This window comes from Saccharothrix mutabilis subsp. mutabilis (assembly GCF_039521145.1).
In the GTDB taxonomy this organism is placed as follows: Bacteria; Actinomycetota; Actinomycetes; order Mycobacteriales; family Pseudonocardiaceae; genus Actinosynnema; species Actinosynnema mutabilis.
The window spans coordinates 57672-102936 of sequence record NZ_BAAABU010000010.1 but is presented as its reverse complement, the minus strand read 5'-3'; the positions used below and the strand labels follow the sequence as shown (position 1 = coordinate 102936).

The window sequence follows — 45265 nt, the reverse complement described above, 5'->3', positions numbered from 1 at the left end:
CTGGTGAGCGTGTCGGGGTGGTCGGGGCCCAGGGTTTTGGTGCGGGTGTCGAGGGTGGTGCGGTGTAGTTGTTCGGCTTCGTCGTAGTGGCCGAGCCTGTCCAGCACGAGGGCGAGGTTGTTTTGGCTGATGAGGGTGGCGGGGTGGTCGGGGCCCAGGGTTTTGGTGCGGGTGTCGAGGGTGGTGCGGTGTAGTTGTTCGGCTTCGTCGTAGCGGCCGAGCCTGTACAGCACGAGGGCGAGGTTGCTTTGGCTTCCGAGGGTGTCGGGGTGGTCGGGGCCCAGTCGACGTGACTCGGCGTCGAGCACATGTCTCCGCAACACCGACGCTGCCACGTGGATGCCCGCCCGCTCCAACTCGGCCGCGACAGTGTCGATGCTGTCCCGTAGTCGGGTGAATTCGTCGTCATCCTGAGCACTGGTGAGCCTGAGCATGTGCTGGGACAGGAGCCGGGTGGCGGGCCATGCAGCTCGGCCCTGTGCCGTCCAGGATGCGGCGGAGGCGATGAGATGGGTTTCGATCGTCTCCTGCCACCTGGTGGGGTTGTCCTGGTGGGCCAGGAGTGTGGTGTTGGCTTCCCGGACGAGGGGGTGCAGGACGACCGAGCCGATCTCGGAGTTGCCGTCCGGCGGTGGCGTGTCGACCAGACCGTAGCGTTCCAACCCTGCCAATGCCGTGTCGATGGCCGCGGCGCCCGCATCGGTGTCGGGGATGAGGCCCGGGGTGATCAGGGGACGCGGGATCGGGGCGTCGGCCAACAGTGCCAATGCACGTAGCAGCGGCCTCGCCAGGGGGATGCCTTCGGCGGAGAGTTGGTCCAGGGACAGCTCCCACGTGTGTCCGACCAGCGTTCGGGCCGTGGCGGGGTCGGTGACGTCGGCCGACATCAGCACCTGCGACGTACTGTCGTCCAGCGCCTCCAGGTAGGTGTGGAACCGGCGCAGGCGCGCGGTCGGCTGGGCCACCGCTGTTCCGGCCGCGTGCAGTGCCAACGGTAGACCTCCCAACCGGGTCGACAACCGTTCCGCGTCCTCGCGGTCGCCGCCGTCCGGCGCCAGGTCGAGCAGGATCCGGGCGCCTTCGGCGGGTGGCAGTGGTTCCAGGCGGACCAGTTCCGCACCGTGGCCCCAGGTGTCGGGCGAGCGGTCCCGGCTGGTCACCAGCAGCAGCCCGGCGCCGCCTGGCCGGATCCAACCGCGATGTTCGCTGACGGGGCCGTCCAGGCCCAGGCGGTCGGTCCGGTCTACGTTGTCAATCACCAATACCCAGCCGGGTGTGCGTTCCAGGTGCCCCCACACCAGGTCAACCAGGCTCGCGCCGGACTGCTGGGCCGCACCGACCTCGCCCTCCGGCAGACCCAACGTGGTCGCCACCTGCACCATCTGCGCGGCCAGCAGCTCCTCACCGCTCTGGCCGTCGGACGGGTCGTCACCGCGCCACCGGATCCAGAACACCGCCAGACCCTGCCGCCGCGCGTCGTCGGCCACCTGACCGGCCAGCGTGGTCTTGCCCATGCCGCCGGGCCCACAGACCACGACGAAACGGTCTCGCGGCGCGGTCATGAACGAAACGATCGCCGTCAGTTCACGCTCTCGACCCCGCAGCCTCGGAGCCGTGGAGGTCGGTGGCCGCAACGCCGACGGGGTGGCGGGGAACCGGGGCCGCACCGGCTGCAACGTCGGCGGCTCGGAGCGCCGGTGGGCGAACGCGAGTTGGATCACGGTACCGAGCAGAACCAGCACGGCAAGGCTCAGCCACGCCCGTCCCGCATCCTTGAACCACTCCGGCACATGCTCCGAGGCGAAGTTCGTCACCAAACCGACAGCGGCGGCGAGCAGCCCGACCGCCACCACGTTGAACATCACCTGACGAGACGCCATACCGCCACTATCGGACCCGCCCCGGGACCCGTTCCAGCCGACGCCCTGGAACGGTCGCCAATCGATATCGACAAGGCACGACGAACACGAATATTTCGGATTCGTCGTTCCGAGCTGCGATGCACAAACCGTCTGATGTGGACCGATGTGGGCCGTCCCGGGGCCGTGAGAGGACGCTCATCGGTGACCGAGGACGAAAGACGACGCTGACCAGGCGGAGAAGTCTCCGCTGGTCAGCGCCGCGTTTGGCCTGGTCGTCAGGCCGCAGCCTTCGTCTCCCAGAAGATCTTGTCGATCTGGGCGATCAGGTCGAGCAGCTCCTGGCCCTTCGCCGGGTCCATTGAACCCTTGGTGCCGGCGGCGCCCGCGGCCTTCGTGGCGCGGTTGAACAGGTCGTGCAGCTCCGGGTACTTCTCGAAGTGCGGCGGCTTGAAGTAGTCGGTCCACAGCACCCACAGGTGGTGCTTGACCAGCTCGCTGCGCTGCTCCTTGATCAGGATCGCGCGCTCGCGGAACTCGGGGTCCTCGTTGGCCTGGTACTTCTCCTGGACCGCCTTGATCGACTCCGCCTCGATCCGGGCCTGCGCCGGGTCGTAGACACCGCACGGGAGGTCGCAGTGCGCGGTGGCCTCCAGTAGCGGGCGGCGGAGAATGCGCGACAGCAGTCGCATTGTTCCTCCCTGACAGTGGATGCTCCGACGTGCCGAACCCTACTCCGGGGCCTCGGCCAGGGCAGGTGGAGGTGATCGTTGGCACGCGCGCGGCCCAGGCCGTTGCCGCTGGTGCGGGTGACCGGACCCTCGATGGTCCCCACCCTCAGGACGGGTGACGTGGTGACCCTCGAAACATCAAGACCGCCCCGGCCGAACGATCTTGTGCTGGTCAGGTGGCCGGCCCGGCCCGGCCAGCTGTCGGTCAAGCGCGCGGTCCGGCCCGACGGGGACGGCTGGCACGTCGAGGGGGACAACCCGTTCGCGTCTACGGACTCGCGCACGCTGGGCGCGGCCGAGGTGCTCGGGGTGATCCGGTTCCGGCTCTGGCCACGCCCCCGCCGACTGCGCTGAGACCCGGCGCCGACCGCGCTCAGACCAGCGCCGACTGCGTGGAAGGGCGCGTCAAGAGCGCAGCTTCGCGTACCAAGCGGTGCATTCGTCGTACGAAGGCAGCAAGCCGGAAGAAAGGGCCTCGTCCAACGAAGGCGCGGCGGCGTCCTTGGGGGACAGGATCGGCTCCAGCCCGGCCGGCCACGGCAGGTCCAGCGACAACGGGTGCAGGGCGCGTTCGGCGCGCGGGTTGTAGCCCTCGGTGCACAGGTACGACGTGATCGTCCCGTCCTCCAGCGCCATCAGCGCGTGCCCCAGGCCTTCCGGCAGGTACAGCGAGTTGAAGCGCTCCGGCGACAGCTCGACCGCGTCCCACTGCCCGAACGTCGGCGACCCCACCCGGATGTCCACGACCACGTCCAGCAGCCGCCCGCGCGGGCAGTGCACGTACTTGGCCTGGCCGGGCGGCACGTCGGCGTAGTGCACGCCGCGGACCACCCCGCGCCTGGACTCGCTGTGGTTGGTCTGCGCGACCCGCAGCGGGTGGCCGACCGCCGCCACGAAGGCCGTCTCCTGGAACGGGGCGACGAACAGCCCGCGGTCGTCCGGGAACACCGATGGGGTGAACTCGAAAACGCCTGGAATTTTGAGCTCGCGTGCCTGCATGGCGACCACCCTAGGAGATCGGAGGTCTTGACCGATCCTGCCTGGGAAAACCGACCGGTCGGTGCAGAAAACCGGACGTACGTTCTTCTATATGCCCTCTGACCTGCGGAAAAACTGTGATCCCCGCCGCAGACACGATCGGCCGGCGCTGTCATAGTTGCCCGCACCGCACGCTCAGGGCGGCCGCGCAGACCGCGCGGCCCGGCCCGCAGACAGGCCCCGAAGATCCGCGTGACAACGCCGGTCCCGGTGCGCCGAAGCAACTCGCGCACCGCAGGAGGGACTCCCGTGACCGCATTGAACGACCTGCCCCAGAACGAGCAGACGCTGACTTCGCACCTGACCGACGAAGAGATCTTCCGGGCCCACGAGGGCGGCAAGCTGGAGATCGGCGCGACCGCCTCGCTGGCCGACCCGCGCGCCCTGTCCATCGCCTACACGCCCGGCGTGGCCCGGGTCAGCCGCGCGATCGCCGACGACGCCTCGCTGGCCGCCAAGTACACGTGGGCGCACCGCCTGGTCGCCGTGGTCAGCGACGGCACCGCCGTCCTCGGCCTGGGCGACATCGGCGCGAGCGCGTCGCTGCCGGTCATGGAGGGCAAGGCGGCGCTGTTCAAGACCTTCGGCGGCCTCGACTCGATCCCCCTGGTGCTGGACACCACGGACGTGGACGAGATCGTGGAGACGCTGGTCCGGCTGCGCCCGTCGTTCGGCGCGGTCAACCTGGAGGACGTCGCCGCCCCGCGCTGTTTCGAGCTGGAGAAGCGGCTGATCGAGGCCCTGGACATCCCGGTCATGCACGACGACCAGCACGGCACCGCCGTCGTGGTGCTCGCCGCCCTGCGCGGCGCGAACGCCGTGCTCGACAAGGACGTCAAGAACCAGCGGGTCGTCATCTCCGGGGCCGGCGCGGCGGGCGTGGCCTGCGCGAAGATCCTGCTGGCCGCCGGCATCGGCGAGGTCACCGTGGTCGACTCGCGCGGCATCGTGCACACCGGTCGCGACGGCCTCAACCCGGTCAAGGAGGAGCTGGCCGCGGTCACCAACGGCTCCGGCCTGCGCGGCGGCATCGCGGAGGCGCTGCGCGGCGCGGACGTGTTCGTCGGCGTCTCCTCCTCCAAGGTCGAGGAGGAGCTGATCGCGAGCATGTCCGGCGACTCGATCGTGTTCGCGCTGTCCAACCCCGACCCGGAGGTCCACCCGGACGTCGCCGGGCGGCACGCGGCCGTCGTCGCCACCGGGCGCAGCGACTTCCCCAACCAGATCAACAACGTCCTCGCGTTCCCCGGCATCTTCCGGGGCGCCTTGGACGCGGGCGCGAAGCGGATCACCGAGGGCATGAAGCTGGCCGCCGCCGACGCCATCGCGGCGGTCGCGGCGGACGACCTCGCGGTGGACCGGATCGTGCCCAGCGCGCTGGACCCGCGGGTCGGACCCGAAGTCGCGGCGGCCGTGGCCTTGGCAGCTCGGCAGGACGGAGTAGCCTGACCCCCAGTCGGAGTTGGGAGACCTCCGGCCGCATCCGCCCGTTCGGCTCAACGGACCAGCGAAACCACCTTGGAGTTGTTTCGTTAGCCCGAAGAGGGGTGGGCGATGACGCTCCGAAGCGATACCGTCCCTCTCCTCGGGTGAATATTGCCCGTGGAGGGGGACGCCGTATTCGGGTGCGGTCCGGGCCGGTTCATCCCTGCCGTAGTCACGGGAAGGTGGGACCGTGCCCAAGCGGGTTGGACGCGCTCCGGTGGTGCTCGATCCTGCGCGCCCTGCGCCGCCGCTCGCGCTCGACGGCATCCCGCTGGCCGAGGGTCCCTCGCTCCTGGTCGATCCCAAGGGCGTCGTCATGCGCGCCAACGACGCCGTCGCGCTGCTGGCGAAAGCGGGTTCCCCGGACGAGCTGGTCGGCCGGTCGCTGGGCGAGCTGCTCGTCGGCGACGCGCCCGACCTGCGGCTGAGCCAGGCCGACGGCGGTCTGCTGCCGGTCCGCGTGGTGCGCAGCGCCGTGCCCGGCACCGGCCTGCACGCCGTGCTGCTGGTGGACGTCTCCGACCTGGCCAAGGCCGCCGACGAGCTGCGCGACGAGCAGCGGCGGCTGCGCACCGTCCAGCGGGTCGCCCAGATCGGGTCGTGGGAGTACGACCCGACCACCGGCGTCACCGTCTGGTCCGAGTCGCACTACGAGATGCTCGGGCTCAAGCCGGGCGAGGTCACGCCGGGCGCGCAGGCCGTGCTCGACGTCGTGCACCCCGACGACTACGACATGGTCGCGGGCTACTGGGCCAACCGCGAGCTGGACGGCAACCCGATCGACATCGTCTACCGGGTCGTCCGGCCGGGCGGCGACCTGCGCTGGATCAGAGGCGTGGCCGAGGCCAAGCTCCGGGCCGACGGCCGCACCCAGTTCATCACCGGCTACATCCGCGACATCACCGCCCAGCTGCGCGCCGACCGCGCCCTGGAGACCGAGCGCGCCCGGCTGCTGGAGGCGCAGCGCATCGCGCGCATCGGCAGCTGGAGCTACGAGATGCCGACCAAGGCCGTGCACCGCAGCGAGGTGCTGCTGGAGATGTACGCGGACCTGGGCATCGCGCCCGACGACGACCTGCTGTGCGGGGTGCACCCCGAGGACCGGGCCGAGCTGGAGTCGCTGCGCCGCGAGCTGCTGCACGCCAAGGACGAGACGCCGTTCGAGGCCGAGGTGCGCAGCGAGTTCGGAGACCGCGTCTACATCTGCCGCGCGCGGGCGGAGTTCGAGTCCGGCCGGATCGTGCGGGTGCACGGCACCATCCAGGACGTCACCGAGGCCCGCGCGCTGGAACGGCAGCTGCGCGACGACCGCCGCCGCCTCGCCGACGCGCAGCGCGCCGCCCAGCTGGGCGTGTGGGAGTGGAACCTGCAGACCGGCGACGTCGTGTGGTCGGACATGCTGGCCGACCTGTTCGGCGTGCCGCGCGACGAGCACACCCGCTACCAGACCTACCTCGACCTGGTGCACCCCGACGACCGCGGCTGGGTGGACGAGCTGTGGCAGCAGCTCGCGACCGACGAGGTGCCGGTGCAGTGCGAGCACCGGATCGTGCGGCGCGACGGCAAGGTCCGCGTGTTCCGCAGCCACGGCGTGGTGGTGAAGGGCCCCGACGGCCGCCCGCTGGCCGTGGGCACCGCCCAGGACATCACCGAGCAGCGCGCCGCCGAGACCCGCATGAAGCGCTCCAGCCAGCGCTTCGCCGACCTGGTGCAGCTCACGCCGGTCGGCATCGGCCTGTTCGACGAGGCCGAGCGGCTGGTGGACGCCAACGACGCCCTGTGCGACCTGCTCGGGATGGACCTGGAGCACCTGCGCGGCATGACCGCCGACCAGCTGACCCACCCCGACGACAAGGAAGCGCGCCTGCACTCGGTGAACCGGATGACCGCGATGGGCGCGGACCGGGTGCACAAGATCCCGCAGCGCATCCTGGTCCGCCCCGACGGCGAGCGCGTCTACTGCGAGCTGCACATCGCGCTGTCCGTGCAGGACGACGGCCGCCGGTTCTGGCTCACCGTCTTCCAGGACATCACCGAGCGCCGCCGCACCGCCGAGGCGCTGCGCCACCAGGCCACCCACGACGAGCTGACCGGCCTGCCGAACCGGGCGCTGGTCAAGGAGATGCTGACGACCCTGCTCGACTCGGAGGACCGGTCCCGGGTCGCGGTGCTGTTCTGCGACATCGACAACTTCAAGCGGGTCAACGACTCCCTGGGCCACGACGCGGGCGACGAGCTGCTGGTGGCGCTGGCGCGGCGGCTGGAGGGCGGCCTGCCGGAGGGCTGCACGGCGGCCCGGCTGTCCGGCGACGAATACGTGATCATCTGCGAGAACATCGACAGGGTCGGCGGCGTGGACGCGTTGGCCACCAAGGTCGCGGGCCTGCTGCGCACGGCCGTTCCGGTGCACGGCCAGCTGGTGCGGGTGTCGGCGTCCATAGGCGCGGCCGTCCCGAACGGCTCCCGCGCCACGGGCAACGACCTGCTGCGGTTCGCCGACGCGGCGATGTTCGAGGCGAAGCGGTCCGGCGCGGGTCGGGTGTCGTTGGCGTCGGCGGCGCTGATCGCCTCCGCGGACCGGCAGGTGCACCTGGAGGGCCAGCTGCGGGACGCGTTGGCGCACGACGGGTTGGCGCTGCACTTCCAGCCCGTGGTGGGCGTGGACGGGTCGGTGCAGACCGCGGAGGCGCTCGTGCGGTGGCCGCACCCGGACCGCGGGCTGTTGCCGCCGGACATCTTCCTGCCCGTGGCCGAGCAGGGCGACCTGCTGCGCGAGCTGGACCGGTGGGTGCTGCGCACGGCGTTGAAGGAGGCCGCGACCTGGCCGACGCCCGGCGACCAGCCGGTGTCGGTGGCGGTGAACCTGGCCGGCCTGGTGCCCGGCGACCCGGAGTTCGTCGACATCGTGGCCAACGCGATCGCCGAGGCCGGCATCCCGTGGGACCGGGTCGTGCTGGAGCTGGTCGAGACCGCGCTGGTGGACCTGCCCTCGCGGGTGCGGCAGTCGATGGACGAGCTGGTCGGGCGCGGCATCCGGTTCGCGGTGGACGACTTCGGCACCGGCTACTCGTCGTTGGCGCGCCTGAAGGACCTGCCCGCGCAGATCATCAAGGTGGACCGGCGGTTCGTGTCCGGCGTGGGCAACGACTCGTCGGACTTCGCCGTGGCGCGGGCGGTCGTGGACATGGCGCGGGCGATGGGGCGCAAGTGCGTGGCCGAGGGCGTGGAGACCGCGACCCAGTTCCACGTGCTGCGCGGCGTCGGCGTGGACGCCTACCAGGGTTGGCTGTTCTCCCGCCCGGTGCCGCCCAAGGAGTTCCGCGCCGTGCTGGCACTGGGTCCGCTGCACATCCCGCGGGCCGGCTGACCCCGGCCGGCGCTCAGCCCCACCGGGCCGGCGGCGGGGCCAGGCCGGGTCGGGGTGGACCGGTGCGGCGGCTCGCCCGGCCCACCGCCGGGAGGGCCGCGACGATCGTCGGGACCAGCCACAGCAGCACGCAGACCAGCGGCATGATCACGAACTCGCCCCCGCCGTGCGACAGGATGCGGATGGTCGCGTAGGTGTAGTAGACCGTGCACACCGCGCCCAGGGCGACCAGGCCCCAGCGCACGCCCGGCACGCGGAACACCTGCACCAGCGCGAGCACCAGGACCAGCGACGCGATGATCATGGAGATGGTGATCGCGAAGTCGATGTTGCGGGTGATGTGCCCGGAGACGGCCGCGCCCAGCACCGACGCGCCGATGTGGATCGACGGCGGCCTGCCCTCCCAGGACAGGATGGCCGCGACGAAGGTGTAGATCACGATCGGCAGGAAGAGCAGGCCGGCCACGACGGCCGCGGCGGCGCCGGCCTTGCGCGGCGAGCCCGGGTACTGCGGCGGCATGCCCGGCATGCCCGGCTGACCCGCGTACTGGCCGGGGATCGGGCCGGGGATCGGGCCGGCGGCGGGCTGGCCGGGGTACTGCTGGGGGTACGCGCCGCCCAGGGGCGGTTGGCCCTGGTACTGCTGGGGTGCGCCGGGGTGTGGCTGCTGTGGCCAGCCTTGGTTCGGGTTCATGTGCCGCCCTCCACTTCCGCCCCGAAAAGCTACCGCCGGCACGCCGTGATCGAGGGTGTTTCGCGTGATCCACCGCGCCGCGCGCCCCGCTGCGAGACCAGTTGCCCGCGTGCGGGACGCGAACCGGAGGTCAGTCGGCGGCGGACGCGCGGATCAGGGGGAGCAGGGCCGCGATGCGGTGGCGGGGGAGGTCGATCAGGCGGTTGTCCAGGTCCGGGTGGTCGGCGATGCGGTCCCTCGCCTCGCGCTTGGTGATCCGCAGCACGGTCGTCAGCGCCTCGCGCCACACGTTGCCCAGCTTGCCGTGCGCGCGCATCAGCACCTCCCGCACGGCCAGCCCGCCGTTGTCCAGCGTGCCCGCCAGGACCTGGTCGGCGACCACCACGCAGTGCTTGCCGTCCGGAGTGGACCGCAGGAACCGCAGCGCGAACCTGTTGTCCACCAACGACGTCAGCTCCGCCTGCCCCGCCGCCGACGAGACGTTGGGGTGGTTGTTGGCCACCAGCGCGGCCATCCGGCCCGGTGAGCACGCCAGCAGCGTCCGCAGCAGCCACGGCCCGGGGTCCCCGGTCAGGTCCACGGCCAGCGACGCCGCGCCCTTGCCGACCGGCTCGGCCCAACCGGGCTGCCGAGGACGGGGCGGCGGGGACGACTCGGGGCGCGGGGCGAGGTCCACCAGCGCCGCCAACGCCTCCGCGCTCGGCCCGGACGCCTCCACCGACTGCGGCCCGTGCGTGTAGATGCCGACCCGGCCCGGCGACACCGAGCGCCGCGCGGTCGGGCGGCACACGTACAGGTCCGCCGCGCTGCCGATGGCCTGCGCCCCGTCGAACCGGTGGAACGCGGGCAGGATCGCCTCGAACACCAACCCGAGCTTCTGCAACTCCTGCTGCACCTTCAACCCCAGCACCGGCGTCCGGTCGCTGAACCCGTAGGCCAGCAGCACCCGCCCGGAACCCGGGTCGGCCAGGCACTCCACCGCCCGCCCGGCGAACAGCGCCATGCCCTCCGGCGTGTACGGCGGGTCGCTGAACACCAGGTCCGCCGACTCCAGCACGGCCGGCGGCAGCCCGAACCGGAAGTCCGCGTGCAACGTCCGCACGCGACCACCCGACCGCGCCTCGACGTACTCCAGCAACCGGTCGTCCACGTCCACCACGGTCACCTCGACGTCCGGGTTGACCGCGGTCACCGCGAGCGAGGTCAGGTCGTGGTCGCCCAGGCACACCAGGGACCGGCCGGCCAGGTCGTACTGCGCGTCCAGCCACAGCGCCCGCTTCAGCGCCGTCTCCGCGGTCGCCTGCACGTGGTCCAGCGCGGACAGCGGCGGCGGCACGTCGGCGATGTCGGCGAGCAGGGACCGCAGGTGCGCGGTGTTGCGGGACACCAGCGCGTCCACCGGGTCGCCCGGGTCGGCGCCGGCCATCAGGTCCGCGTACTGCGCCACCCGCGACGGCGTGATGCGGAACCGGTCGCCGTTGGTCTCCAGGTCCGCGTCCAGGGCCTTCAACAGCTCCTGCACGGTCCGGCGGGGCACTGCGGGCACCCGAACCAAGTCGGCGAGGGTGTGCCAGTCGTCACCCAGCAGGGTCAGCACGCGCCGCAGCTTGCGGGAATGCACGCCACGGGCGTCGAGCAGAGCACGGACCAGTTCGGTTGCCACAACCGGTGCAGCCTACTGACCGGATGTTGAAACGCCGTGCCGCGGTCCGTCGAACGGGCTAGGGTTTGTTCTCCGGCGGCCGAGGGTCGGCCCGCCGACCGGCTGCCACGGGGAGGACACCGGGGTGATCGAGTTCCGCGACGTGACCAAGCGGTTCGACGACGGGACGATCGCGGTGAACGGCCTTTCCCTCGTGGTCGAGGCGGGCACGATCACGGTGTTCGTCGGCCCGTCCGGCTGCGGCAAGACCACCTCGCTGCGCATGGTCAACCGCATGATCGACCCCACCTCCGGCACCGTGCTGGTGGACGGGCGGGACGTGCTGTCGGTGGACCCGCCCACGCTGCGGCGCGGCATCGGGTACGTCATCCAGCAGGCCGGCCTGTTCCCGCACCGCACCGTCCTGGACAACGTGGCCACCGTGCCGCTGCTGTCGGGCTGGTCCAAGACCAAGGCCCGCTCGCGCGCCGCCGAACTGCTCGAACTCGTCGGTCTGCCCGCCGAACTGGGCAAGCGCTACCCCGTGCAGCTCTCCGGCGGCCAGCAACAGCGCGTCGGCGTGGCGCGGGCGCTGGCCGCGGACCCGCCCGTGCTGCTGATGGACGAGCCGTTCAGCGCCGTGGACCCCGTGGTGCGCGAGGGGTTGCAGGACGAGCTGCTGCGGTTGCAGGCCGAACTGGACAAGACGATCGTGTTCGTGACGCACGACATCGACGAGGCCGTGCGCATCGGCGAGAAGGTGGCGGTGTTCCGCGAGGGCGGCGTCCTCGCCCAGTACGCGCCGCCCGCCGAGCTGCTCGCCCGCCCGGCCGACGACTTCGTGGCCTCCTTCGTGGGCAAGGACCGCGGCTACCGCAGCCTGTCCTTTGTGGACGCCTCCGGCGTGGCGGTCGGGACGGCGAAGACGGTGTCCGAACCGGCCGCCGCCGGCGAGTGGCAGCTCGTGGTGGACGCCGACGGCCGCCCGCAGGGCTGGGCCGCGCCGGACGGCTCCGTCGTGCCCGGCGGGTCGCTGTACGCGCTGGGCGCGCCGATCCGGGGGGCGCTGGACGCCGCGCTGTCCTCCCCGTCGGGGCTGGGTGTGGCGGTGGACGAGCACGGCCGGTACGCGGGAGTGGTGACCGCCCGGCAGGTCCTCGACGTGATCGAGAGCCGCCGTGGGTGAGCTGGTCGACTACCTCGGCGACGCGGGCACCCGCGCCGCGCTGCTGTCGATGCTGCTCGACCACGTGGTGCTGTCGTTGCTGCCGCTGGTGTTCGCGGTCGTGCTGGCCGTGGTGCTCGGGCTGGTGTGCCACCGGTACCGGCGGGTCAACGGGTTCCTGGTCGGACTGTCCAACGTGGTCTACACGATCCCGTCGCTGGCGCTGTTCGCCATCATCCCGGCGGTGATCGGCACCCAGGTGCTGGACCCGCTCAACGTCGTCATCGCGCTGACCGTCTACACGACGGCGTTGCTGGTGCGGCCCGTGGTGGACGCGCTCGACGCCGTGCCCGCGCACGTGACGGCCGCCGCCACCGCGATGGGCTTCCGGCCGTGGCGGCGGTTCCTGACCGTCGAGCTGCCGCTGTCGGTGCCGGTGCTCGCGGCCGGCGTGCGGGTCGGGTCGGTCAGCAACATCAGCCTGGTCAGCGTCGGCGCCCTGATCGGCACCGGCGGCCTGGGCACCCTGTTCACCGACGGGTTCCGCCAGCGCTACCTCGCGCCGATCGTCGTCGGCATCGTGCTGACCCTGGCGCTCGCACTCGTGGTGGACCTGCTGCTGGTGGCGCTGCGCGACGCGTTGACGCCCTGGGCGAGGGCGGGGCGCGCATGATCTTCGTCGACGCGTTCGCGTGGCTGTTCGACCCGGTGAACTGGACCGGGTCCAAGTCGATCCCGGTGCGGGTCGGCGTGCACCTGCTGTACTGCCTGGCCGCGGTCCTGGGGGCGAGCGCGATCGCCGTGCCGCTCGGGTTGTTCGTCGGGCACAGCGGGCGCGGCGGGCTGCTGCTGGTCGGCGGCTCCAACGCGCTGCGCGCGCTGCCCACGCTGGGCCTGGTGACGTTCCTGTACCTGGTCGCCGGCGGCGGGCAGGTGGGCGTGCTGATCGGGTTGGTCGTGCTGGCCGTGCCGCCCATCCTGGCCGGCACCTACGCGGGCATCCAGGACGTGGACCGCGGTGTCGTGGACGCCGCGCGCGGCATGGGCATGACCGGCGCGCAGCGGCTGTGGCGGGTGGAGCTGCCCAACGCGCTGCCGTTGCTGGTGGGCGGGCTGCGCAACGCGACGTTGCAGGTCGTCGCCACGGCGTCGGTCGCGGCGTACGTGGGCATCGAGACGTTGGGCCGTCCGCTGCTGGACGGTCTGCGGGTCCTGGACTACGGGCAGTTCGTCGGCGGGGCGGTGCTCATCGCGCTGCTCGCCGTGCTGCTGGACGTGCTCCTCGCGCTCGCGGGAAGACTGGTCATACCCAGGGGTTTGCGGCTGGCCGCACAGCCGGGGCGCCGCACCCGGCAGGTCGAAGTGGGAGGAAGCACGGCATGAAGCGCACGTTGGCCGTCATCGTCGCGGCGGCGTTCGCCGTTTCCGCGTGCGGGTCGAAGGACGACCTGAGCGGGGCGAACCAGCCGTCCGCGGCGGGTGAGGTCGTGGTCGGCTCGGCCGACTTCACCGAGAACAAGATCCTGGCCGAGATCTACGCGGGGGCGCTGAAGTCCACCGGCGCGAAGGTCACGGTGAAGTCCGGCATCGGCGCCCGCGAACTGGTCGTGAAGGCGTTGCAGGACAAGTCGCTGGGCGTGGTGCCGGAGTACACCGGCAACCTGCTCAACTACTTCGACAAGACGAACACGAAGACCGCGTCGGACGAGGTCTACACGGCCCTGAAGTCGGCCGCGCCGTCGGGCCTGGAGGTCCTGGAGAAGTCGGCGGCGGAGGACAAGGACGTCCTGGTGGTCACCAAGGAGACCGCCGCGTCGGGCGTGAAGTCGATCGCGGACCTGGGCGAGGGCAAGTACGTCCTGGGCGCGGCCGGCGAGTGGGCGCAGCGCTGGCAGACCAAGATCAAGGACCTGTACGGCGTGACGTTCAAGGAGATCAAGACCACCGACGCCGGCGGCCCGGTGACGGTGGACGCCCTGAAGAACGGCACGGCCCAGGTGGCGAACCTCTACACGACGTCGGCCGACATCAAGGCCAACGACTTCGTGGAGCTGGACGACCCGAAGAGCATGTACCCGGCGCAGAACATCGTGCCGCTGCTGCGCTCGGACGCCGTGGACGCCAAGGGCAAGGAGGCGCTGAACAAGGTCTCCAAGGCGCTGACCACGGAGAACCTGGCCGAGCTGGTCAAGAAGGTGGACATCGACAAGCAGACCATCGCGAACGTGGCGGCGGAGTTCTTGAAGACTGTCCAGCTCTAGGACGCACGGCACGAAGGGCCGTCGGGCACCCGCCCGGCGGCCCTTCGTCTTTTCGCCGCGCAACGCGGCTCTCCACCGCGACCTCGCGGCTTTACCGCGCGCAGCGCGGTTCTTCACCGCGCGCAGCGCGGTGGACTGTGAGCTATAGGAGGGGCCTCGTGTTCCCCACCGTATGGCCTGCCCGAAGGGCTACCACAGATTTCCCCGGGTGACGCCGAAAGTTTTGCGAGGAACGAGCAAAAGTTTTAGCGGCACCCGGGGAAATCTGTGGTTGGCTCCGCCAGGCCATGCGGTGGGGAACACGACGCCTCTCCCCCCATCGGTGGTCTGCCCGCCGGCGAGGCTCTTGAGAGCGCGTCAGCGCGTTTGCTTGAAAAAGATGAAAGAGCCTCGCCGGCGGGCAGGCCGCCGGGGAGGAAAAGGGAAAAGCCCAAAAGCGGGGGCGCTGCGCGCCCCCAAGGGCAAGCGCTGCGCGCCCCGAAAGGCAGGCGCTGCGCGCCTGGGGTGGGGGTGGCTGGCTGTGTGGGGAGGGTGTGGCGTGGTCAGGTTCGGTGGCCGCCGATGCGTTCGGTCAGGGCGTCGGCTGTTTGGCGGACCTCGTCGGCCAGTTCGGGCCAGGTCTCGCCGCACTCCGCGTCACACACGTGCCTGAAGGTCACCGTGATCGCGGCGATCGGGCGTTCGCCGTGGTCGAAGACCGGGGCTGCCACCGATGCGAAGCCCGCTGTCACGTAACCGTCCTCCACCGCCCAACCCCGCCGGCGTTCGGCGGTCAGGAGGCGGCGGAGGGCCGGGAGGTTCCTCGGGCCTCGGCCGGTTCGGTCCACGAACGACGCGACGCCCGGGAACAGGGCTCGGACCTGGGCGTCCGGGAGGTGCGCCAGCATCGCCCTGCCCGACGCGGTCAGGTGGGACGGTAGGCGGACACCGACATCCGAGACGATCGTGGACGGCTGCCTGGGCTGCTCGCGCAGCAGGTACAGGGCCTCCGCGCCGTGCAGCACGCCCAGGTGCGCCGTCCGGCTCACCGAGTCCACCAGGCGGCGCAGCAACGGCCGTGCCAGCCGTTCCAACGGGTCGTGGCGCAGGTAGGCCGAGCCCAGCTCGAACGCCGCCACGCCCAGGCCGTAGCGTCGCTCCTCCGGGAAGTGCGTGGCGAAACCGGCCTCGGCCAGCTCCGCCAGCAGGTGGTAGGTCGTGGACCGGGGCAGGGCCAGTTCGCGGGCCACCGCCGCCGCCGACAGCGGGCCCGGTCGGCTGGCCAGCAGGCGCAGGACGGCCAGTCCCCGGCGCAGCGCCGGCACGTCGCTGCTCGCACCCACGAACCCATTCTCAACAAACCGGCGGCGGCGCGCATTGGAGGGGTATGACGACCAGCTTCGAGGACTTCGCGGCCGGCCAGGTCACCCCGTTGCTGCGCTACGCCACCGTGCTGACCGGCGACCCGCACCTCGCCCAGGACGTGGTGCAGGAGTGCCTGCTCCGGGCGCAACAGCGGTGGGCGCGCATTGGCGGGCTCGACGCGCCGGCGGCGTACCTGAAGCGGATGGTCACCAACGAGTACCTCTCGTGGCGCCGCCGCCTCAAACCGCACGTGCCGCTGACCGAGGTCGATCCCGGCACGGCCGACCCCACCGACCACTACGACGTGCGCGACGCGATGCTGCACGCCATCGCCAAGCTGCCGCGCAAGCAGCGCGCGGCGGTGGTGCTGCGCTACTACGAGGGCTACGACGACCGCGAGATCGCGACCACCCTCGGCTGCTCCCAGACCACCGTCCGCAGCCACATCTCCCGCGCGCTGGCGACCCTGCGCGCGATCGACCGGGTGAAGGAGGCACTGTGACCGACACCGAGAGCCTGATCCGCGACGCACTGCTGCGCCAGGCCGAACGCACCCCGCCGCCCGGTGGCGTGCTCGCCGCGCTGCACCGACCGCGGCGCAGCCGCAAACCCCTGTTCCTGGCGCTGGCCACGGCCGCGACCGCCACGGCGGTGGCCGTCGCCGTCACCGCCATCCCGCGCCCCGCGCTGGACCAAGCCTCACCGGGCGCGGCCTCGTCCGAGGTGCCGACCAACGACAAGCCGGTCATGACGACCACGTCCCCGGCGCCCGTCGGCGACACCGCCTCGCTGGGGTACTCCGTGTCCTGGGTGCCGGAAGGGGTGACCGAGCGGCAGCGCAACTTCGGCGCCTACGGCGTCCAGCGGCTGTGGGGCGAGAACAGCGGGTTGACCGGCAAGTCGGTCACGTTCGACGTGCAGGCCGACGGCGAACTACCCGGCACGGCGACCGACCCGGTGCACGGGGCGCCCGCCTCGCTCACCGAGGACACCCTCCACTGGCGGCTCGGCGGGAAGCTGCTGAGCGTCCAGATCAAGGGTGTGCCCGACGTGCCCGCCGCGCTGCGCCGGTTCGCCGAGTCCGTCCGGCCGGACCCGACGACGTTCACACCGCCGGTTCGCGCCGAAGGCCTCACCATTTGGGGCTGCCTCGTGCGGGACTCGGGTGACTGGTCGGTCGGCGGTGTGGTCGAACGGGGCGAGCAGAAATACAGCGTCGGGCTGGCCACCGCGAAGACGCCCCCGCTGTGGGAGGTGACCACGACGACCCAGCTCACCGTCATGGGCCACCCGGCGGTGTACGAGGACGGCCGGTACAGCTCGCTGACCGTGACCCTGGCGCCCGACCGGCTGCTGGGCATCTCCACGCTCAAGGACGTCCACGTGCCTGCCGAGGAGTTGGCCGCCGTCCTGGAGACGGTGCGCTACGAGCTGAACCCGGACATGTCCTGGATCGGCCGCTGACCCACCCGTCTGGGATACCAGACACGATCGGCCCGCTCCGGCTCGTGCGGAGCGGGCCGTCGCGTTGTGATGGTGCACATGCAGCAACCGGTGCACCTGGGTCCGAAGCCCCTGACCCGCGAGGACGTCCACGCCGTCGCCCGCGGCGACGCGCCCGTGGCGCTCACGGACGCGGCCCGCGAGGCGGTCACCACCGCCCGTGCGCACATCGAGCGCCTGGCGACGGCCGAAAAGCCCACCTACGGCGTCTCGACGGGGTTCGGCGCGCTGGCGGTGCGGCACATCCCGCCAGACCGCCGCGCGGCCCTCCAGCAGTCCCTGGTCCGCTCGCACGCCGCGGGCGCCGGGCCGGAGGTGGAGCGCGAGGTCGTCCGCGCGCTCGTCCTGCTCCGGCTGAAGACCCTCGCGAGCGGCCACACCGGCGTCCGGCTGGAGACCGCCGAGGCGATGGCCGCCATGCTCAACGCGGGCATCACGCCGGTGGTCCACGAGTTCGGCTCGCTGGGCTGCTCGGGCGACCTGGCCCCGCTGTCCGCCGCCGCCCTCGCCCTGACGGGTGAGGGGTACGTGCGGGACGCGTCGGGCGAACTCGTCACGGCCGGGGAGGCGCTGCGCGCGGCGGGGATCACGCCGGTGAAGCTGGCCGAGAAGGAAGGGTTGGCGCTGATCAACGGCACCGACGGCATGCTCGGCATGCTGGTGCTCGCGATCAAGGACCTGCACCACCTGCTCGACGTGGCCGACCTGACCGCCGCCATGAGCGTCGAGGCCCTGCTCGGCACCGACCGCGTGTTCGCCGCCGACCTGCACGCCCTGCGCCCGCACCCCGGCCAGGGCCGCAGCGCCCGGCGCATGGCCGAGCTGCTCGCCGGCTCCGAGATCATGGAGTCGCACCGCGGCCCGGACTGCACCCGAGTCCAGGACGCCTACTCGCTGCGCTGCTCGCCCCAGGTGCACGGCGCGGCCCGGGACACCGTGGCCTACGCCGAGACCGTGGCCGACCGCGAACTGGCCTCGTCCGTGGACAACCCCGTGGTGCTGCCGGACGGCCGGGTCGAGTCCAACGGCAACTTCCACGGCGCGCCCGTCGCGTACGTGCTGGACTTCCTGGCCATCCCGGTCGCGGACGTGGCGAGCATCGCCGAGCGCCGCACCGACCGGATGCTCGACGTCAACCGCTCGCACGGCCTGCCGCCGTTCCTGGCCGACGACCCGGGCGTCGACTCGGGCCACATGATCGCCCAGTACACGCAGGCCGCGATCGTGTCCGAGCTCAAGCGCCTGGCGGTGCCCGCGTCCGTCGACTCGATCCCGAGCAGCGCGATGCAGGAGGACCACGTCTCCATGGGCTGGTCCGCCGCGCGCAAGCTGCGCAAGGCCGTGGACGGGCTGCGGACCGTGCTGGCGATCGAACTGCTGACCGCCGCCCGCGCGCTGGACCTGCGCGCACCCCTCAAGCCGGCGCCGGCGACCGCCGCGGCCGTGGCCAAGCTCCGCGAACTCGTGCCGGGTCCCGGCCCGGACCGCCACCTGGCCCCCGAGATCGCCGCCGCCGAAGACCTGATCCGAAGTGGAGCCCTCTGATGGTGCAAGCCGACCGTGGCACGCAGCTGACCGCCCGCAACTGGCAGACCGAGGCCGCGCTGCGGATGTTCCACAACAACCTCGACCCGGCCGTGGCCGAGCGCCCCGAGGACCTGGTGGTCTACGGCGGCACCGGCAAGGCCGCCCGCGACTGGCCGAGCTTCCACGCCATCAGTCGGGAGCTGGCGTCGCTCAAGGAGGACGAGACGCTGCTGGTGCAGTCCGGCCGTCCCGTCGGCGTCATGCGGACCCACGAGTGGGCGCCGCGCGTGCTCATCGCCAACTCGAACCTGGTGCCGGACTGGGCGAACTGGCCCGAGTTCCGCCGCCTGGAGGCCGAGGGCCTGACCATGTACGGCCAGATGACGGCCGGCTCGTGGATCTACATCGGCACCCAGGGCATCCTCCAGGGCACCTACGAGACGTTCGCGGCCGTGGCGCGCAAGCGGTTCGGCGGCACGTTGAAGGGCACGCTGACCGTCACCGCGGGCCTGGGCGGCATGGGCGGCGCGCAGCCGCTGGCCGTCACCATGAACGAGGGTGTCGCGCTGTGCGTCGAGGTCGACCGGCACCGCGCCGAGCGCCGCGTCGAGACCCGCTACCTGGACGAGATCGCCGACGACATCGACGACGCGATCGCCCGCTGCCTCAAGGCGAAGGCCGAGGGCCGCGCGCTGTCCGTGGGCCTGATCGGCAACGCCGCCGAGGTGCTGCCCGAACTGCTGCGCCGCGAGGTGCCGGTGGACGTCGTCACCGACCAGACCTCCGCGCACGACCCGCTGGCCTACCTGCCCAAGGGCGTGGCGGTCGAGGACTGGCACGACTACGCCGAGAAGAAGCCGGACGAGTTCACCGACCGGTCCCGCGAGTCCATGGCCGAGCACGTCGAGGCGATGGTCGGCTTCCAGGACCGCGGCGCGGAGGTGTTCGACTACGGCAACTCGATCCGCGGCGAGGCCAAGCTCGGCGGCTACGAGCGGGCGTTCGACTTCCCCGGCTTCGTCCCCGCCTACATCCGGCCGCTGTTCTGCGAGGGCAAGGGCCCGTTCCGGTGGGCCGCGCTGTCCGGCGACCCGGCCGACATCGCCAAGACCGACCGGGCGATCCTGGAGCTGTTCCCGGAGGACGAGCAGCTCGCGCGGTGGATCAAGATGGCCGGCGAGCGGGTCGAGTTCCAGGGCCTGCCCGCGCGGATCTGCTGGCTGGGCTACGGCGAGCGGCACCTCGCGGGCCTGAAGTTCAACGAGATGGTGGCCTCGGGCGAGCTGTCCGCGCCGATCGTGATCGGCCGCGACCACCTCGACTGCGGGTCGGTGGCCTCGCCCTACCGGGAGACCGAGGCGATGGCCGACGGCTCCGACGCCATCGCGGACTGGCCGCTGCTCAACGCCCTGGTCAACACCGCCTCCGGCGCGACCTGGGTGTCCATCCACCACGGCGGCGGCGTCGGCATCGGCCGGTCCATCCACGCCGGCCAGGTGACCGTGGCGGACGGGACCGAGCTGGCGGCGCGGAAGATCGAGCGGGTGCTGACCAACGACCCCGGCATGGGCGTAATCCGGCACGTGGACGCGGGCTACCCCGAGGCCGCGGCGGTCGCCGCGGACAAGGGCGTGCACATCCCGATGGCGCACAATGACTGACCTCGCGGACATCGCGTCGGTCGGCCGGGACGCGCGGCGCGGCGGCTACTCGCGGCACGGCTTCGACCGCGCCGAGATCGAGCTGCGGCAGTGGTTCACCGAGGAGGCCACGCGGCGCGGGCTGGACGTCCAGCCCGACCGCAACGGCAACCTGTGGGCGTGGTGGGGCAAGCCGGGGCCGGGCGCGGTCGTGACCGGCAGCCACCTGGACTCCGTGCCCGGCGGCGGCGCGTTCGACGGCCCGTTGGGCGTGGTCTCGGCCCTGCAAGCCATAGACCTTCTCCGCGCTAAAAATTTTAGTCCGGTGAAGTCAATTGCTTTGGTCGTGTTCGTGGAGGAGGAGGGCGGGCGCTTCGGCGTCGCCTGCCTCGGGTCGCGGCTGATGACCGGGGCGATCTCGCCGGAGGCGGCGTGCAAGCTGACCGACCCGGACGGCGTGAGCTTCGGCGAGGCCGCGCACAAGGCCGGGTTCGACCCGTTGCGGATGGGGCGGGACGACCAGGCGCTGCGCAGCATCGGGCAGTTCGTGGAGCTGCACGTCGAGCAGGGACGCGGACTGGACGTGCCGGTCGGGCTCGCGTCCTCGATCCTGGCGCACGGGCGGTGGCGGTTCACCTTCACCGGCGAGGGCAACCACGCCGGGGCGACGCTCATCGAGGACCGGCGCGACCCGATGCTGCCCGCCTCCCAACTCGTCCTGGCGGCGCGGCGGGCGGCGACCGGTGGCGCGCGGGCGACCGTCGGCCGGATCGTGCCGAACCCCGGCGGCACCAACGTGATCGCGTCTTCGGTGGACGTGTGGTTGGACGCCCGCGCCGGCGACGACGCCCGCACGCGCGAGGTCGTGGAGGCCATCAGCAAGGCGGCCTACGCGGCGTCGGTCGAGGAGGGCTGCGAGGTCCGGGTCACCGAGGAGTCCTACGGCGACACCGTGCACTTCGACAGCGCGCTGCGGGACGAGATCTCCGGCGTGCTGGGCGGGGTCCCGGCGCTGCCGACCGGCGCGGGCCACGACGCGGGCATCCTCGCCGGGCACGTCCCGACCGCGATGCTGTTCGTGCGCAACCCGACCGGCGTGAGCCACGCGCCGGCCGAGCACGCGGAACCCGACGACTGCGCGGCCGGCGTGGTCGCGCTCGCCTCGACCCTGGAGCACCTGGCCGGATGAAGAGCTTCTGGTGCGAGCGGGCGTGGCTGCCGGACGGCGTCGCGTCCCGAGTTCTGGTCCGGGCGGACCGGGGGAGGATCGTATCCGTGTCCACTGTGGACACGATTCCGCTGGGCTGCGAACGCCTGTACGGCATGGTGTTCCCGGGTTTCGCCAACGCCCACTCGCACGCTTTCCACCGCGGCCTGCGCGGTCGGACGCACGGCGACGGCGGCACGTTCTGGACGTGGCGCGACCGCATGTACGAGCTGGCGTCGTCGCTGACGCCCGACTCGTACCTGCGGCTCGCGCGGGCCGTGTACGCCGAGATGGCGGTGGCCGGCGTGACGGCGGTGGGGGAGTTCCACTACCTGCACGACGGCGGCAACGAGATGGGCGAGGCGCTGCGGCAGGCCGCGCTGGACGCCGGCCTCCGGATCACCCTGTTGGACGCTTGCTACCTGGCCGGTGGCATCGGGCAGCCGGTGAGCGGCGTGCAGGAGCGGTTCTCCGACGGCACCGGCGAGAAGTGGGCCGCCAGGGTGTCCGACCTGCGCGAGGACGACAACACGAGGATCGGCGCGGCCATCCACTCGGTGCGCGCTGTGCCACGTGAAACGTTGTCGCTGGTAGCGGGCGCGTTCCCCGAACGGCCGCTGCACGTCCACCTGTCGGAGCAACCTGCGGAGAACCAGGCGTGCCTGGACGCCTACGGCCTGACCCCGACCGAACTGCTGGCCGAGGCGGGCGCGCTGTCACCCCGGTTGACCGCCGTCCACGCCACCCATCTGTCCACTTCGGACATCTCGGCGCTCGGAAGCGCCGGTGCGGGCGCGTGTTTCTGCCCCACCACGGAAGCGGACCTGGCCGACGGCATCGGCCCGGCCCGCGAGCTGGCGGACGCGGGCAGCCCGCTGTCGCTGGGCAGCGACCAGCACGCGGTGGTGGACCCGCTGCTGGAGGCGCGCGGCCTGGAGCACGGCGAACGCCTGCGCACCGGGCAGCGCGGCCGGTTCGCGCCCGCCGAACTGGTGGCGGCGCTGACCAACCACGCCGCACTCGGCTGGGCCGCCGGTCGCATCGAGGTCGGGCTGCCGGCGGACCTGGTGGCGGTGCGGATGGACTCGGTCCGCACGGCCGGGTGCGCGGACGAGCAGGTCGTGCTGGCCGCCACCGCCTCCGACGTGTCGGTGGTGGTGTCCGGTGGCCGGGTCGTGGCCCGGAACGGGGTCCACGAGACCCTCGGTGACGTGGGCAGGCTGTTGACGGAGGCGCTGTGAGCACCCTGATCACCAACATCGGCGAGCTGACCACCAACGACCCGGACCTGGGGCGGCTGACCGACGCCGCGCTGGTCCTGGCGGGCGGCGAGGTCGCGTGGGTGGGTTCCGCCGCGAATCCCCCGGCCGCCGACACCCGCGTGGACGTCGAGGGGCGTGCCGTGCTGCCCGGCTGGGTGGACAGCCACACGCACCTGGTGTTCGCGGGCGACCGGACCGCCGAGTTCGAGGCGCGGATGGCCGGGAAGCCCTACACGGCGGGCGGCATCGCGACGACGGTGAACGCCACCCGGGCGGCCTCGGACGACGAGCTGGCGGCGGTGATCGCGCGGCACGTGGCCGAGGCGGTCGCGCAGGGCACCACGTACGTGGAGACCAAGACCGGGTACGGCCTGACCGTCGAGGACGAGGTCCGGTCGGCGCGCATCGCGGGGGAGCACGCGGACGAGGTGACGTTCCTGGGCGCGCACCTGGTGCCGCCGGGGGCGGACGCGGACTCCTACGTGGCCCTGGTCGCCGGGGAGATGTTGGACGCGGTCGCGCCTTTTGTGCGGTGGGCGGACGTGTTCTGCGAGCGGGGGGCGTTCGACGAGGACCAGTCGCGAACGGTCCTGAAAGCCGCCGCCGCTCGCGGGCTGGGCCTGCGGGTGCACGGCAACCAGCTCGGCGAGGGTCCGGGCGTGCGGCTGGCGGTGGAGCTGGGCGCGGCGAGCGTCGACCACTGCACTTACCTGTCCACTTCGGACATCGAGGCGCTGGCGGGTTCGAACACCATCGCGACCCTGTTGCCGGCGTGCGACCTGTCCACCCGCCAGTCCCTGCCGCCGGCCCGGGAACTGCTGGACGCGGGCGCGACCGTGGCGCTGGCGAGCAACTGCAACCCGGGCAGCTCGTACACGACGTCCATGGCGTACTGCGTGACCACGGCCGTGTTGCAGATGCGGATGACGGTCGAGGAGGCGGTCCACGCGGCCACCCGGGCGGGCGCGCTGGCGCTGGACCGCGCCGACCTCGGGCACCTGGCGGTGGGTGCGCGGGCGGACGTCCACGTGCTCGACGCGCCCAGCGCGACCCACCTGGCCTACCGCCCCGGCGTGCCGTTGACGCACGCCGTGTGGCGGAAGGGTGAGCGCGTCCGGTAGGCCCTGGCCGGGCCCACCGGGGCGCCGGGTCAGCGGACGATCTCGATCTCGCGGTCGTCGGTGACGTAGCCGGGGCCGGAGACGTACATCGACGCCGACGCGAACGCGGTGCCCCTGCGGAACGCCTCGCCGTTCGCGGTCGGGGTCAGCTCGATCGTCTGCGCGGTGCCCGTGCAGGTCACCGGGCTCTTGTAGTCGCTGCCCGTGGCCACGCCGCCGCCGGACCGCTGGGTCACCGTGAGGTTGACCGAGGTCGGGTAGCCGGCGGGGCACACGATGGTGACCGACACCCGCACGGCCGCGCCGCGCGCCTCCAGAATCGCCGGGGACTCGACTCTGACCGCGCCCAGCGACGGCGACTGGGCGGCTACGTCGGCGCTGCCGGGCAGCACGGACGCGAACACGGCCGCGCCGGCCACGGCCACCACGGCGGCGATCTTCGGGAAGGTCTTCACGTGTTCTCCTTCTCTGGCGGATGAGGTGGAGCAGCCAGGCCCACCAACAGCCCGGCGGTCAGCAGGACGACGGGCAGGTGCCACAGGAAGTCGAACCCGCTGTGCACCACCAGGGCCGCCAACGCGGCGACCGCCCCCGCCCACGGCCCGGCCGCCCGCCGCCGCACGGTGAGCACCACCGCGACCAGCAGGCACGCCACCAGACCGAGTCCGATCGCGCCCAACTCGACGAGCACCTGCAGGTACTCGTTGTGGACGTACCGCATCACGCGCGCGTCCCCGTCCGCCCGCGTCCACACGAACCAGCCGCGCCCGGGTCCGACCCCGATCACCGGGTGCGCGGCGGCCAGCCGCAGGGCGGCGTCCAGCGCACCCTCGCGGTCCGGCGAGGCCAGCGTCAACCGCCCGGCCAGCAGCGTCTCCAGGCGCGGCGCGCCGAACACCCCGGCGGCCACGCACGCGACCGCCAGCACGGCGACCCGGACCCGGCCACCGGTCCGTTCGAGCAGGTGGGCGCCCGAGACGCCGACCACGAGCCCGGCGACGGCGAGCAGCACCTGCGCGGGCCGTGCCACCGGGAACGAGGGCGCCAGCGCAGCCAACGCGACCAGCGCACCCACCGCCGGCGCGGCGAGGTTCCCGAGCACCTTCCGCGGCCCGGCAACGACACAGGCCACGACCAGCGCCACACCGAGCGCGATCACGCCGGCCCGGCTGAGCGTCGCGCCCAGCCCCACCAGCAGCAGGCACACGAGCGGCGCCTTCTTGCCGCCGACCACGGCGAACACGGCGAGCGCGGCCAGCAACGCGGCGGCGGCGTTGGGGTAGGTCAACGTGGAGGAGCCGCGAGCCAACCCGTCCGCCACCACCGACCAGGACGGGACGCGCCACACCACGGCGGCCCAGCCGGTGACCCCGACCGCGACCCCGACCCAGACCAGGACGTCCCCGCACGACTCCCGGGCCCGCTCCGGCGCTTGCCGCACCACGACGACCCCGGCCACCAGGCACCCGACCGCCGCGACCACGGGCAGCCCGGCCACGAGGTCCCCGGCCAGCCCGCCCCGGACCAGCGCCCACGACGCCAACGCCCCACAGGCCAACACCACGGGCCCGCGCAGCGAGTTCCGATCAGTGGTCACAGCGAGCAGGAGGGCGGCCCCGGCCAACACCCCGGACAACACCCGGCCAGGCAGGTAGTACCCGCCCTGGGCGACGACGGCGGCGGCGACGGCCCCGAGGAGCAGCAGAACAGGCGGCGCCAAGGCGACCTCGCCGCGCGCGCGAACACCCCCCATGCAAGGCCCTCCCCAGCCTCGACCCCGCCACCGGGGCAGCGGGTTGCGGGGATCCTAACCGGTGAATCACCCGATCGGGGTTCATTGCGGACAACGGGACACGAAGAGCGCAAGGCCAACCGCAGCCCGCCGCCGCGGTCGTGCGGGGTGGGGGTGGTGTGATGTGCACGGCGGGTGGGCCAGCTTGTCCGCGTGCGACCCTGGCGGACGTGGACGCCAAGGCAGGGGGGAATGGTCATGGATGAGGGTTCGGCGCGGGCCGGGGTGGGTTCAGCGCTTGACGCGATCGTCAGCGGTGGGCCGGCAGAACGTGAGCGGGCCGCCAACGTGCTTGTCGACGCACCCGACGCAGAGTTGGACGCGACGCTGCTGCGATCGTTCGACCTGGCCTGCGCCGACGGCGACCGGGCCCGCGCCGAGCTCATCAGCAGGATCCTCGCGGAACGAGACCCCGACCGCGACCCGGTCTACACCGTGCAGCTCCGCGACGGTCACGCGAACCTGCGGGAACGCGCACCGCGGATGGCGGCCCTGCTGGAGTGGTTGAACGGTGAGTTCCCCCTGGGCACGGAGGAATGGGGCTTCCCCAGACTGCGGCGCCTGGAGCCGGTGCGGCGCTACGCCGAGCAGTTGGCGCGAGCCGGGTTGATCGCTCGCTGCGCCGCCGCGGTGGGGTTGGGCGACACCGCGGACCCCGCCGCACTGCCCGTTCTGGCAACGGCACTGCGGGACCCGCATCGCACGGTCCGGGCGACCTCCGCGCAAGCCGTTCGTCGGCTGTGGGCGGCGCTGCGGGGTGAGGTCGACCTGGAACCGGTGCGTGAACCGCTCGTGGACCTGCTGCGGGATCCCGCCCGCTCCGTGCGCCTGGAAGCGGCGCGGACCCTCTGCGTGGTGGGCGAGGTCGAACCCGTCCGGGCCGCCCGCGACCGCCTGTCCCGGTGGAGCCGGCGGGACCGACAGGAGATGCGGGCGATCCTGTCGGGCGAGATCCCACCGCTGCCGAAGACCTGGATCGGTGAGCGGCCCGGTGGCTGACCCGTCGAACGTCGCCTAGCCGGTTGAACGCGGCGAGGGGCACCTGTCGCAAGACAGGTGCCCCTCGCCGCGTTCGAACCCGGACTTCAGTCCTCGAAGTCGTCCTGGTCGTCACGCGCCAGGTAGGTCGCGAACCGCTCGATCGCCGTCTCGAACTCCGGGTTCGCGTCGACGAACGAGCGCAACCGGTCGGCCAGCCAGGCGAGGGTCACTTCTTCCTCGCCCCGCCGGCTCTCCAGCTCCTCGATGCCGCGATCGGTGAAGTACATGCCGGCCTACTCGAACGCCTTCGCGATCAGCTCGCGCTGCTCGACCTCGTGCACCTTGGACGAACCGGCCGACGGCGCGGCCATCGGGCGGCGCGACACGCGCTTGAGGTTGAACCGCGTGGGCAGCAGTTCCGGCAGGGCCAGGCCCAGGAACGGCCACGCGCCCTGGTTCGCCGGCTCTTCCTGGACCCAGCGCAGCTCGGTCGCGTTCGGGTAGCGCTCCAGCGCCTCCGTCAGCTTCCGCGCCGGCACCGGGTAGAGCTGCTCCAGGCGGACCACGGCGGTGTCGGTGCGGCCCAGCTTCTCCTGCTCCGCGACCAGCTCGTAGTACACCTTGCCGCTGCACAGCAGCACGCGCTTGACCGCCGACGGGTCGCCCGCGCGGGCGTCGTCGATGACCGAGTTGAAGCGGTCCTCGACGAAGTCCTCGACCGGGGACGTCGCGGCCTTCAGGCGCAGCATCGACTTCGGGGTGAACACCACCAGCGGCCGGTTCACGCCGTCGAGGGCGTGGCGGCGCAGCAGGTGGAAGTAGTTCGCCGGGGTCGACGGCACGGCGATGGTCATCGAGCCCTCCGCGCACAGCTGGAGGAAGCGCTCGATGCGGCCGGACGTGTGGTCCGGGCCCTGGCCCTCGTGGCCGTGCGGCAGCAGCAGCACGACGTCCGAGCGCTGGCCCCACTTCGCCTCACCGGACGAGATGAACTCGTCGATGATCGGCTGCGCGCCGTTGACGAAGTCGCCGAACTGCGCCTCCCACAGCACCAGCGCGTCCGGGTTGGCCACCGAGTAGCCGTACTCGAAGCCCAGCGCCGCGAACTCCGACAGCACCGAGTCGTAGACCATGAACTTGCCCTGGTCCTCGGAGAGGTGCTGCAACGGGGTGTACTCGTCGGACTTCTTGCGGTCCACCAGCGTGGCGTGCCGCTGCACGAACGTGCCGCGCCGCGAGTCCTGGCCGGCCAGGCGGACCGTGCGGCCCTCCAGCACCAGCGAGCCGAACGCCAGCAGCTCGGCGAACGCCCAGTCGATGCCGCCCTCGCGGGCCATCTTCGCGCGCCGCTCCAGCACCGGCTTCACGCGCGGGTGGGGGGTGAAGCCCTCGGGCAGGTCCACGTGCGCGTCGGCGATCTTCTCGATCGTCTCGCGCGGGATGCCGGTCGGCAGCTTGGTCGGGACCTGCTGCTCGGCCTCCACCGACGGCGACGCCTTGATCGGGTGCTTCTCCAGCTCGCGCACCTCGTTGAAGACGTGCTCCAGCTGCGAGGAGAAGTCCTGAAGGGCCTTCTCGGCCTCCTCGACGGAGATGTCGCCGCGGCCGATCAGCGACTCGGTGTAGATCTTGCGCACCGAGCGCTTGGTGTCGATCACGTCGTACATCGCCGGCTGCGTCATCGAGGGGTCGTCGCCCTCGTTGTGGCCGCGGCGGCGGTAGCAGACCATGTCGATCACGACGTCCTTGTTGAACGCCTGCCGGTAGTCCACCGCCAGCTTCGCGACCCAGTAGCACGCCTCCGGGTCGTCGCCGTTCACGTGGAACACCGGCGCGCCGATCATCTTCGCCACGTCGGTCGAGTACTTCGACGAACGCGAGTGCTCGGGCGCGGTGGTGAAGCCGACCTGGTTGTTCACCACGACGTGCACGGTGCCGCCGGTGCGGTAGCCGCGCACCAGGGCGAGGTTCAGGGTCTCGGCCACGACGCCCTGGCCCGCGAACGCGGCGTCGCCGTGCAGCGCGACCGGCAGCACGGTGAAGCCCTCGCCGCCCTTGTCGAGCATGTCCTGCTTGGCCCGGACGATGCCCTCCAGCACCGGGTCCACGGCCTCCAGGTGCGACGGGTTCGCGGTCAGCGACACCTTGGTCTCGCCGTCGCCGAACATCCGGAAGTACTTGCCCTCGGCGCCCAGGTGGTACTTGACGTCGCCGGAGCCGTGCGCCTGGCCCGGGTCGAGGTTGCCCTCGAACTCGCGGAAGATCTGCGAGATCGGCTTGCCGACGATGTTGGCCAGGACGTTCAGCCGGCCGCGGTGCGGCATGCCGATGACGACCTCGTCCAGCTCGTGCTCGGCGGCCTTGTCCAGCACCGCGTCCAGCAGCGGGATGACCGTCTCGCCGCCTTCCAGCGAGAACCGCTTCTGGCCGACGTACTTGGTCTGGAGGAACGTCTCGAACGCCTCGGCGGCGTTGAGCTTGGACAGGATGTACTTCTGCACGGTGGCCGGCGGCTTCTCGTGCGGCACCTCGACGCGCTCCTGGATCCAGAGGCGCTCCTCCGGGTCCAGGATGTGCATGTACTCGACGCCGACCGTGCGGCAGTACGAGTTGCGCAGCACGCCCAGGATGTCGCGCAGCTTCATCCGCTCCTGGCCCGCGAACCCGCCGACCGGGAACTCCCGGTCCAGGTCCCACAGGGTCAGGCCGTGCGACAGGACGTCGAGGTCCTGGTGGCTGCGCTGGCGGTAGTTCAGCGGGTCCGTGTCGGCCATCAGGTGGCCGCGGGTGCGGAACGCGTCGATCAGCTCGATGACGCGGGCGGTCTTGTCGACCGCGCCCTCGGGGATGTCGGCGACCCAGCGGATCGGCTCGTAGGGCAGCCGCAGCGACGTGAAGACGTCGTCGTAGAAGCCGTCCTCGCCCAGCAGCAGCTGGTGGATGCGCTTGAGGAACTCGCCGGACTCCGCGCCCTGGATGATGCGGTGGTCGTAGGTCGAGGTCAGCGTGATGATCTTGCTGACGCCCATCTCGACCAGCGCCTGCTCGCTGGTGCCCTGGAAGTGCGCGGGGTACTCCATCGCGCCGACGCCGATGATCGCGCCTTGGCCTGCCGTCAGGCGCGGCACCGAGTGGTTGGTGCCGATCGTGCCCGGGTTGGTCAGCGAGATCGTGGTGCCGGAGAAGTCCTCGGTGGTCAGCGAGCCGGACCGGGCCTTGCGGATCAGGTCCTCGTAGGCCTGCCAGAACTGCGTGAACGTCATGTTCTCGCAGCCCTTGATGGAGGCCACCACGAGCGAGCGGGAGCCGTCCTTGCCGGGCAGGTCGATCGCGAGGCCGAAGTTCACGTGCTCGGGCGTGACCACGAACGGCTTGCCGTCGACCTCGGCGTAGTGCCGGTTCATGTTCGGGTACGCGTGCAGCGCCCGCACCACCGCGTAGCCGATCAGGTGGGTGAAGGAGACCTTCCCACCGCGGGTCCGCTTGAGGTGGTTGTTGATCACGATGCGGTTGTCGGCCAGCAGCTTCGCGGGCACGGCGCGCACGCTCGTCGCGGTCGGGACGGTGAGCGACAGCTCCATGTTCTTCGCGATCGCCGCCGCCGCGCCGCGCAGCTGCTTCTGCTCCGCGCCGGCCGAGGGCTGCACCGGCGTGGCCTTGGCGGCCTGCGCGGGCGCCGGCTTCGCGGGAGCGGCCTGCTGCGGCTTCGCTGCGGGCTTCGCGGGCTGCGGCTTGGTCGCGGTGGCCGTCGGGGCCGCCGTGCCGTTGTCGGTGGCCGCGGTGGTGGTCGTGGACGCCGCCGCCGTGGCCGCGCCGTTGCCCGACCGCTGCGTCGACTTGTAGTCGGCGAAGAAGTCGTGCCAGGCCGGGTCTACGGACGACGGGTCGGCGAGGAACTGCTCGTACATCTCCTCGACCAGCCACTCATTGGGGCCGAACTGTGAAGCAGGACTGCTGCTGGACACGGCTGGCGCTCGCCTCTATCCATCTCGCTCTTGGTAATGACTCACTCATGGTCAGGCTAGTCCCCCGTCTGGTGCAGTTCATACACAGGAGGGGCCGGGCAAGGAGTGCTCGATCACAGGATCGATCCCGAGGTCGGTCACGTTATGGGTGCTTGAGCTGTTCTTGAGGTATCAGCCCAGGTCCGTCTCGTTCGGTGCGCCCTTGTGAGGTGCCGTGGCGTCGAGGATGCACCACCCGTCCGGCGCATCGCGCGGTGACGTGGCGAGCGCCACGGTTTCCCTGGTCGTCACCGGCCCGTCGCGCGCTGTTTGGGTGGTGCGTGGTGCTTGACCTGCATGTTCAACGAGATGGTTGACAACGGTGTGGTGTGGTCGTACGGTTTGTTCAACCGAGAGGTTGAGTAAGGAGAACGGCAGTGGAGGACCGGCTTTCGCGGGTGTTCGCGGCTCTGGCGGACCCCATTCGGCGCGACATGGTCGCCCGGCTCGCGGTGGCGGACGCCACCGTGAACGAGCTGGCCGAGCCCTACGCCGTGACCGTGCAGGCGGTGTCCAAGCACCTCAAGGTGCTGGAGGACGCCGGACTGGTCAGTCGGAGTCGGCAGGCCCAGCGGAGGCCCGTGCACCTGGAAGCGGAGGTGTTCGACCTGATGACCAAGTGGATCGAGCGCTACCGGCGGGAGGCCGAGCAGCGTTACCAGCGGCTCGACGCCGTCCTCGCCGAGCTGGCGGCGGACGAGCCGGACACCCGGACCCGGAAGGAAGACGCGTCATGAGCACCACCACGCACCACGAGACCACCATCGCGGCCCACCCCGAGCTGCCCACCATCGAGATCGTGCGCGAGTTCGACGCGCCGCCCGCGGCGGTGTTCCGGGCGCACGTCGAGCCGGAGCTGGTCAAGCGCTGGCTGGGCCCGCGCGGGCTGGAGATGGAGGTCGTCACCTGGGACGCCCGCACCGGCGGCGAGTACCGCTACGTGCACCGCGACCAGCAGGGCGAGTACCGCTTCTACGGGTCGTTCCACGAGATCCGGCCGGCGGAGCGGATCGTGCAGACGTTCACCTGGGAGGGCTACCCGGACGGGGTGAGCCTGGAGACCCTGACCCTGGAGGACCTCGGCGACGGCCGCACCCGGCTGCGCGGGGTGAGCGTCTTCGAGAGCACGGAGGCCCGCGACATGGCGGTGTCGAGCGGCATGGACACCGGCGTCATCGAGGGCTACGAGCGGCTGGACGACCTGCTGGCCGAGCAGCCGGCGAAGTGACCCGTCCCAACCCGCCCGGACGCCCCCACGGCGCGCCGGGCGTGTTGGCGTGCCGACGAGGGGCCGGCACGGCCGCGCAGCGGTGAGGCGGGGGCGGGGTTGGCGCGGGGCGGGACGGTCGGCGGGGCTGGGTGGTCGGCGGGGCTGGGCGGTGTGGCGCGGTGGCGGGGGTCGGTCAGCGGCTCGGTGTCGGTGTCGCGCGGTCGGAGGTGTCCGCGGTGTGCGTGGCGGTGCTGTGGGACCACAGGCGGGCGTACAGGCCGCCGGCTGCCAGCAACTCGTCGTGGGTGCCCTGTTCGGCGATGCGGCCCTCGGACAGCACCACGATCCGGTCCGCCCGCGCGGCTGTCGCCAGGCGGTGGGCCACCACGAAGGTCGTCCGGGAGCCCGCGAGGTGGTCGCCGGCCGCCAGGACCGCCGATTCCGTCGACGGGTCCAGCGCCGCCGTCGCCTCGTCGAGCAGCAGCAGGGACGGCTGGACCAGCTCGGCCCTGGCCAGGGCGATCAACTGCCGCTGCCCGGCCGACAGGTTCTGGCCCCGTTCGCCCACCTGCTGGTGGAACGCCGAAGGCAGCGACGCGACCGTGTGCAGCGCCCCGACCGAGCGCACCGCCCGCTCCACCTCCGCCCGCGACGCCGCCGGCCGGCCGTACGCCACGTTGTCCGCCACGTCCCCGCCGAACAGGTGCGCCTCCTGCGGCACGACGCCCAGGTGCCGCCGGAACTCGCCCAGGTCGTACCGGCGGACGTCCACGCCGTCCACCAGCACCTGCCCGTCGGTCACGTCGTAGAACCGGGCCACCAGCTTCACCAGCGTCGACTTGCCCGCTCCCGTCTCGCCCACCAGCGCCACCGTCTCGCCCGGGGCCACCCGCAGCGACACGCGGTCCAGCGCCGGGCGGGACGTGCCGGGGTAGGCGAACGTCACGTCGCGGAGTTCGACCTCGCCGCGCAGGCTCGGCACCGCGACCGGCTCCGGCGCGGGCGGCACGCTGGTCGGGGTGCGCAGCAGGTCGCCGATCCGGCTCAGGCCCACCCGCGCCTGCTGGTACCCGTCGAACACGCCCGACAACTGGTACAGCGGCGCGAAGAACAACCCCAGGTACAGCACGAACGCCAGCAGCACGCCCGGCGACAGCGTCCCCTCGGCCACCCGGTACGCGCCGACCACCAGGATCGCCGCCTGCGCCACCCCCGACAGCAGCGCCAGGAACGGGAAGTACGTCGCGATGTACCGCTGCGCCCGGATGCGGGACCGCCGGTAGGCGTCGCTGCGCTCCGCGAACGCCTCCGCCGAGCGCGCCTCCCGCGTGTACGCCTGCGACACCCGCAGCCCGGTCACGTTCTCCTGGAGGTCCGCGTTGACCGCGCTGATCCGCTCCCGCGCCTGCGCGTACGCCCGCGACGACAGCCGCTGGAAGATCACCGTCGCCACCGCCAGCACCGGCAGCACGGCCAGCGCCACCAGCGCCAGCGACGGGTCGGTCACCACCAGTGCCACCGCGATGCCCACCACGGTCAGCACGCTGATCACGAACGTGGTCAACCCGGTCTGCAGGAAGCTCGACAGCGCGTCCACGTCCGTGGTCATCCGGGTCATGATCCGGCCGGCCATCTCGCGCTCGTAGTAGTCCAGCCCCAACCGCTGGAGGTGCGCGTAGCTGCGCACCCGCAGCAGGTAGAGCAGCCGTTCACCGACCCGCGACGTGACCACGGTGCCCGCCGCCGCCGACACCCACCCCAGCGCCACCAGCACCAGCCCGATCCCCGCCGCGAGCCACAGCCACCGGGCGTCGTGCCCCAGCACGCCCCGGTCCACGCCCAGCCGGACCAGGTTGGGCAGCAGGATCGCCAGCGCCGAGTCGACCACCAGCAGCCCGCCCACGCCGACCATCGCCCAGCGCACCGGCCGCAGCAGGGTGCGCAGCCGGAAGCCCGGGTCGGGCGCGCGGGGGTCCTCGCCGTGCAGCACCGGCTGCTCCAGCGCCGGCGGCAGCGCGTGCACCCGCTCCATCAGCTCGGGGGTGGGCGGTGTGCCGCCGAGCAGCGCGGACGTGCCGCCGCCGCCGCGCGGACCCTTGGGCACCCGGGCCGCTCCCGCCGCGCGGTTCGCCGCCCGCACGGCCAGCTCGTCCTCGTCCGACGACGGCCACAGCTCCGGCGTCACCCCGTCCGGACCGGGTTCCAGCGCCACGTCCGCGCGCGGGTCCACCTGCTCGATCGCCTCGCCCGGACCGGCCAGCAGCTCCCGGTACAGCGGGCACCGCTCGTGCAGCTCCTCGTGCGTGCCCACGTCGACCACCCGGCCCGCGTCCAGCACGGCGATCCGGTCGGCCAGCGCCAGCGACGACCGCCGGTGCGCGATCACGATCGTCGTCCGGGTGGCTGTGACCTGCGCCAACGTGTGGTGGATCGCCGCCTCGGTGGCCGCGTCGACCGCCGACGTCGCGTCGTCGAGCACCAGCACCCGCGGGTCGGACAGCAGCGCCCGCGCCAGCGCCACCCGCTGCCGCTGCCCGCCCGACAGCGTCAGCCCGCGCTCGCCGACCACCGTGTCGTACCCGTCGGGCAGCGCCGAGATGAACCCGTGCGCCTCGGCCGCCCGCGCCGCCGCCTCCACCTGCTCGTCGGACGCGTCCGGCAGCCCGTAGGCGATGTTGGCCCGCACGGTGTCGGAGAACAGGAACGCCTCCTCGAACACCACCCCCACCGCGCGCCGCAACGACTCCAGCCGCAGCTCCCGCACGTCCACCCCGCCGACCCGGATCGCGCCCGCGTGCACGTCGTAGAACCGGGGCAGCAGCAGCGACACCGTCGACTTGCCCGACCCCGCCGTGCCCACCACGGCCAGCGTCTCGCCCGGCGCGACCTTCAGCGACACGTCCGACAGCACCGGCTCGCGGCGCGTGTACCCGAAACCCACCTGGTCCAGCTCCACCGACACCGCGCCGGAGGGCACCTCCGCCGACCCGTCCACCACGTCGGGCTGCGAGTCGATCAGCTCGTACACCCGCTCCACGCCCGCCCGCGCGAGCTGCGCCGTCACCATCAGGCTCGACAGCAGCCGCGTCGGACCGACCAGGTTCGCCACGTAGGTCGCGAACGCCAGGAACGTGCCCAGCGACACGTCACCGCGCAGCGCCAGCCACCCGCCCAGCGCCAGCACCGCGACCTGCCCCACGAACGGCAGCGCCGTCAGCGTCGCGGTGGGCCGGGACGTGAGCCGCGCGGCCCGCATCCGCTCGGCGAACAGGACCTGCGCCCGCTCCTCCAGCCGCGCGACCTCGCGCTCCTCCTGCCCGAACCCCTTGACCACCCGCACGCCGGTGACGGTCTCCTCGACGTGCTGCGCCACGTCCGCCGCCCGTTGCTGCGCCGACCACGTGGCCGGGAACAGCGTGAGCCGGCTGCGCCCCGCCACCAGCGCCACCGCGGGCACCACGACCAGCGCGATCAGCGTGAGCAGCGGCGACAGCCAGAACATCGCCACCAGCGCCGCCAGGGCGAACACGACCGTGCCGAACGCGAGCGGTGTCATCGACAGCAGGCTGTTGACCAGCTGGAGGTCGGTGATCGACCGCGACACCACCTGCCCGGTGCGCAACGCGTCCTGCTTGGGCCCGTCCAGCCGCTGCACGGCGTGGAACACGGCCTGCCGCAGGTCGTGCTGCACGTCCACGGCCAGCCGCCCGCCCAGGAACCGCCGCACGAACGCCGTGCCGAACGTCAGCAGCTCCAGGCCGACGAGCACGGCGGCGAGCACCGCCAACCGGTCGGTGCGTCCCGCCATCGCGTCGTCCACCGCGAGCTTGATCAGCAGCGGGCCGACGGCCTGGAGACCCACCCCGACGACGGCGGCCAGCACCGACCACACCACGAGCGCCCGGTGCTTCCAGCAGGCGGTGGCGAGGCGGCGGATCCAGCCCTGGCGAGTAGTCACGCCACCAACCCTAGGTCGGACCCGCGAGGCCGCGTCGGCCTGTCGCGCCGTCCTTCCCGCCGATGACGCTCTTCGATCGGCGGGAAAGACGGCGCGTTGGGCCGACTTTCCGGCGGCCTCGCCCGCCGCGACGGAGTCGCGGCGGTTCAACACAGCCACGAGCCCGTCAAGATCACTGGATCAGGTGATGTCCTTGCGCTGAGTAGCCGCCCAGCCGCCCAGGAAGAAGATCGTCGTCCACACCAGGAAGATCAACCCGCTCAGCCACCAGTCGAACGCGCCCAGCGCGCCCGCGGAGAACCGGATCCCTTCCAACAGGTCGTCGGGCACCACACCGGCCGACGACAGGAACAGCGACGACGCCACCGAGCCGGTCAACCCGTTCGCCGCGCCGTTGGGCAGGAAGCCGATGACCTGCGACAGACCCTGGATGCCCAGCACGATGTGGATGCCGTTCTCGACGATCAGAATGTAGAGCAGCAGCACCACGGTGGTGCCGACGACGCTGGTCAGCAGTGCCCCGACGCCCACGCCGAACATCGTCATCAGGATCGACGACAGCACGCCCACGCCGGCCAGCGCGAGCCACCCGGCCGCGTCGGGCAGCGCGTTCGCGTCCGAGGTGATCGCGATGCCGATGCTCACCGACGCCACGATCGCGATGCCGTAGATCGCGCCCCACAGGACGTAGACCACCAGTTTCGCGCTCAGCGCCGACACCCGGTTGGGCGCGGTCAGGAACGTCGTGGTGATCGTCTTGCGGTTGATCTCGTTCGCGATCGCCAGGCCGCCGAAGATCATCGGGAAGATGGTGGCCACGTTGATGCTGCGGGCCATCCCGAACAGCGACACCTTCCACTGCGACGGGTCGATGCCGATGACCTCGGTCAGCGCCTCGGCCTCGGTGGAGCTGAGGGCGTCCATCAGGCCCTTGCCGATGAGCCCCGTGACCAGCGCCCAGCCCAGGGCGATCAGCACGGTCGGGATCATCAGGCCCCACCACAGGTTGGTGGTGGTCGTCTTGCGGAACTCCGACTTGATCAGGTTGCCCAGCATCACGCGCCGCCCCCGAGTCCGCCCTGGCCCTGACCCTGCTGGTACGGGTTCTGCTGCTGGTACGGGTCGGGTTGCTGCGGGTAGCCCGGCGGTGGTGTCGGCGGTTGCTGGTGACCGGGCGGGAGTTGCTGCTGGTGGCCCTGCGGCGGGGTCTGGTAGCCCGGCTGCTGGTAGCCCTGTGGCGGGGTCTGGTGACCCGGCTGCTGGTAGCCCGGCGGCGGGGTCTGGTAGCCCGCCGGCGGCGCGTAGTACCCGCTGCCCTGCGGGTGCCCCGCGTACTGGTTCGGGCCCGACGCCGCGAACTGGCCGTTGGTGAGCCGGAAGAACAGCTGCTCCAGGTCGGCCTTCTCCTCCTGGATGCCGTAGATCGACACGCCCGCCTTCAACGCGAGGTCGGCGACCTGCTTGCTCTCCACGCCGGTCACCGCGAGCCGGCCGTCCGGCAGCTGCTCCAGCGCCGTCACGCCGTCCGCCTGCAACGCCGCGACCAGCGCGCCCGTGTCGGACGGCTGCACCAGCACCCGGCTGCGCTGCGAGTCGCGCAGGTTGGCCAGCGGCCCGTAGTACATGGTCTGGCCCCGCGAGATGATCACCACCTGGTCCACGGTCTGCTCGACCTCGGCGAGCAGGTGGCTGGAGATCAGCACCGTCCGCCCGCTGCGCGCGAAGGACTGCAGGAACGACCGCAGCCACGCGATGCCCTCCGGGTCCAGGCCGTTCGCGGGCTCGTCGAGGACCAGCACCTGCGGGTCGCCCAGCAACGCGGTGGCCAGCGCCAACCGCTGCTTCATGCCCAGCGAGAAGCCGCCCGCCTTGCGGTCGGCCGCCTGACCCAGGCCGACCAGGCCCAGGACCTGGTCGGCCCGCTGGTCCGGCACGCCGATCGCCGACGCGTACACCCGCAGGTGGTCGCGGGCGGTGCGCTTGGGGTGGAAGCCCTGCGCCTCCAGCACCGCGCCCACGACCCGCGCCGGGTTGCCGAGCTGGTGGAACGGCCGGCCGTTGATCAGGCCTTGGCCCGCGGTCGGGGTCACCAGGCCGAGCAACATCCGCAGCGTCGTCGTCTTGCCCGCGCCGTTCGGTCCGAGGAAGCCGGTCACGGACCCCGGTTCCACCGTGAAGCTGAGATTCTGCACCGCTGCGACCGGACCGAACTGCTTGGTCAAGCCCTGCACCACGATGCGGCCACTGCCGTCGTGCACGCGTCCCTCCTGGATAGCGCCTGTGCGCGCCATCCTGCCTCAGGAGGGTCAGTCGGGGAGGGCATGTCGCGGTTTCGACACCACGACCGGGATCTCGGTGGTCGGCTCGCTGTCGAGGCGGCCGGTGTCGTGCCGGAACGGGTTGCGCAGCGGCTTGCGCCGCTCGCGGTGCGGCAGGCCCTCGCCGATCAGGTGCTGGTGGGCCATGTTCCACACCTGGCACGGCCACTTCCGGTGCCGCAGCACGCCGGGGCAGGCGCGGCAGCGGCCGTCGGAATCGGGCTGGTGCACGGTCAGCAGCAGCCGCCAGCAGTCCGCCAGCCGGTTGATCTCGGCCCGCGCCAGCGGCACCAGCGCCTCGGCGGCGCCCCGCTCGACGACCTCGTCCAACTGGGCCAGCCGGCGCAGCACCGCGGCGCGCAATGTCTCGTCCACCTCGCTCACATCCTGTCGGCGGCCTGGTCCAGCAGGCGGTGCAGCCTGCGGGTCTGGGTGACCGACATCACAGCCGACTCGCCCGGCGGCGCGACCAGCAGGACCCGGTCGTCCTCGACCAGCACGGTCATGGACCGGTCCCGGCCGAAGGGGTCGTGGCAGTCGATCCAGCCCTGAGGTTCAGCCATGTGCGCTCCGATCGGAGGGTGTGGCATGCGGCGGCGACGACGCCACGCGAGCGGACGAACCCGCTGCGTGACGACGGGGGGTTCCGCTGTGAGCATCGGCCGACCGGGCGTCGTGACTTACCCGTTACCCGCCGAATTCACTCGATTGCTTGAGGAAGGACACAGAACGTGTCCTGTTGGGTCAAGAATTGCGCGCAGATGGCTGGGGTGGCTGGGCACGGCCCGCCGGACCCCGCTAGGATTGGTGCTGCGCGACCCGCTCCCAGTGACCCCCAGGCTGGTTGAGCGGGTCGCGTTTTTCGTGCCCGAAGAGGCGAGAAGACGCGAGAAGGGGCGCCCACCGTGCTGGTGGACGCCCCTTCTTCATGGGATCGGCGTTCTCTAGGCCTCGAACGCCGTGTAGGTCAGGTCGTGCGCCTGCGCGACCGGCTCGTTGGTGAGCAGGCCGTCGTGCACGTTCAGGCCCAGGGCCAGGGACTTGTCCGCGCGCAGCGCCGCCTGCCAGCCCTTGTCGGCCAGGGCCACCGCGTAGGGCAGGGTCACGTTGGTCAGCGCGTAGGTCGAGGTCCGCGGCACCGCGCCCGGCATGTTCGCCACGCAGTAGAAGACCGACTCGTGCACCTGGTAGGTCGGGTCGGCGTGGGTGGTCGGGCGGGAGTCGGCGAAGCAGCCGCCCTGGTCGATCGCGATGTCCACCAGCACCGAGCCGGGCTTCATCTGCGCCACCAGCTCGTTGGACACCAGCTTCGGGGCCTTCGCGCCCGGCACCAGCACCGCGCCGATGACCAGGTCGGCCTCGCGCACGGCCTGCTCGACCGAGTAGCGGTTGGACGTGACGGTGCGCAGCTGCCCGCGGTAGAGGGCGTCGATGTGGCGCAGCCGGTCCACGTTGGTGTCGAGGATCTCCACGTCCGCGCCCATGCCCACCGCGATGGTCGCCGCGTTCAGGCCCGCCACGCCGCCGCCGATGACGACCACGCGCGCCGGGTGCACGCCGGGCACGCCACCGGGCAGCACGCCCCGGCCGCCGGACGGCTTCATCAGCGAGAACGCGCCCACCTGCGGCGCCAGCCGGCCCGCCACCTCGGACATCGGGGCCAGCAGCGGCAGCGCGCCGTTCGCCGTCTGCACGGTCTCGTAGGCGATCGCGGTCGTGCCGGACGCGATCAGCGCCTCGGTCAACGGCCGGTCCGCCGCCAGGTGCAGGTAGGTGAACAGCGTCTGGCCCTTGCGCAGCAGCGGGTACTCCCGCGCGATCGGCTCCTTGACCTTGAGCACCAGGTCGCCCTCGGCCCACACGTCCTCGGCGGTGGCCAGGACCTTCGCACCGGCGGCGAGGTACTCCTCGTCGGTGATGGCGGACCCGAGCCCCGCGCCCGCCTCGACGAACACGTCGTGGCCGCGCAGGGTCAGCTCGTGGGCGCCGGCGGGGGTCAGCGCGACGCGGTACTCGTGGTTCTTGATCTCGCGGGGTACTGAGATCCGCACGGTGGGGCTCCTTCAGCCGTTGTTACGCCAAAGGTCCGGTACTCCGAATCCACTGTCATCGTGCGAGCGGCACTAACCGGCAGGGGTCGGTTTGTGTTGAGTGAACAAGACTGGACGCGCGTTGACACCCGTCACGCCGACGACCTAGCGTGCTCGCGACCGCCCAACTGAACATCGGCCGCGGCGCCCTCCCGGGCGCCGGAACCCGAGCGGGAGAGTCCCCGGCACGTCCGGGGCGCCGAAGGAGCAAGTACCCCGCACACTCTCAGGCAACGAGAACCGCTCGGGCGAGGCGACTCTGGAAAGCGTGCTCACGCGCGCACCCACGGTGCAAGCTGTGCCTGATCGACGGTTCCACCGTCGCGACGCCGCACAGCGAAGCTCTCAGGTCCCAGGACAGAGTGGGGATCCGACCGACCGTGGCTTCAGGAGCGCTGACATGACTTTTCCGGAGAACCTGCTCTACACCGCCGAGCACGAGTGGGTCGACTGGGCGCCGGGTACCCAGGACCCCGTGGCGGTCGGCATCACCTCCTACGCGGCGGAGTCCCTGGGCGACATCGTGTTCGTCCAGCTGCCGAACGTCGGCGAGCGCGTGAAGTCCGGCGACGTGTGCGGCGAGCTGGAGTCGACCAAGTCCGTGAGCGACCTGTACGCGCCGGTCAGCGGCGAGGTCGTGGAGGTCAACCAGGCCGCCGCCGACGACCCGTCGCTGATCAACAACGACCCGTACGGCGCGGGCTGGCTGTTCAAGGTGCGCGTCGAGGACGCGACGGGCCTGCTCACCGCCGGCAAGTACGCGGAACTGACCGGGGACTGACCCGCCGTGGCGATCAGCGTCTTCGACCTGTTTTCCGTCGGCATCGGGCCGTCCAGCTCCCACACGGTAGGCCCGATGCGCGCCGCGACGATGTTCGTGGCGCGCCTGGGACACCGGCTGACGTCCGTGGACCGGGTGCACGTCCAGCTGTTCGGCTCGCTGGGCGCCACCGGGCACGGGCACGGCAGCCCCAAGGCCGTGCTGCTCGGACTGGAGGGCCACAAGCCCGAGGAGGTCGACCCGACGGCCGCCGAGGGGCGCGTGGCCGAGATCCGCGCCTCCCGCCGGCTGCTCCTGGGCGGGGTGCGCGACATCCCGTTCGTCGAGGACACCGACCTGGTGATGCACCGGCGCAAGTCGCTCCCGTTGCACCCCAACGGGATGAGCTTCACGGCGTACTCCGGGGACGAGGTCCTGGACGAGGCCGTGTACTACTCCGTCGGCGGCGGTTTCGTGGTGGACGAGCACGCCACCGGCACCGACCGCATCAAGGCCGACGAGACGGAACTGGCCCACCCGTTCAAGACCGGCGACGAACTGCTGGCGCGGACGCGGGAAACCGGCCTGTCCATCTCGGAGGTCATGCTGGCCAACGAGCTGTCGTGGCGCACGGAGGAGGAGGTCCGCTCGGGCCTGCTCCACATCTGGGGCGTCATGCAGGAGTGCGTCGAACGGGGCTGCACCGAGACCGGCGTGCTGCCGGGCGGCTTGAAGGTCCGGCGGCGCGCGGCCGAGATGCGCCAGCGCCTGGCAGCCGAGCACTACGCCACCGACCCGTTGCGGGTGATGGACTGGGTGACCTTGTTCGCCCTGGCGGTGAACGAGGAGAACGCGGCCGGCGGCCGGGTGGTCACCGCGCCGACCAACGGCGCGGCCGGCATCGTGCCGGCGGTGCTGCACTACTACACCCGGTTCGTGCCGGGTGCGTCCGACGACGGCGTGGTGCGGTTCCTGCTGACGGCCGGTGCGGTCGGCGTGCTGTTCAAGGAGAACGCGTCGATCAGCGGCGCCGAGGTCGGCTGCCAGGGCGAGGTCGGCTCGGCGTGCTCCATGGCGGCGGGCGGACTGGCCGAGGTGCTCGGCGGGACCCCGGAGCAGGTGGAGAACGCGGCCGAGATCGCGATGGAGCACAACCTGGGCCTGACGTGCGACCCGATCGGCGGCCTGGTGCAGATCCCGTGCATCGAACGCAACGCGCTGGCGTCGATCAAGGCCATCACGGCGGCCCGGATGGCCCTGCGCGGAGACGGCTCGCACTTCGTGTCGTTGGACAAGGTCATCAAGACGATGCGCGAGACCGGCAAGGACATGAAGGTCAAGTACAAGGAGACGGCGCGGGGCGGACTCGCGGTCAACGTCATCGAGTGCTAGCAGCGCTGCGCGTGCCTTGCCCTTCGGGCGCGCGCAGCGCGCTTGCTTCTGGGCTTTTCCGTCCTCCCCGTACGGCCTGCCCGAAGGGCTACCACAGATTTCCGCGGGTGCAGCCGAAATTTTTGTGAGGAACGAGCAAAAATTTTAGCGGCACCCGCGGAAATCTGTGGTTGGCTCCGCCAGGCCGTACGGGGAGGACGGAAAAGCCCCCGCTTTTGCTTTTCTCCCCGGGGGCCTGCCCGCCGGCGAGGCTCTTTTAATCTTTAGACTTCACGCTGACGCTCTCAAGCCGAACGCGCTTCGCGCTTTCTTTAGAGCGCTTCGCGCGCCAAAACGCGCGAAGCGCTCGAAAGATCAAAAGCGGCGCTCGCCGCGCGGCAGGCCCCCGGGGGGGGGGGGAAGGGCGTCGGTTCGTTCCCCGCACGGCCTGCCGGAGGCAACCACCCTTGGGGGTTCTTGGCAACCGGTGAAGCGTGGTTGCCAAGAACCCCCAAGCGCGGTTGGGCTGCGCCCAGGCCGTACGGGGAACGAACCGAGGCCCTTCCTTGGGCTAAATAGCCCTTCGAAAAGCGCGCCTGCGGCGTGTCGGGTGTCGCTTGGTGTCAGCGGGTGGTGGGGGTTCGGAAGACGCCTACTCCCTCTAGTAGGCCGCCGATTTCGTGGGCTGCCTCGAAGGGGGACAGGCGGGCGTAGCCGGCCAGGTCCCAGAATTCCGGGTTCTGCCCCGGGGCGCCCACCGAGCGTTCCGCCTCGGTTCGGGCGATGCCGAGGGCCATGCACACCGCCACCGCCGCCTCACGGGGGTCGGCGTAGAGGGCCAGTTCCGCGAAGACCCGGCCCGGCGCCGCGCCCAGGGCGAAGCGGCGCCGGGCTTCCGAGATCAGGGGCTCCATGGCCTCCACTGTGCCACGAGGCGGCCCCGCCAGCAGGTCACGAGCAGAGCACGTCCACGAAGACCGTCTTCTCCTGGTTCAGGTTCGAGATGCGCACCGAGACCGTTCCCGGGCCCGTGAGGTGCTGGTTCTGCACGTCCACGCGTTCCACGTGGCAGCCCGGCTGGTGGTCCACGGTGATCTTGTGGACGCTGACCTCCACCGCCTCCACGTGTGCTTCGTGGAACACGTACAGCTCCGGCGCGTAGTACGACCACTTGGTGTTCGTCGCCCCGTTGGTGTCGGTCCAGGTCACCTTCTGGCCTGCGCGGTGCCCACGGGTACCAGGAGGGCCGCGGCCAGGGCGGTGGCCGCCCCGGCCGCTCGTGCGAGTGGTCTCATGTCCGGTCTCCCCGCGAGTGCGGCGGGACCGGAAGGCGTGCCGCGGCGTCGGGGAGCCTTCCGGCTACCGGTCACCCCTACGCGACCGGCCCCGACGCCGCTGGGCGACGACGATACGCTTCGTGAACACCGCAGGCCAGGGACCTTTGGGCCTCAGGGCAGGACGGCCTCGATCGCCTTGACCACGTCGTCGTCCCCGGGCTCGGTGCGCGGGCGGAAGCGGGCGACGACCTCGCCCTCGGGGGAGATCAGGAACTTCTCGAAGTTCCACTGCACGTCCCCGGCCGTGCCGTCGGCGTCGGCGTGCGCGGTCAGCTCCGCGTACAGCGGGTGCCGGCCGGGGCCGTTCACCTCGACCTTCTCGAACAGCGGGAACGTCACGCCGTAGGTGGTGGAGCAGAACGTCGAGATCTCCTCCGCCGTGCCCGGCTCCTGCCCGGCGAACTGGTTGCACGGGAACCCCACCACGGAGAAGCCGGCGTCGCCGAAGCGCTGTTGGAGCCGCTCCAACCCGGTGTACTGCGGCGTCAGGCCGCACTTCGACGCCACGTTGACCACCAGCAACGCCTTGCCCCGCAACGACCCCAGGCTGCTCGGCTCGCCGGCGAGGGTGTTCACGGCGATGTCGTGGATGCTCATGTCTCCACCCTACGGGGACGGAACACCGTCACCACGACCCGCAGGCCCAACAGGACGCTGATGACCAGCAGGTTGTAACCGAACACCTGGTACAGCGTGATGTCCGGGCCGACCTTCGGGCCGCCGTCCGCGCCGAGCAGGAGCACGGCCATCAGGCCCGCGGTCGCGCCCAGCACGGTCAACATCACCTGGTGCAGCAGGGAGGTCACGAACTGGCGGTCGCGGTCGTCGGCGAACAGCCGCACGCCCAGCCCCAGCCGGCCCTGTTCCAGCGCGCTGGAGATGCGTTCCGCCCGCCGGGGCAGCCGCTTGAGCAGCGGCAGCATCGAGTGCAGTTCCTCGGTCACCGTGCGGCGCAACGACTCCGGGGTCAGGCGTTCGCTGAACTGCCGGTCCGCGAACGCCCGCGACTCCACCACGATGTTGAACCCGGGCGACAGCGCGCCCAGCGTGCCCTCCACGGTCGCCAGCGCCCGGAACACCGCGGCGATCTCCGGCGGGATGCTCAACCCGTACCGGTAGACCAGCTTGAACAGGTCGCCGAACATCTCCACGTCCGGCCGCATCCCGGCACCGAGGTGCCGCGCCATGAACTGCCCGAGCGCGCGTTCCAGTTGCTGCTCGTCGATCTCGTCGGGCCGGGACACCAGTTCCAGCAACGAGTCCCGCAGGCCGGCCGGGTCGCCGTGGTCGATGGCGAGCAGCATCTTGCCCAGCGCGGACCGCAGTTGCGCGTCGATGCGGCCCACGGAACCGAAGTCCAGCATGCCCAGGCGGCCGTCGCGCAGCAGCATGATGTTGCCGGGGTGCGGGTCGGCGTGGAAGACGCCGTCGAGCATCACCTGGCGCAGCAGCACGTCCAGCAGCGACCGGGCGAGGCCGTCGCGGTCGGTCGACTCCAGCGGGGCGGACCGCAGCGGCACGCCGTCCAGCCGGTCCATCACGAGAACCCTTGCCGTGCAGAGGCTTTCGTGCGCCCGCGGCAGCACCACGCCGGTCCC

At 71.8% G+C, this 45265-nt stretch carries 39 protein-coding genes and 1 riboswitch (1 of these 40 running past the window's edge); of the genes, 19 read left to right on the top strand and 20 right to left on the bottom strand.

Annotated features, from left to right (window positions below):
- Positions 1–1862: tetratricopeptide repeat protein (locus ABD126_RS22310; RefSeq protein WP_343935816.1), on the bottom strand; the 1862-nt coding region annotated here is incomplete at its 3' end.
- Positions 1863–2137: 275 nt separating this feature from the next.
- The gene (gene sodN / locus ABD126_RS22305; protein WP_121225524.1) at positions 2138–2551 is read right to left on the bottom strand and encodes a superoxide dismutase, Ni; all 414 of its coding nucleotides are present in this window, start codon (positions 2549–2551) and stop codon (positions 2138–2140) included.
- Positions 2552–2629: 78 nt separating this feature from the next.
- Here sodN and ABD126_RS22300 point away from each other — a divergent pair, with 78 nt between their 5' ends.
- Entirely contained in the window at positions 2630–2944 is a 315-nt protein-coding gene (locus ABD126_RS22300; protein ID WP_343935815.1) for a S24/S26 family peptidase, read from the top strand.
- Positions 2945–2995: 51 nt separating this feature from the next.
- On the opposite strand, the gene ABD126_RS22295 is transcribed toward ABD126_RS22300, so the two are convergent.
- Positions 2996–3589, bottom strand: a complete 594-nt coding sequence (locus ABD126_RS22295) for a dTDP-4-dehydrorhamnose 3,5-epimerase family protein (protein ID WP_343935814.1) — start codon at positions 3587–3589, stop codon at positions 2996–2998.
- A 288-nt stretch (positions 3590–3877) separates the two neighbouring features.
- Here ABD126_RS22295 and ABD126_RS22290 point away from each other — a divergent pair, with 288 nt between their 5' ends.
- Together ABD126_RS22290 and ABD126_RS22285 are read left to right on the top strand one after the other, a co-directional pair.
- Positions 3878–5077 (top strand): NAD(P)-dependent malic enzyme, encoded by a 1200-nt coding sequence (locus tag ABD126_RS22290; RefSeq protein WP_343935813.1) that lies wholly within the window; start codon positions 3878–3880, stop codon positions 5075–5077.
- A gap of 226 nt (positions 5078–5303) precedes the next feature.
- Entirely contained in the window at positions 5304–8480 is a 3177-nt protein-coding gene (locus ABD126_RS22285) for a bifunctional diguanylate cyclase/phosphodiesterase (protein ID WP_343935812.1), read from the top strand.
- A 13-nt stretch (positions 8481–8493) separates the two neighbouring features.
- On the opposite strand, the gene ABD126_RS22280 is transcribed toward ABD126_RS22285, so the two are convergent.
- Together ABD126_RS22280 and ABD126_RS22275 are read right to left on the bottom strand one after the other, a co-directional pair.
- Positions 8494–9174 (bottom strand): hypothetical protein, encoded by a 681-nt coding sequence (locus ABD126_RS22280; protein ID WP_343935811.1) that lies wholly within the window; start codon positions 9172–9174, stop codon positions 8494–8496.
- A gap of 130 nt (positions 9175–9304) precedes the next feature.
- Positions 9305–10837, bottom strand: coding sequence for a bis-aminopropyl spermidine synthase family protein (locus ABD126_RS22275; protein WP_343935810.1), 1533 nt, complete (start codon positions 10835–10837; stop codon positions 9305–9307).
- 124 nt (positions 10838–10961) lie between these two features.
- Here ABD126_RS22275 and ABD126_RS22270 point away from each other — a divergent pair, with 124 nt between their 5' ends.
- Genes ABD126_RS22270 through ABD126_RS22255 form a run of 4 tightly spaced genes read left to right on the top strand, consistent with a single transcriptional unit; the run spans position 10962 to position 14242 of the window.
- Positions 10962–12002: an ABC transporter ATP-binding protein gene (locus ABD126_RS22270; RefSeq protein WP_343935808.1), complete on the top strand. Its 1041-nt coding sequence runs from the start codon at positions 10962–10964 to the stop codon at positions 12000–12002.
- A 49-nt stretch (positions 12003–12051) separates the two neighbouring features.
- Positions 12052–12654, top strand: coding sequence for an ABC transporter permease (locus ABD126_RS22265; protein WP_343935943.1), 603 nt, complete (start codon positions 12052–12054; stop codon positions 12652–12654).
- The gene (locus tag ABD126_RS22260) at positions 12651–13364 is read left to right on the top strand and encodes an ABC transporter permease (protein WP_343935807.1); all 714 of its coding nucleotides are present in this window, start codon (positions 12651–12653) and stop codon (positions 13362–13364) included. Before ABD126_RS22265 ends, ABD126_RS22260 begins: the two co-directional genes overlap by 4 nt.
- Positions 13361–14242 carry an ABC transporter substrate-binding protein gene (locus ABD126_RS22255; RefSeq protein WP_343935806.1) on the top strand — a complete coding sequence of 294 codons (882 nt, stop codon included), beginning with the start codon at positions 13361–13363 and terminating at the stop codon, positions 14240–14242. Before ABD126_RS22260 ends, ABD126_RS22255 begins: the two co-directional genes overlap by 4 nt.
- A 542-nt stretch (positions 14243–14784) precedes the next feature.
- On the opposite strand, the gene ABD126_RS22250 is transcribed toward ABD126_RS22255, so the two are convergent.
- The gene (locus tag ABD126_RS22250) at positions 14785–15564 is read right to left on the bottom strand and encodes an IclR family transcriptional regulator (RefSeq protein WP_343935805.1); all 780 of its coding nucleotides are present in this window, start codon (positions 15562–15564) and stop codon (positions 14785–14787) included.
- Positions 15565–15608: 44 nt separating this feature from the next.
- On the opposite strand from ABD126_RS22250, the gene ABD126_RS22245 reads away from it, so the two are divergent.
- From ABD126_RS22245 to hutI, 7 genes are all read left to right on the top strand, one after another.
- A complete protein-coding gene (locus ABD126_RS22245) occupies positions 15609–16088 on the top strand; it encodes a SigE family RNA polymerase sigma factor (protein ID WP_343935804.1) in 480 nt (159 codons plus the stop codon).
- Positions 16085–17050, top strand: coding sequence for a hypothetical protein (locus tag ABD126_RS22240; RefSeq protein WP_343935803.1), 966 nt, complete (start codon positions 16085–16087; stop codon positions 17048–17050). Before ABD126_RS22245 ends, ABD126_RS22240 begins: the two co-directional genes overlap by 4 nt.
- A 78-nt stretch (positions 17051–17128) precedes the next feature.
- Complete coding sequence (hutH, locus tag ABD126_RS22235; protein ID WP_343935802.1) at positions 17129–18634, top strand: histidine ammonia-lyase; 1506 nt, start codon at positions 17129–17131, stop codon at positions 18632–18634.
- Positions 18634–20277 (top strand): urocanate hydratase, encoded by a 1644-nt coding sequence (gene hutU, locus ABD126_RS22230; RefSeq protein ID WP_343935801.1) that lies wholly within the window; start codon positions 18634–18636, stop codon positions 20275–20277. Before hutH ends, hutU begins: the two co-directional genes overlap by 1 nt.
- Positions 20270–21445, top strand: coding sequence for an allantoate amidohydrolase (locus tag ABD126_RS22225; RefSeq protein ID WP_343935800.1), 1176 nt, complete (start codon positions 20270–20272; stop codon positions 21443–21445). The genes hutU and ABD126_RS22225 overlap by 8 nt, the downstream gene beginning before the upstream one ends.
- Positions 21442–22704 carry a formimidoylglutamate deiminase gene (locus tag ABD126_RS22220; protein ID WP_343935799.1) on the top strand — a complete coding sequence of 421 codons (1263 nt, stop codon included), beginning with the start codon at positions 21442–21444 and terminating at the stop codon, positions 22702–22704. The genes ABD126_RS22225 and ABD126_RS22220 overlap by 4 nt, the downstream gene beginning before the upstream one ends.
- Positions 22701–23846 carry an imidazolonepropionase gene (gene hutI / locus ABD126_RS22215; RefSeq protein WP_343935798.1) on the top strand — a complete coding sequence of 382 codons (1146 nt, stop codon included), beginning with the start codon at positions 22701–22703 and terminating at the stop codon, positions 23844–23846. The genes ABD126_RS22220 and hutI overlap by 4 nt, the downstream gene beginning before the upstream one ends.
- 29 nt (positions 23847–23875) lie before the next feature.
- Here hutI and ABD126_RS22210 read toward each other — a convergent pair whose 3' ends face one another.
- Positions 23876–24301, bottom strand: coding sequence for a hypothetical protein (locus ABD126_RS22210; RefSeq protein ID WP_343935797.1), 426 nt, complete (start codon positions 24299–24301; stop codon positions 23876–23878).
- Positions 24298–25599, bottom strand: a complete 1302-nt coding sequence (locus tag ABD126_RS22205) for an O-antigen ligase family protein (protein WP_343935796.1) — start codon at positions 25597–25599, stop codon at positions 24298–24300. Before ABD126_RS22205 ends, ABD126_RS22210 begins: the two co-directional genes overlap by 4 nt.
- A gap of 327 nt (positions 25600–25926) precedes the next feature.
- On the opposite strand from ABD126_RS22205, the gene ABD126_RS22200 reads away from it, so the two are divergent.
- Positions 25927–26637 (top strand): HEAT repeat domain-containing protein, encoded by a 711-nt coding sequence (locus ABD126_RS22200; RefSeq protein ID WP_343935795.1) that lies wholly within the window; start codon positions 25927–25929, stop codon positions 26635–26637.
- A gap of 86 nt (positions 26638–26723) precedes the next feature.
- Here the strand turns inward: ABD126_RS22200 and ABD126_RS22195 are convergent, their stop codons facing one another.
- Together ABD126_RS22195 and ABD126_RS22190 are read right to left on the bottom strand one after the other, a co-directional pair.
- Positions 26724–26906: a DUF6104 family protein gene (locus tag ABD126_RS22195; RefSeq protein ID WP_343935794.1), complete on the bottom strand. Its 183-nt coding sequence runs from the start codon at positions 26904–26906 to the stop codon at positions 26724–26726.
- Positions 26907–26912: 6 nt separating this feature from the next.
- A complete protein-coding gene (locus tag ABD126_RS22190; RefSeq protein ID WP_343935793.1) occupies positions 26913–30584 on the bottom strand; it encodes a multifunctional oxoglutarate decarboxylase/oxoglutarate dehydrogenase thiamine pyrophosphate-binding subunit/dihydrolipoyllysine-residue succinyltransferase subunit in 3672 nt (1223 codons plus the stop codon).
- Positions 30585–31000: 416 nt separating this feature from the next.
- Here ABD126_RS22190 and ABD126_RS22185 point away from each other — a divergent pair, with 416 nt between their 5' ends.
- On the top strand, positions 31001–31360 hold the full coding sequence (locus ABD126_RS22185) for an ArsR/SmtB family transcription factor (protein ID WP_343935792.1): 360 nt from the start codon (positions 31001–31003) through the stop codon (positions 31358–31360).
- Positions 31357–31851: an SRPBCC family protein gene (locus ABD126_RS22180; RefSeq protein WP_343935791.1), complete on the top strand. Its 495-nt coding sequence runs from the start codon at positions 31357–31359 to the stop codon at positions 31849–31851. Before ABD126_RS22185 ends, ABD126_RS22180 begins: the two co-directional genes overlap by 4 nt.
- Positions 31852–32026: 175 nt before the next feature.
- Here ABD126_RS22180 and ABD126_RS22175 read toward each other — a convergent pair whose 3' ends face one another.
- The 6 genes from ABD126_RS22175 to ald form a co-directional block, all read right to left on the bottom strand.
- Positions 32027–35791 carry an ABC transporter ATP-binding protein gene (locus tag ABD126_RS22175; RefSeq protein WP_343935790.1) on the bottom strand — a complete coding sequence of 1255 codons (3765 nt, stop codon included), beginning with the start codon at positions 35789–35791 and terminating at the stop codon, positions 32027–32029.
- Positions 35792–35971: 180 nt separating this feature from the next.
- Positions 35972–36847: an ABC-2 transporter permease gene (locus tag ABD126_RS22170; protein WP_343935789.1), complete on the bottom strand. Its 876-nt coding sequence runs from the start codon at positions 36845–36847 to the stop codon at positions 35972–35974.
- Complete coding sequence (locus tag ABD126_RS22165) at positions 36847–38049, bottom strand: ABC transporter ATP-binding protein (protein WP_343935788.1); 1203 nt, start codon at positions 38047–38049, stop codon at positions 36847–36849. Before ABD126_RS22165 ends, ABD126_RS22170 begins: the two co-directional genes overlap by 1 nt.
- A 48-nt stretch (positions 38050–38097) precedes the next feature.
- Positions 38098–38484, bottom strand: coding sequence for a hypothetical protein (locus ABD126_RS22160; protein ID WP_343935787.1), 387 nt, complete (start codon positions 38482–38484; stop codon positions 38098–38100).
- Positions 38485–38489: 5 nt separating this feature from the next.
- Positions 38490–38672 carry a hypothetical protein gene (locus ABD126_RS22155; RefSeq protein WP_041315353.1) on the bottom strand — a complete coding sequence of 61 codons (183 nt, stop codon included), beginning with the start codon at positions 38670–38672 and terminating at the stop codon, positions 38490–38492.
- A gap of 381 nt (positions 38673–39053) precedes the next feature.
- The gene (gene ald / locus ABD126_RS22150; protein ID WP_343935786.1) at positions 39054–40160 is read right to left on the bottom strand and encodes an alanine dehydrogenase; all 1107 of its coding nucleotides are present in this window, start codon (positions 40158–40160) and stop codon (positions 39054–39056) included.
- A 200-nt stretch (positions 40161–40360) separates the two neighbouring features.
- Positions 40361–40452: riboswitch (glycine riboswitch) on the top strand.
- 147 nt (positions 40453–40599) lie between these two features.
- Between ald and gcvH the strand changes: the two genes are divergently transcribed.
- Together gcvH and ABD126_RS22140 are read left to right on the top strand one after the other, a co-directional pair.
- The gene (gene gcvH / locus ABD126_RS22145; RefSeq protein ID WP_343935785.1) at positions 40600–40980 is read left to right on the top strand and encodes a glycine cleavage system protein GcvH; all 381 of its coding nucleotides are present in this window, start codon (positions 40600–40602) and stop codon (positions 40978–40980) included.
- A gap of 6 nt (positions 40981–40986) precedes the next feature.
- Entirely contained in the window at positions 40987–42351 is a 1365-nt protein-coding gene (locus ABD126_RS22140) for an L-serine ammonia-lyase (protein ID WP_343935783.1), read from the top strand.
- Between the two features lie 602 nt (positions 42352–42953).
- Here the strand turns inward: ABD126_RS22140 and ABD126_RS22135 are convergent.
- From ABD126_RS22135 to ABD126_RS22120, 4 genes are all read right to left on the bottom strand, one after another.
- Positions 42954–43244, bottom strand: a complete 291-nt coding sequence (locus ABD126_RS22135) for a hypothetical protein (RefSeq protein ID WP_343935782.1) — start codon at positions 43242–43244, stop codon at positions 42954–42956.
- 37 nt (positions 43245–43281) lie between these two features.
- Complete coding sequence (locus ABD126_RS22130) at positions 43282–43539, bottom strand: hypothetical protein (RefSeq protein ID WP_343935781.1); 258 nt, start codon at positions 43537–43539, stop codon at positions 43282–43284.
- Between the two features lie 239 nt (positions 43540–43778).
- Positions 43779–44264, bottom strand: a complete 486-nt coding sequence (locus tag ABD126_RS22125; RefSeq protein WP_343935780.1) for a glutathione peroxidase — start codon at positions 44262–44264, stop codon at positions 43779–43781.
- Positions 44261–45265, bottom strand: partial view of an ABC1 kinase family protein gene (locus tag ABD126_RS22120; RefSeq protein ID WP_343935779.1) — the 3' portion only. It continues 915 nt past the right edge of the window; only the last 1005 of its 1920 coding nucleotides appear in the window; its start codon lies off the right edge, out of view — the gene reads right to left on this strand; its stop codon occupies positions 44261–44263. The genes ABD126_RS22125 and ABD126_RS22120 overlap by 4 nt, the downstream gene beginning before the upstream one ends.

Excerpts from the sequence above, each read along its gene's own strand:
- ABD126_RS22180 (WP_343935791.1), top strand. The coding sequence starts at position 31,357 with ATGAGCACCACCACGCACCACGAGACCACCATCGCGGCCCACCCCGAG.
- ABD126_RS22220 (WP_343935799.1), top strand. The coding sequence starts at position 21,442 with ATGAAGAGCTTCTGGTGCGAGCGGGCGTGGCTGCCGGACGGCGTCGCG.
- ABD126_RS22195 (WP_343935794.1), bottom strand. The coding sequence starts at position 26,906 with ATGTACTTCACCGATCGCGGCATCGAGGAGCTGGAGAGCCGGCGGGGC.
- ABD126_RS22255 (WP_343935806.1), top strand. The coding sequence starts at position 13,361 with ATGAAGCGCACGTTGGCCGTCATCGTCGCGGCGGCGTTCGCCGTTTCC.
- hutU (WP_343935801.1), top strand. The coding sequence starts at position 18,634 with ATGGTGCAAGCCGACCGTGGCACGCAGCTGACCGCCCGCAACTGGCAG.
- ABD126_RS22155 (WP_041315353.1), bottom strand. The coding sequence starts at position 38,672 with ATGGCTGAACCTCAGGGCTGGATCGACTGCCACGACCCCTTCGGCCGG.
- ABD126_RS22170 (WP_343935789.1), bottom strand. The coding sequence starts at position 36,847 with ATGCTGGGCAACCTGATCAAGTCGGAGTTCCGCAAGACGACCACCACC.
- gcvH (WP_343935785.1), top strand. The coding sequence starts at position 40,600 with ATGACTTTTCCGGAGAACCTGCTCTACACCGCCGAGCACGAGTGGGTC.
- ABD126_RS22125 (WP_343935780.1), bottom strand. The coding sequence starts at position 44,264 with ATGAGCATCCACGACATCGCCGTGAACACCCTCGCCGGCGAGCCGAGC.
- ABD126_RS22135 (WP_343935782.1), bottom strand. The coding sequence starts at position 43,244 with ATGGAGCCCCTGATCTCGGAAGCCCGGCGCCGCTTCGCCCTGGGCGCG.
- sodN (WP_121225524.1), bottom strand. The coding sequence starts at position 2,551 with ATGCGACTGCTGTCGCGCATTCTCCGCCGCCCGCTACTGGAGGCCACC.
- ABD126_RS22295 (WP_343935814.1), bottom strand. The coding sequence starts at position 3,589 with ATGCAGGCACGCGAGCTCAAAATTCCAGGCGTTTTCGAGTTCACCCCA.
- ABD126_RS22205 (WP_343935796.1), bottom strand. The coding sequence starts at position 25,599 with ATGGGGGGTGTTCGCGCGCGCGGCGAGGTCGCCTTGGCGCCGCCTGTT.
- ABD126_RS22265 (WP_343935943.1), top strand. The coding sequence starts at position 12,052 with ATGCTGCTCGACCACGTGGTGCTGTCGTTGCTGCCGCTGGTGTTCGCG.
- ABD126_RS22225 (WP_343935800.1), top strand. The coding sequence starts at position 20,270 with ATGACTGACCTCGCGGACATCGCGTCGGTCGGCCGGGACGCGCGGCGC.
- ABD126_RS22245 (WP_343935804.1), top strand. The coding sequence starts at position 15,609 with ATGACGACCAGCTTCGAGGACTTCGCGGCCGGCCAGGTCACCCCGTTG.
- hutH (WP_343935802.1), top strand. The coding sequence starts at position 17,129 with ATGCAGCAACCGGTGCACCTGGGTCCGAAGCCCCTGACCCGCGAGGAC.
- ABD126_RS22280 (WP_343935811.1), bottom strand. The coding sequence starts at position 9,174 with ATGAACCCGAACCAAGGCTGGCCACAGCAGCCACACCCCGGCGCACCC.
- ABD126_RS22260 (WP_343935807.1), top strand. The coding sequence starts at position 12,651 with ATGATCTTCGTCGACGCGTTCGCGTGGCTGTTCGACCCGGTGAACTGG.